Raw genomic sequence first — 56,797 nt, 5'->3', positions numbered from 1 at the left:
GAGCACGCCGCACGGGCCCATGCTGCCCATCTCGCCGGTGGCCATCGGGCCGCGGTTGCGGTACTGCCCGTCGGACAGGCGCCGCACGCGTCCGGTCACCACGCGCGGCGTGCCCTTCAGGCCGATGCCGGGCATGTCCAGCTTGCCGCCCAGCGGCAGCGTGATCGTCGCGCCGATGCCGGCGGCCATCATCTGCTGCACCGCCGCCGGGTCGTAGATCGCGAAGGCGGCCGCATCCGTGAGCCCGGCATCGAGCATCGCGCCCAGCACCGACATGGTGTCCATGGTGCCGCCGGACGCGCAGTTGTCGCTGTGATCCAGCAGGACGACCGGGCCGCTGCCGGGCGGCTTCGCGGCGGCGAGCGCCTGGGCCCGTGCCATGGACTCGGCCAGCGGCTCGATCTTGTAGACGAACTCGGCGCGCCGCTGCCACGCCAGGGTGATGAGCTCGTCGGTCCAGCGGCGCGCGAGCGCCGGGTCGTTGTCGGTGACGACGACGGCCGACAGGCCCGCATCGCGGATGTCCGCGTTGGGAAAACCGACGAAGACGCTGGCGCACAGCGCGCCCTGCGCCTCCATTTCGCGGCAGCGGGCCTGCAGCGTCCGGTTCGGTTCGTCGTCGCTGCCCTGGCGCATCACGTGCGGCAGCATGTCGGCGCGCGCCCAGGCCATGGTGGGCCGTGCGCGCCCCGCGAGCCTGGCGAGCACCGCGCGTCCCGCGCGCAGGCCGGTGCCGTGCATGTCCACGTGCGGGTAGGTCTGGTAGCCGGCGATCACCGTGCTGTTGTCGCCCATGGCGTCGTACAGGTTGGTGTGCATGTCCAGCGCGACGCCGATCGGCACCCGGGGCGCCACCGCGCGGATGCGGCGCAGCAGTTCGCCTTCGCCGTCCTCGTGCGTCTGCGTCACCATGGCGCCGTGCAGGTCCAGCAGGACCGCGTCGCACCCGGCGGCGACCGCCTCGCAGATCAGGCACGCGATGTGCTCGAAGGCCGCATCCTCGACCGGGCCGCTCGGCCAGGCAGCGCCGGCCACGGGCACCACGTACTCCGCGCCGGCGGCTTCGGCGAGCTCGATGAACGCGGCGATCGCCGAGCCGGTGCCGCGATAGGCCGCGACGGCAGCCTCGCCGCGCGGCGGCGCATCGCCCGCGACCGCGAAGCGCTTCAGCGGCGTGGGCACCGGCGAGAAGGTGTTGGTCTCGTGCTTCATCTGGGCGATGACCAGCTTCATGGCGCAGCTCCTTTCGGCGAGATGAGGTTTTTCCGGCTCAGTCGATCTTGATTCCGGCTGCCTTCACCACCGGGCCGTAGCGCGCCAGGTCGCGCGCCATCTCGTCGCGGAACTGCGCGGCGCTGCCCGGCGTGGCTTCGATGCCCAGCACGCGCAGCTTCGCGCGCCTCGGCGTCGTTCAGCACCGCGTTGAGTTCGGTGTTCAGGCGCGCGGCAATCGCCGCCGGCAGTCCCGCGGGCGCGAGCAGCCCGACCCATGAATCGACCACGAAGTCCGGCACGCCCGCTTCGGCGAAGGTGGGGACGTCGGGCAGCGACGAGGAGCGCCGGGCGCTGGAAACGGCCAGCGCGTTGAGCTTGCCGTTCTTGACGAAGCCGTGCGCGCCCGCCACCGCGGTGTAGACCAGCGGGATGCTGCCGCCGACGACGTCGGTCAATGCCTGGCCACCGCCCTTGTAGGGCACGTGCGTCAGGTTGGCGCCGGTGCGCATCTTCAGCAGCTCGCCGGCGATGTGCGGCGTGCCGCCGGTGCCGGAGGTGCCGAAGGACAGGCCGCCCGGCGTGGTCTTCGACGCGGCGATGAGTTCGGCCAGGCTCTTCACCGGCGCGTTCGGGTTCGCCACCAGGATCAGCGTGGCGTTGCCGATCTTGCCGATGGAGGTGAAGTCCTTGAGCGTGTCGAAGGGCAGCTTGGCGAACACGTGCGGGTTGATCACCATGGTCCCGTCGAAGGCCAGCGCCAGCGTGTAGCCGTCGGCGGGCGCCTCCTTCACCAGGGCCATGCCGATGTTGCCGGAGGCGCCCGGCTTGTTGTCCACCACGACGTTCTGCCCGAGCCGGCGGCCCAGGAACTCGGCGACCACGCGCGCGCTGGTGTCGGTCACGCCGCCGGGGGTGAAGGGCACGACCAGGCGGATCGGGCGCGCGGGCCAGGCATCCTGCGCGGTGGCCGGCAAGGGCGCGAGGCCGAGGCAGGCCGCGGCGATCGCGCCGGCGGCGAGCCAGTGGCGGCGTTTGCTGCCGCGGGGGAAGAGGGGCTCGGGGTCATGCTTTGTCTCCTTGTCGTTGATCTGCGGCTGCCCGGGCGTGGGCCGGTCAGCCCGTTTCGGCGTGGCGGCGATCGAAGGCCCAGACTTCCTCGAATCCCATCAGGGTGGTGAGCTCGCTGAAGGGCATGAGCGGCACGGGCATGCCGGCCGAGGAGCCCTGCTGCCGGATCTGCTGGTAGGCCTCGCGCATCGCGTGGGTGGCGGCGAGCAAGGCGGTGACCGGGAAGATCGCGATGCGGTAGCCGATCGCCTCGAGATCGGCATGCGACAGCACCGGCGTGCGGCCGCCTTCGACCATGTTCGCCACCAGCGGCAGGTCCGTGCTGCGGCCGATCTTCTGCATCTCCTCGACCGACTCGGGCGACTCGACGAACAGGATGTCGGCGCCGGCTTCGGCGTAGGCCTCGGCGCGGCGCAGCGCTTCGTCCAGGCCGAGCGCGCTGCGCGCGTCGGTGCGCGCGATGATCAGGAAATCCCGGCTGGTCCTGGCTTCGCAGGCCACGCGGATCTTGCGCACCATGTCCGCCATCGGCACGACGCGGCGGCCCGGCGTGTGGCCGCACTTCTTGGGGAACTCCTGGTCTTCCAACTGGATGGCCGCCGCGCCCGCGTCTTCGTAGCCGCGCACGGTGTGGGCCACGTTCAGCAGCCCGCCGTAGCCGGTGTCGCCATCGGCAATCAGCGGCGCCCGCGCCATCGATGCCATGAGGCGCACGCGCTGGACCATGTCGGTGTAGGTGGCGATGCCCGCGTCGGGCAGGCCCAGGTGGCTGGCGACGGTGCCGAAGCCCGTCATGTAGAGCGCGTCGAAGCCGAAGGTGTCGGCCAGGCGCAGCGACACCATGTCGTACACGCCGGGCGCGACCACGAGGCCGGGCTGGCGCAGGCGCTGGGCGAGGGAAGGTCGGGAATGGGAGGCAGCGGACATGCGGCATTCTGCAGTGGCCCGTGACCCGGGGGCAACGGAGCATTCCCGCGGCCGCGGAGCTGCCGCCCGATCACCCCGGCCGCAACTCCGGCAGGCGATGCAGCCCGTTCATGCTCGACGCCAGGATGATCCCGGCCTGCAGCACGAAGCCGGCCAGCGCCAGCCACAGGCAGGCCGGCTCGCCCCACAGCCCGCCGACGACGGCGCCGAGGGCGGCGCCCACCGGCCGGGCGCCGGCATTCACGGTGAGGAACACCGAGCCCACGCGTCCCAGCATCGCGCCCGGCGTGATCGCCTGGCGCAGTGTCGTCGTCGTGATGGTCCAGACGATGGGTCCGGCCCCGAACAGGAAGAAGGACAGGCCGGCGAGGATGCCGCTCGGCACGGCCAGCGTCGCCACCATCGCCACGATGGCCAGGACCGACACGGCCGGCCCCAGCTGGATCGCGCGCCCGAAAGGCAGGGCCGCCGTCACGCGCGGCGCGAACAGGGCGCCCACCACCATGCCGGCGCCATAGCAGCCCAGCGTGGCGCCCACGGCCTGCGCCGACAACCCGAGCATGCGCACCGCATACGGCACGTACGCTGCCTGCAGCACGAACCACGCGATGTTCCAGGCGATGCCGGTCAGCAGGATGGGCCGCAGCAAGGCATCGTGCCAGGCGAAGCGCGCGCCCTCGCGGATCTCGACCAGCGCGTGGCGGGCCGGCGCGGGCGCGCGCGCCGGCTCCGAGAGGCGCCAGAGGAGGGCCACCGCCGCGACCGAAAGCACAGTGGCCAGCACGAACGCGGACGCCGCACCGGTCCACGCGACCAGGGCACCGGCGAGCGCGGGGCCGCCCGCGTAGGCCGCGCTGCGCGCGCGCGAGCTCCAGCCGGCCGTTCGCGCGGGCGTGCAGTTCGCGCGGTACCAGCGCGGGCACGAGGGCAGGGGCCGCCACCGTGAAGCCGACCGTCCCCAGCGCGCCGATGAAACCCAGCACGGCCAGTCCGGCCAGGCTGGTGCTGCCGGACGCCACCATCAGCAGCAGCAGGAGCAGGGAGAGCGCGCGCACTGCCTCGGACGCCAGCATCACCTGCCGGCGCGGCATCCGGTCGGCGAGCAGGCCCATCGGGATGGACAGCAGCAGGAAGGGCAGGGTCTGCATGGCCCCGAGCAGCCCGATGTCGCCCGCCCCCGAGCCGAGCACGAGCACGGCCACCAGCGGCACGGCCGCCAGGCTCAGTTGCTCCGCGGATTGCGCGCCCAGGTTGGCGCCCGCGAGCAGCCGGAAAGCGTGGGGAGCCTGTTCGCCATGCCCGGCATCATGCCGGTTCGCAGGAACGGCGCGCGCCGCTTCCGGACATCCGTTTCGCCCTTGCTACGAGTGCTGCAAGTCGTCGGTGAAGACCTGCTCCGCCACGTTGTCCACCAGCACCGGGCTGTCGAAGTAGGTGACGATGGGATCGGTGCGGTACTTGCCCCGCACGAAGGCGCGCCACGCTTCCGTGTACAGCGCCTGCGCGTCCGCCTTCGAGTTCCAGAGGTACACGCCGCCCGCGGTCGTGCCGTCCTCGGAAAGCAGGTAGTGCTTCTTCAACAGGCCCGGTACGCCGCGGTAGGTCGGCGCGGTGCTCAGGAAGATGCTGCGGGCCTGCTCGCGCGTGATCGGCTCCGGCAACCTGAAGGAAGTGATGGCGATGATCATGGGGACCTCCGGCTGGCCGCATTGTCGGCCGCACCGAAAACCCCTCCCATGACATTGGTGGGGGCGACTGATGCGCAGGCTTCATCAATCCCGCGGCGTCTCCCCCGATCCCAGGTCCCAGTACAGGCCCGTCATCACCTCCAGCCCTTCCCGCAGCAGCTCCGGCGGCAGGTGCTCGTTGGGCGCGTGCTGCGAGCAGCCGGCGTACGAATGCGGCACCCAGATCGTGCGCAGGCCCAGCACGTCGGTGAAGATGTCGTTGGGCAGCGAGCCGCCCAGGTTGGGCAGCACCGCGGGCTTCTTGCCGGTGGTGCGGGCCAGCGAGGCCACGGCCCATTGCACCCAGGCGTCGTCGGGGTCGATGCGGGTGGCGCTGAAGAAGGTTTCGCGCGTGGTCTCCAGCTTCACCATGCCGAAGCCGTGGCGATCGAGGTGGCGGCGCAGCGCCGGCAGGATGTGCTCGGGATCCACGCCGACCACGAAGCGCAGCTGGCAGCGCGCCCAGGCCCGCGGCGGGATGGCGTTGACCGGCGTGTCGGGATTGCCCGTCTTGTAGGCCAGCACTTCGAAGCTGCTCCAGCCGAACACGCGCTCGGCGGGCGTGAGGCCCGGTTCGCCCCACCAGGGCTCGACCTGCGGGCCGTCCGATCCGCCGTCGACTTCGCAGTCGGCCAGCACGCGCCGCACCGACGCGGGCAGTTCCTTCGGCACCCACTCGGGGATGCGGATCTGGCCGGTGGGCGAGGTGATGCTGGCGATCGCGTGCGCGAGCTGGATGCCGGGGTTGGAGATCAGGCCGCCCCAGTTGCCCGAGTGGTGGCCGCCGGCGCGCGCCTCGATGCTCAGGTCGAAGTTCATGCTGCCGCGCGAGCCGAGGAACACGGTGGGCCGCTCGGCGCGCAGCCGCGGTCCGTCGGAGGCGATCAGCAGGTCGGCCTTCAGCGCGCCGCGCTGCTCGGTGCACAGCTCGCGCAGGCCCGGCGAGCCGGTCTCCTCGCCCATCTCGACGAGGAACTTCGCGTTGAAGCCGAGCTTGCCGCGCGTGGCGATCACGTGCCGCATCGCTTCCATGTTGATGCTGTGCTGCCCCTTGTTGTCGGCGATGCCGCGGCCGTACCAGCGGCCCTCGCGCTCGGTCAGCTTCCAGGGCGACAGGCCTTCGTGCCATTCGCGGTCCAGGCCGCGGATCACGTCGCCATGGCCGTAACCGAGCACGGTGGGCGCGCCCGGAGACTCGATCCGCTCGGCGAGCAGGAAGGGCGCCTTCGCCTTCGCATGTTCGAGCACGCGGCAGGTGAATCCCATGGCCTCGAACGCAGGCCCGATCTCTCCGTCCAGGTACTGGCGCAGCGCCGCGCCGCGTTCCGGGTTCTGGCTTTCGGTGGGCACCGCGACGCGGCGCGCGAGCATGGCGCGGAACTCGCCCTGGTCGAAGCTGCTGCGGGCGCGGGCAATGGCGGCGTCGCGGGATGTCATGGGGTGGTTTCCGGTTGGGAGTACAGGTGGCAGGCGACCTGCGTGCCGCCGCTGGCGAGCAGCCGGGGCAGGGTGTGGTCGCAGCCTTCGAAGCGGCGCGGGCAGCGCGGATGGAAAGTACAGCCCGCAGGCGGATTCAGCGGATCGGGGAAGGCGAGGCCCAGGCCGGTGTCCGGAATGCCCAGCGAGGTGTCGGGCGTGAGCACCGAGGCCAGCAGGGCCTGCGTGTACGGATGCTGCGGCCGCGCGAACAGCGTGCGCGTGTCGGCGAACTCCACCACGCGCCCGAGGTACATCACGGCCAGTTTGGTCGCGATGTGCTCCACCACCGCCAGGTTGTGGCTGATGAACACGTAGGTGAGCTTGAACTCCTGCCGCAGGTCCAGCAGCAGGTTGAGGATTTGCGCCTGCACCGACACGTCGAGCGCCGACGTCGGCTCGTCGCAGACGACGATCTCCGGCTTCATCACCAGCGCGCGCGCGATCGCCACGCGCTGCCGCTGCCCGCCGGACAGCTGCCCCGGCGTCAGGTCGGCGTAGCGCGCCGGCAGGCCGACGCGTTCCAGCATGTCGATGGCCTGGGCGCGCCGCTGCGCCCGGGTGCCGATGGCGTGCACCTCCAGCGGGAAGGCGACGATGGACGCCACGGTGCGCCGCGGGTTGAGCGAGGAATACGGATCCTGGAACACGGGCTGGATGCGCCGCGCCACGGCCTTGCGGTCCAGCGCCGCGATGTCCTGCCCTTCGAGGAAGATGTGGCCGGCCGTCGGCGGCGTCAGCCCGAGCAGCATGCGCGCCAGCGTGGACTTGCCGCAGCCGGATTCGCCGACGATGCCGAGCACGTCGCCGCGCTCGACGCTGATGTCCACACCGTTGACGGCGTGCAGCAGCCGGCGCGCGCGGAACATGCCGGCGTTGACGCTGAAGGAGCGCTGCAGCGCCTCGACGCGCAGGAGGGCACTCATGCCGGCACCGCCTCGAGGTCGATCACGCAGCGCCAGCGGCGGCCGGCGCCGCCGTCGCGCAGTTCGATGGCCTGCGTGCAGGCCGCCTGTGCGTGCGGGCAGCGCTCGCGGAAGCTGCAGCCGCGCAACTCGCCGGCCAGCGGGGGCACCACGCCGGGGATGCTGCCGAGCCGGCTGCCCGGCATGGTCCGGCCGGGCACCGGGATGCATTCCAGCAGGCCGCGCGTGTAGGGATGGCGCGGGCGCTCGAAGATCTCCTGCGCGCTGCCTTCCTCCACGACCTGGCCCGCATACATCACGGCCACGCGGTCGGCGATGCGGGCCACCACGCCGAGGTCGTGCGTGATCAGCACCATCGCGATCCCCAGCTCCTTTTGCAGGTCGGCCAGCAGGCGCAGGATCTGCGCCTGGATGGTGACGTCGAGCGCAGTGCTCGGCTCGTCGGCGATCAGCAGCTCGGGCCCGCACATCAGCGCCATCGCGATCATCACGCGCTGGCGCAGCCCGCCGGACAGCTGGTGCGGGTACTGCCGCAGCCGCTCGCCGGCCGAGGCGATGCCCACCTTCTGCAGCAGCTCGATGGCGCGCTCGCGCGCCTGCGCCGCACTGGCGCCGCGGTGGTGGCGGTAGTGCTCCATCAGTTGCTCGCCGATCGTGTACGCGGGGTTGAGCGCCGTCATCGGCTCCTGGAACACCATGGCCATGCGGTCGCCGCGCAGCACGTTGATGCGTTTCGGGTCGGCGCGCGTGAGGTCCTCGCCGAGGAAGTTCATCGCGCGTGCCTTGCGCACGGCGGCCCGCGGCAGCAGGCCCATGAGCGCCAGCGAGGTCATGGACTTGCCGCAGCCGGACTCGCCGACGATGCACAGGGTCTCGCCGCGGCGCACCTGGAAGGACACGTCGCGCACGGGATGCACCACGCCCGAACCCGTGGGGATGTCCACGTGCAGGCCCTGCACGTCGAGGACGACGCTGGCGTCAGCTGCGCTCATGGGGCATGAACACCTGGTGCAGGCCGTCGCCGGCCAGGTTGATCGCGAAGATCAGCAGCGCCAGCGCGCTGCCCGGGATGGCGATCAGCCAGAAGGAGAAGAACATGTAGGCCTTGGCTTCGGAGATCATCAGGCCCCAGGACGGCAGCGGCGGCTGCACGCCCAGGCCCAGGAAGGACAGCGAGGCTTCCAGCAGGATCGCGCTGGCGGCTTCCAGCGAGGCCACCACGATCAGGTGCGGCAACACGTTGGGCAGCACTTCGCTGCGGATGATGCGCGCCGTCGATGCGCCGGCGGCCTGCGCCGCGGCGACGTATTCCAGCGAACGCACCTGCTGCGTCGCGCTGCGCATGACCACGGCGAAGCGGTCCCACTTGAGCAGCCCCAGCACCAGGATCACGACCCACAGCGAGCCGCCGACCAGCGCCACGGTGGCCAGCGCCACCAGGATCACCGGCATGGACAGGCGCGTGGTCACGATGAAGGACACCAGCATGTCGGTCCGGCCGCCGAAGTAGCCGGCCAGCAGGCCCATGGTGGTGCCGATCACGCCGGAGATCAGCGCCACGCTCACGCCGATCAGCAGCGAGATGCGGGCGCCGTGGATCAGGCGCGAGAGGTAGTCGCGCCCTAGCGCGTCGGTTCCCAGCGGATGGGCCCAGCTGCCTTGCGCGGCCCAGGCCGGCGGAACCGTGCGGTTCGCGAGGTCCTGCACGTAGGGGTCGTGGGGGCTGAACAGCGGCGCGAAGATCGCCAGCAGCACGATCGCCAGCAGGATGCCGCCGCCGACCACCAGCGCCTTGTTGCGGAAGAAGCGCCGCAGCGCCGACGGCGGCACGGGCGCCGCCTGCAGTTCCGGCAGCGCGTCGACGGCGATGGGGAGTTGCGCCGACATCAGGCCACCCGGATGCGCGGGTCGAGCCACGCGTTCGCGACATCGGCCGCCAGCGTGAGCACGACGTAGATCACCGACAGCAGCAGCACGATCACCTGCATCACCGGGAAGTCCTTGTTGCTGATGCTCTGGTAGGCGAGGTAGCCCAGGCCGTCGAGCGCGAAGATGGTCTCGATCACCACCGAGCCCCCGAGCAGGAAGCCCAGCTGCACGGCCGCCAGGGCCACCACCGGCACGATCGCGTTGCGCAGCGCGTGCTTGAAGACCACGGTGGCCGGCGGCAGGCCCTGGCGCGCGCCGTGCGGATGTAGTCGGCATCCAGCACCTCGATCATGCCGGCGCGGATCAGCCGCATGAACGCGGGCGCCGCGTAGTAGCCCAGGGCCAGCGCCGGCATCACGAAGTGCTGCCAGGTGCCGCTGCCCGACACCGGCAGCACGCGCCAGGTGATGGAGAACAGCATGATCAGCAGCAGCGCGAAGAAGAAGTTGGGCAGGGCCTGGCCGAGCACCGCGACGGCGAGGCACAGCCGGTCGATCCAGCTCTGGCGGTAGATCGCGGCCAGCACGCCCAGCGGCACCGAGATCGCCAGCGCCACGGCGATCGCGGCGGCGCCCAGGATCAGGGTCGTGCCCAGCTTCTGCGCCACCAGCGGCGCCACCTCGGTCTTGAAGTACACCGAGGTCCCGAGGTCGCCGCGCAGCAGCTTGCCCAGCCACTCCGCGTACTGCACGGCGATCGGGCGGTCGAAGCCGTAGGTCTTGCGCACCATCTCGATATCCGCCGCGCGCGCGCCCTCGCCGGCCAGCGCCACGGCGGGATCGCCCGAGACGAAGACCAGCAGGTAGGCGATGAACGAGACGGTGAGCGCCACGAGCACGGCCAGCCCGAGGCGCTTGAGGATGTAGAACAGCATCGGCCGCTTTCGCGGTTTACTTCCAGCTCATCTCCCAGAGACGCGGCAGCTCGTCGGCGTAGGGGCGGAAGTTCAATTCCCTGGTCGCCACGTAATACACCGGCAGCGACCACAGCGGCACCGAATACGCGTTCTCGGCGATCAGGTTGAGCGCCTTCTTGTAGTACTCGTTGCGCGCCTTGGGTTCCACCGTGTGGTCGCCCTTGTCCAGCAGGTCCTTGATCTGCGGGTTGCGCGCGATGTCGTCCGCGCCGCCGCCGTAGTACACGGGCGTGGACGCCGAGGTGTCGTTCACCAGGTTGGAGCCCCAGGTCTGGTGCACCAGCGCCGCCTTGTTGGCGCGCACCTGGTCGCGCATGGCGGCGTACTGCATGAAGTTCAGCTTGGCCTTGATGCCCACCGCTTGCAGGTAGTTGATGATGGCCTCGGTCTGGTTGCGCTCGCGGTAGGCGTGGATGTCCACCTCGAAGCCGTTCGGGTAGCCCGCTTCGGCCAGCAGCTTCTTCGCCAGCGCCGGGTCGTACTTGTAGACCGGCGCGCCCTCGTGCGTGCAGCCCACCTGCGACGGCGTGCAGATGGTGTGCAGCATCTCGGCGCCGCCGCCCACGATGTTCTTGATGATCGCCTCGCGGTCGATCGCGTGCGCGATCGCCTTGCGCACGCGCAGGTCCTTCAGCTGCGGGGCGGGCGCGCCGTCCAGCGTGTTCATCTGCAGGAACACGATGCGCATGGTGTTGCCGCTGAGCACCTGCAGGTGCGGCACGGCCTGCAGCTTTTCCGCCTGGTCCTTGGGCACGTGCATGATGAATTCCTCGCCGCCGGCCAGCACTTCGGCCATCTGCGTCTGGCGGTCGGGGATGAAGCGGATGCGCACCTTGCCGATCTTCGGCTGCGTGCGCGGCGACTCGCGGAAGTAGCCGTCGAACTTCTCCAGCGTGATCGACTTGCCCGGGACGTGCTCCACCACCTTGTAGGGGCCCGATCCGATCGGCTTGGCGTTCATGCCCTTGGGGCCCACTTCCTTGTAGTACCTGGCGGGCAGGATCGCCAGCGTGGTGGCCAGGTAGTCCTTGGCCGCCGGGAAGGGCTCCTTGCTGACCACGCGCACCTTGTAGCGGTCGATCTTGTCCACGCGCTGGATCCACTGCACGTTCTGCTGCGTCACGGCCTTGTTCGCCGGGTCGGCGACGAAGGTGAGGGTGTGCACCACCGAGTCGGCGTCGAAGTCCTCGCCGTTGTGGAACTTGATGCCCTGGCGCAGCTCGAATTCGAGCGTCTTGTCGTCCACCTGCCGCCAGCTCTTCGCCAGTTGCCCCTTGTATTCGTGCGTCACCGGGTCACGGTAGAGCAAGGTGTCCCAGACGTTGGCGGTGAGGATCACCCCGATGCGCACGTTGTTGAAGTAGGGGTCCACGCTCTCCGGCGCCTGGTCGTACGCCATGTTCAGCGTGTCGTTCTTCTTGCCGGCCCAGGCGGGCGCGGCAACGACGAGGGCCGCTGCGAGCGCACCCGCGGCGAGTTTCTGGATGGGGGTCATGGACTGCTCCTGCTTGCTTCGCTGGGAAAGCAAGGAAGATACCGACCCCGGTGCCCCATTCGGGTGCAGGCTAACCCTTAGACCCCGCCCATTCCGCCGTGGGCGCCCGCGGCACGCCATAAAAGGCCCGCCGAAGCGGGCCTCCTGCAGGCGCAAGGCCGGGTCAGTCACGCGCGTAGATGTCCACGTCCTTGGTCTCGCGGATGAACAGCATGCCGATGATGAAGGTGCCCGCGGCCACGATCACCGGGTACCACAGGCCGTAGAAGATGTCGCCGGTGGCGGCCACCATGGCGAAGGCGGTGGTGGGCAGCAGGCCGCCGAACCAGCCGTTGCCGATGTGGTACGGCAGGCTCATGGAGGTGTAGCGGATGCGGGTGGGGAACAGCTCCACCAGCATGGCCGCGATCGGGCCGTACACCATGGTCACCAGGATCACCAGGTACACCAGGATGGCCAGCACCATGCCCTTGTTCATCTTCGCCGTGTCCGCGGCCTGCGTCAGGCCCGCGGCCTTGGCGGTGTCGCCCAGGCCCTTGCGGAAGTCGGCGATGGCCTTGGTGCTCTCCGCGGAGAAGCCGTTGCGCGCCTCGTTCAGCGTGCCCGTCGGCGCGGTCAGCACCTTGTCGCCCAGCGTGATCGTCGCGACGGAACCGGCGGCGCCCGCCTTGTTCTCGTACGGCACGTAGGACTGGGTCAGCGCCCGCTTGGCGATGTCGCACGAGGACGTGAAGTCGATGTCGCGCGCGATCGGGCTGCCCTGGAACGAGCACTGCGCGGGATCGGCCGTGACCGTCACCTTGGTCGCCTGCTGCGCGGCCACGATGCCGGGATTGGCGGCCTTCAGCAGCATCGGGAACACCATGAAGTAGGTGAGCGCGGCCAGCAGGCAGCCCGCCATGATGATCGGCTTGCGCCCGATCCGGTCGGACAGCGAACCGAACAGGATGAAGAAGGGCGTGCCGATCAGCAGCGAGGCGGCGATCAGCAGGTTGGCCGTGGTGATGTCGACCTTCGCGATGGTCGTGAGGAAGAACAGGGCGTAGAACTGGCCCGTGTACCACACGACCGCCTGGCCGGCGGTGAGGCCCAGCAGCGCCAGGATCACGATCTTCAGGTTCTTCCACTGGCCGAAGGACTCGGCCAGCGGCGCCTTGGAAGTCTTGCCTTCGGCCTTCATCTTCTGGAAGGCAGGCGATTCGTTCAGGCTCAGGCGGATCCACACCGAGATGCCGAGCAACACGATGGACAGCAGGAAGGGAATGCGCCAGCCCCAGTCACCGAACTCCTTCTCGCCCAGGAAGTTGCGCACGCCCAGGATCACCAGCAGCGACAGGAACAAGCCCAGCGTCGCGGTGGTCTGGATCCACGAGGTGTAGGCGCCGCGCTTGCCGTGCGGTGCGTGCTCGGCGACGTAGGTCGCGGCACCGCCGTACTCGCCGCCGAGGGCCAGGCCCTGCAGCATGCGCAGCGCGATCAGGATCACCGGGGCGGCAATGCCGATCGCCGCGTAGCTGGGAAGCAGGCCGACGATGAAGGTCGACGCGCCCATGATCAGGATCGTCACCAGGAAGGTGTACTTGCGGCCGATCATGTCGCCCAGGCGGCCGAACACGATGGCGCCGAAGGGACGCACCAGGAAGCCGGCGGCGAACGCCAGCAGCGCGAAGATGTAGGCCGAGGTCGGATCGAGGCCCGAGAAGAACTGCTTGGCGATGATCGCGGCGAGCGATCCGTACAGGTAGAAGTCGTACCACTCGAACACGGTGCCGAGCGAGGAGGCGAAGATCACCTTCTTTTCCTCGCGCGTCATCGCACCGCTGGTTGCCACCGGCGTCGCGCCGGCGCTGGATGCCACAGCCATGATGTCTCCTGTTTGTTGGAGAGTTCAGCTTCGGCAGCCTGGCTGACGCGCATCTGACGCGCGGGCACTCGACGCGTCGGGACTATCCCTGAGAGCCGCCGCGCGATGTAAGGAAGTCGTCAGCTGAGGGGAGACGCGGCATCGTCGCTTTCGTCCCGGCTGCAGAGCCTGTGGAGGCCGATGACGGGTGCGCTCAGGCCAGCAGGTCGTAGAGCGTCCGGGCGATCACCTTGGTCGCGCGGCGCAGGTCTTCCAGTTCCAGGCGTTCGTCGGCGCGCTTGGCGTGGGATTCCAGCACGGTGCGTGGCCCGGCGCCGTAGATGACGCCCGGGATTCCGGCGGCCGCATAGAGGCGCACGTCGGTGTACAGCGGCGTGCCCATCGCGGGGATGTCCTGCCCGAACAGCGCCTTCCCGTGCTTCTGGATCGCCTGCACCAGGGCCTCGCCGCCCGGCAGCGGCCGAAGCGAGTTGGCCAGCAGCAGGCGGCGGATCTCCACCGTGCCCGCGAAGCCGGCGGCTGCGTCGGCGATCACCTGCCGCACCTTCGCCTCCACTTCCTGCGGGTTCTCCTCCGGGATCATGCGGCGATCGAGCTTGAACACCACCTTGCCGGGGACCACGTTGGTATTGGTGCCGCCTTCGATCCGTCCCACGTTCAGATAGGGGTGCTTGATGCCGGTGACCTTGGACGTGACCTGCTTGTACAGCGCGTTCTGCGCATACAGGGCATTGAGGATCTTCACCGCGCCCTGCAGCGCATCGATGCCGCTGTCCGGGATCGCCGCGTGCGCCATCTTGCCGTGCACGGTGACTTCCAGCTGCAGGCAGCCGTTGTGCGCGGTCACCACCTCGTAGCTGAAGCCGGCGGCGATCAGCAGGTCCGGCTTGGTCAGCTTGTTCTTCAGCAGCCACTCGGGACCGAGCTCGCCGCCCACTTCCTCGTCGTAGGTGAAGTGCAGTTCGACGCCGCCTTTCAGCTTCGCCTGCAGCGACTCCAGCGCGCGCACCGCGAAGGTGAAGCTGGCGAAGTCGCCCTTGCTCACGGCGGTGGCGCGGCCGTAGATCCTGCCGTCGGCGATCTCGCCGCCATAGGGATCGCGGGTCCAGCCCTCGCCGGGGGCCACCACGTCGCCGTGCGCGTTCAGAGCGATGGTGCGGCCTTCGCCGTAGCGCCGCCGCACGATCACATTGGTGATGGACTGCAGTCCGTGCGCCTTGACTTCCGCGTCCGGCACCGGATGCTTCTCGGCCTCGAATCCGAAGCCCTTCAGCAGTTCGGCGGTGCGCTCCGCATGCGGCGCGTTGTTGCCCGGGGGCGTGTCGGTGGGCACGCGCACCAGCTCCTGCAGGAAGCGCACTTCCTCGTCGAAGTGGGCGTCGATCCAGGCATCGAGTTTCTCGTGGGGGCTCATCGGATTTCCTTCGCCAGCTGCTCCAGCAGGTGCTGGAAGGCCAGCACGGCCAGCTGGATGTCGTCGCTGGTGGTGGATTCCAGCGGGTTGTGGCTGATGCCGGAGTTCTGCCCGCGCACGAACAGCATGGCCTGCGGCATCACTTCGTGCAGCTTCATCGCGTCGTGCCCGGCGCCGCTGGGCATGCGGTACAGCGGCACGCCCAGCGATTCCACGGCCTGCTCCCAGCGTTGCTGCCAGGGCGGGGCGCTCGGCGCGGCGGCGGCGCGCATGGTCTCTTCCACGCCGTGGCGCAGGCCGCGCCGCTCGCAGATCTCCGCGAGCTTCGCCAGCACGTCGGCCACCAGCGCATCGCGCTGCGGATCGCGTGGCGCGCGCAGGTCCAGCGAGAACAGGCAGCGGCCCGGCACCACGTTGATCGAGCCGCCGGGCACCTGCAGCATGCCGATGGTGCCGACCGAGTCGCCGTCGCGCGCGGCACGCTGTTCCACGTACAGCGCGAGTTCGGCGACGGCCACCGCGGCGTCGCGCCGGCGGTCCATCGGGGTCGTGCCGGCGTGGCTGGCCATGCCGTTCACCTCGCACTGGTAGCGCACGCCGCCGTTGATGGAGGTGACGATGCCCAGCGGGATGTCGAGTTCGTTGAGCACCGGACCCTGCTCGATGTGGACCTCGACGAAGCCGAGGTAGCGCGCCGGGTCGCGCTTGAGCGCGGAGATCGCCTCGATGGTGGCGGGCAGGCCGGCGTTGCGCATGGCTTCGCGCATGGTGACGCCCTCGGCGTCCTTCTGGTCCAGCCAGGCCGGGTTGAAATGGCCGATCAGCGCGCCCGAGCCCAGGAAGGTGGCCTTGTAGCGCTGGCCTTCTTCCTCCGAGAAGGCGACCACCTCGATGCCGAAGGGCAGGCGCCGGCCGGAGCGCGCGAGCTCACGCACGCAGGCCATGGGCGTGAAGATGCCCAGGCGGCCGTCGTACTTGCCGCCGTTGCGGACGGTGTCGTAGTGGGAGCCGGTCAGCAGGTAGCGCCCCCACCCCAGCCCTCCCCCGGAGGGGGGAGGAGCAGGATCAAGCCGCCCAACGACGTTCCCCACGGCGTCGATCTCCACGCTGTCGAAACCGCACTCGCGCATGTCCGCGGCGATCTGCTTCGCCGCCGCCCGGTGCGCTTCGGTCAGGTAGGTGACGGTCAGCTGCCCCTTCTCGGCAAAGCCCGGGTCGCTGTGCTGCGCCAGCGTCTCCTGCCAGTCCCACACCAGGTTGCCCAGCGTCGGCTCCACGCCGAACTTGTCGTTCAGGCGCAGCTCCACGATGCGGTGGATGTTGCGCAGCGCTTCGGCGCGCTCGAAATCGGGGGTTGTCCAGCCGCCGCGCGAAGGTGGCGATGATCTCGCCGCGCGTGAGGCCGGTGCCGCGCGGCCCGCGCACCGCCAGGATGAAGGGAAAGCCGAACTTCGCGTTGTAGTCGGCGTTGAGCTGCTGGATGCGCGCGAACTCTTCGGGCGTGCAGTCGGTCAGTCCGGCCTTGCCCTGCTCGTTGGTGGATTCGGCCGTCAGCGTCCTGGAGACCATCGCCTTGCCGGCGAGCTCGGGGTGGGCGCGGATCAGCGCGAGCTGTTTTTCCGCAGGTGCCTGGCGCACGATGTCCGCCATCGCCTGCTTCAGGTGGCTCAGGGACCGGAACGGCCGGGCGGCCAGCGCCTGCTGCGCGATCCAGGGCGAGTGCTCGTAGAGGCCGTCCAGCAGGCGGGCGGCTTCGGCAGTGTCGGAGGCGTTGACTTGTTCGATGGTGAGGGGCATGTCAGCCCTCCTGGTAAGGGTGGACCTGCTTCCAGTGGCGCGCGATGTCGATGCGCCTGCAGACCCAGACGCGATCGTGCTTGGCGACGTGGTCCAGGAAGCGCTGCAGCGCGGTGATGCGGCCCGGCCGCCCGAGCAGGCGGCAGTGCATGCCGACGCTCATCATCTTCGGCGCCTCGTCGCCTTCGGCATAGAGCGCGTCGAAGCTGTCGCGCATGTACTGGAAGAAGGGATCGGCGTGCGAGTAGCCCTGGGGCAGCGCGAAGCGCATGTCGTTGCAGTCCAGCGTGTAGGGCACCACCAGGTGCGGCACGGTGTTGCCGTCGGTCCTGCGCACCTTCATCCAGAAGGGCAGGTCGTCGCCGTAGTAGTCGCTGTCGTAGTCGAAGCCGCCGTAGTCCGCCACCAGACGGCGCGTGTTCGGGCTGTCGCGTCCCGTGTACCAGCCCAGCGGCCGCTCGCCCGTGAGCCTCGCGATGCCCTCCATCGCCAGCCGCATGTGCTCGCGCTCCACCGCTTCCGGCGTGCCCTGGTAGTGGATCCACTTCCAGCCATGGCAGGCGATCTCGTGTCCCAGTTCCGCGAAGGCCTGCGTGACGTCCGGGCAGCGCTCCAGCGCGGTGCTGACGCCGAACACGGTGAGCGGCAGCCCGCGCCGCTCGAACTCGCGCAGGATGCGCCACACGCCGGCGCGCGAGCCGTATTCGTAGATGCCTTCCATGCTCAGGTGCCGCTCGGGATAGGCCGCGGGGTTGAACATCTCCGACAGGAACTGCTCGGAGCCGGCGTCACCGTGCAACACGGAGTTCTCGCCGCCCTCCTCGAAGTTCAGCACGAACTGCACGGCGATGCGTGCCTGGCCGGGCCACTGCGCGTGCGGCGGGTTGCGGCCGTAGCCGGCGAGGTCGCGCGGGTAGGGCGCGGTGGAGTCGTAGACGTGGGTCATGGCGGGTGGCTCAGGCGAGGGCGACGGCGATGTCGTGGGTGGGGACGGGGCGGTCGAAGGCGAGGCTTTCCTCCACGTGCAGCAGGTGTTCTTCCATCAGCCTGACGGCGCGCTTCTCGTCCTTCGCGGCGAGCGCCTTCACCAGCTCAACGTGCTCCTCCTGCGAATGCGCGGCGAAGCTGTCCCGCTGGTACATCAGCGTGATCAGCGAGCTGCGCGACACCAGGTCACGCAGGATCTGCGCCAGCACCGTGTTGTCGGCCAGCTCCGCGATGCGCACGTGGAAGTCGCCCAGCAGCTGCTGGCGCTCGCTCGCGTCCTCGCGGCCCATGGCGGCCTTCTCCTGCGCGATGTGCTCGCGCAGCGCCTTCAGCCTGGCCGGCGTCACCTTGCGGATGAACTCGCGCACCACCTCGGCTTCCAGCAGGCGCCGCACCTGGAACACCTGGCGCGCCTCCTCCACCGTGGGCGCGGCGACGAAAGCGCCACGCGCCGGCTCCATGCGCACCAGGTGCTTCTGCACCAGCTGGAACAGGGCCTGCCGCACCAGCGTGCGCGACACGCCGAAGTGGTCGGCCAGCTTCTGCTCGGCGAGCTTGGTGCCTGGCTGCAGCCGGTGCTCGACGATGGCGCGCGTGAGCGTCTCGACGATGGTGCGGGTCGGGGAGGACTGCATGCGGCCATGATAGCCGGGGCGGAGAAACGTGTATACACTCCGGTGGACAATCCCGGAGATCGCCATGGGCCTCAGCACGCACGTCCTCGACACCATGCACGGCACGCCGGCGCCCGGCATGGCGGTGGAGCTCTATGCCACGGGCCAGGGCGAGCCCGCGCTGGTCAAGCGCTTCGTGCTGAACGCGGACGGCCGCAACCCGGAAGGGCCGCTGTTCGACGACGCGAACCTGAAGAAGGGAACCTACCGGCTGGTGTTCGAGGTGGCGGCGTACTTCCGCTCGCGCGGCATCGCGCTGCCGGACCCGCCCTTCCTGGACCGCGTGACGCTGGATTTCGGCATCGCCCACGCCGACCAGCACTACCACGTGCCGCTGCTGGTGAGCCCGTGGAGCTATTCCACCTACCGCGGCTCCTGAACAATGAAAAAGGCCGGCGTCAGCCGGCCTTTTCGAAGTGCCGCGGTGGACTCAGTCCTGGCCTTCCGTCAGCGTGTCCAGCTGGAAGCGGCCGCTCTTGTGCCACAGCCAGGTGTCGGTGTAGACCACCTTGCCCATGCGGGCCGGTGCCGGGTAGGGGGCGGCGGCCTTCACGGTCTTCTCGATCTCGGCGATCACTTCCGGCGCGTGCTTGGGGGCGCGCATCCAGCTCAGGTTGCGTACCTGGCCCTGGCCGTCCACTTCCACCTGCAGCACGCCCACGGCGTACAGCAGCGGGGGCATGCGGCCCTTCCAGATGCGTTCGCTGTTCTTGGCGTAGATATGCTGCGCCGCATCCTTGCGGTAGGCGCGCGGATCCTGCGCATTGGACGACTTGATCACCATCTGCGGGGAGGAGGCGACTTGCGGCGGCGCGACCCTGGCGGCCGGTGCGGCCGGAGCGGGGGCGGGAGCGGCGGCGCGCGGGGGCTCCGGCGGCGGCGACGAGCAGGAAGCGAGCAGGGCGGCGACGCCAAGCAGCGCGGGAGTGGCAAGACGCAGTGTCGGGTGATACTTCATGGGTTGTCCTCGCGGTGTGCTTTGCTTACTGGGGCGAAGCGCCAGCGGAATCTACAACGCGGTTCCGCGGCGCCATGATGACCTTCGTTACCAATCGCATCGTGTACTTGCCTTTCGCTACGTCCTAATAAATGCTGCCCATCAAAGAAGTCACGGAACGGCTGGGGGTGGAGGATGCTGTGTTGGTGTCCGTCCACGAGACCGCCGGCTCGGTGCCGCGCGACGCAGGCGCCTGGATGGCTGTCTTTGCCCGGACCGTGACCGGCACGATCGGTGGCGGCCACCTCGAACTGCAAGCCATCGAGGAGGCGCGCCGCCGGCTCGCGGGCGGCACCGGTGCGGACGTCCTGCGTTATCCGCTCGGGCCCACTTTGGGCCAGTGCTGCGGGGGTGGTGCACCTGCGGTACGAGCGGCTCGCGGCGTCCGACGCGCGGTCCGTGGAGCAGCGCCTGCACAACGAAGCGGCGCCCCTGGCGCTGTTCGGCGGCGGCCATGTCGGCAAGGCGCTGGTCACCTTGCTCGGCACCCTGCCGTTCGACGTGACCTGGATCGACAGCCGCGACGAGATCTTCCCGGACCGGGTGCCGGACAACGTCACCTGCGAGCACTCGGACCCGGTGCACGCCGCCGTGGCGGACCTGGCGCCGCACTCGCGCGTGCTGGTCATGAGCTTCAGCCACGCGGAGGACCTGGACATCGTCGCCGCCTGCCTCAAGCGCCTGCGCGAACGCGGCGACCTGCGCTACGTGGGACTGATCGGCAGCAAGACCAAGTGGGCGACCTTCCGCCACCGGCTGGAGGAACGGGGCTTCCGCAAGCAGGAACTGGCGCAGGTCACCTGCCCGATCGGCATTCCCGGCATCGCGGGCAAGCAGCCGGAGGTGATCGCCGTCGCCGTGGCGGCACAGCTGCTGCAGGCTCCCTTCCCTGAGCCCCGCAGGCTGTATACACTTTCGTCCACAAGTCGCAGCGGCGCGGAACAGGCGCGACTTTCCTCTGCTCAGAGCGCCCGCGGTGGTGAGCAGGTCCTCCGGGGTCATGAGACATGGAAAGCTACCTCCTCGACTGGGCCAACCTGCTGCTGCGCTGGCTGCACGTGATCACGGCAATCGCCTGGGTCGGTTCCTCCTTCTACTTCGTCTTCCTGGACAGCAGCCTCACGCCGCCGCGTGACGACAGGCTGCGCGCGCAGGGCGCGACGGGCGAGCTGTGGGCCGTGCACGGCGGCGGCTTCTACCACCCGGTGAAGTACGCCGTGGCGCCGCCGCAGCTGCCGCCGCACCTGCACTGGTTCTTCTGGGAAAGCTATTCCACCTGGCTCTCGGGCTTCGCGCTGTTCACGGTTTCCTACCTGTGGAATGCGGGCGCCTACCTGGTCGACAAGTCGCTGATGGACTGGTCGCCGGCCGCGGCCGTTGCGGTTCGCTGCTGTCCTTCATGGTCGTGTTCTGGCTGCTCTACGACGCGATCTGCCGCGTCTTCGGCCAGCGCGAGAAGGGCGATGCGATCGTGGGCGCCCTGGTGCTGGTGCTGGTGTGCGTCGCCTCCTGGCTGGCCTGCCACTGGTTCGCGGGGCGCGCGGCCTTCCTGCTGGTGGGCGCGATGCTGGCCACGGCCATGAGCGCGAACGTGTTCTTCTGGATCATCCCCGGCCAGAAGAAGGTGGTGAAGTCCATCGCGGCGGGCGAGCCGGTGGAGCCGATCCACGGCGCGCGCGGCAAGCAGCGCAGCGTGCACAACACCTACTTCACGCTGCCCGTGCTGTTCGCGATGCTGTCCAACCACTACAGCTTCCTGTACACGCACAAGCTGAACTGGCTGGTGCTGATCCTGATGATGTTCGCCGGCGCCGCGATCCGCCAGTTCTTCGTGATGCGCCATGGCTGGAAGCTGGGCCGCAACCGGCATCCGCTGGGCTACGCGCTGGTCGGCGTGGTGGTGATCGCCGCGGTGGTGGCCTGGCTCACGCCGCAGCCCAGCGAGGCGGCCAAGGCGCCGGTGGGCAGCGCCGACTACGCGGCGCTGAAGAAGGTGCTGGAGCAGCGCTGCTACCAGTGCCACGGCGCGCAATTGCAGATGAAGAACGTGCGGCTGGACACGCCGCAGGCCGTGAAGCAGCACGCGCAGGCCGTGTACCAGCAGTCGGTGGTGGCCAGGACCATGCCGCTGAACAACGCGACGCAGATGACGGATGCGGAGCGGGTGCTGGTGGGGCGCTGGTTCGAGGGCGGGGCGAAGACCGAGTGAGCCCCGGCGGGCCGGGCGCGTCACAATCGGGCGCTGGAGACCCCCGATGACCGCGCCCGACCCCCGCACGCAACCCCGCGCCTTCCTGGAACACCTGTACCGCGCCGCGGTGCACCGTGCCCTGCCGCTGCACAACACCGCCCCCTTCCTGCCGCGGCCGCCCAGGGGCCGCACGCTGGTGCTCGGCGCCGGCAAGGCCGGCGGCGCGATGGCGCAGGCGGTCGAGGCCCTCTGGCCGCAGGACGCCCCGCTGTCGGGCCTGGTGGTCACGCGCTACCACCACACGCCGCCGCGCCCCGCGGGCGTGCGCGAGCGCATCGAGGTGGTCGAGGCGTCGCACCCGGTACCGGACGCGGCCGGCCTGCAGGCCGCCGAACGCATCCTGGCGCTCACGCGCGGCCTCACGAGCGACGACCTGGTGCTGTGCCTGATTTCCGGCGGCGGCTCGGCGCTGCTGACGCTGCCGGCCGAGGGCCTGACGCTGGAGGACAAGCAGCGCATCAACCGCCAGCTGCTGGACTCCGGCGCCAACATCACCGAGATGAACTGCGTGCGCAAGCACCTCTCGCGCATCAAGGGCGGCCGGCTCGCGGCCGCCTGCGCGCCCGCGCGCGTGGTCACGCTGACGATCAGCGACGTGCCGGGCGACGACCCTTCCGTCATCGCCAGCGGGCCGACGGTGCCCGACGCGACCAGCTGCGCCGACGCGGTGGCGATCCTGCAGCGCTACGCGATCGAGGTGCCCGGCGCCATCATGAGCCTGCTGGAGCAGGGCGCGCTGGAAACGCCCAAGCCCGCCGACGCGGTGTTCCAGGGCCAGGAAGTGCACATGATCGCCACGCCGCAGCAGTCGCTGGAAGCCGCGGCCGCCGCCGCGCGCGCTGCGGGACTGGAGGCCCACATCCTCAGCGACGAGATGGAAGGCGAATCGCGCGAGGTCGGCAAGGTGCACGCGGCGCTCGCGCGCGCCGTGGCGCTGCGCGGCCAGCCCTTCGGCCGCCCTTGCGTGATCCTCTCGGGCGGCGAGACCACCGTCACGGTGCGCAAGCAGCCCGAAGGCACGGCACGCGGCCGCGGTGGCCGGGCCGGCGAGTTCTGCCTGGGCCTCGCGCAGGCGCTGCAGGGACAGGCCGGCGTCTGGGCCCTGGCGGCGGACACCGACGGCATCGACGGCATGGAGGACAACGCCGGTGCCTTCATAGGGCCGGACACGCTGCAGCGGGCGCTGGCGCAGGGCATGAAGATCGATGGCTACCTGTCACGCAACGACGCGTACGGCTATTTCCATGCGCTCGGCGACCTCGTGGTGACCGGGCCGACGCATACCAACGTGAACGACTTCCGGGCGATGCTGGTGCTGTGAGCTAGAGCGCCAGCTTCGCGAAATGCTCCGCCAGGTGATCCACGAACGCGCGCACGCGCGCCGTCCCCTGGTGCCGCACCGGGTACACCGCATGGATGTCCGCCGGCGGTGTCTGCCAGTTCTCCAGCACCTGGCGCAGCCGGCCGCTGCGCAGGTAGCGCGCCACGTCCCACTCGGCGCGCAGCACGATGCCGTGGCCGGCCAGCGCCCAGTTCACGGCGATCTCGCCGTCGTTGGTGCTCAGGCTGCCGCGCACCCGCACCGTTTCCACCCGCTTGCCGGAGCGCAGGCGCCAGGAGCCGTAGGCCTCTTCGCCCTGGCGGATCGCGATGATGCTGTGCGCCGCCAGCTCGTGCGGCGTGCGCGGCGTCCCCTGCCTTTGCAGGTAGGCCGGTGAGGCGCACAGCAGCCGCCGGTTGGGCGCCAGCAGGCGGGCGACCACGCGCGCTTCCGGTGGTTCGCCGAAGCGCACGCACACGTCGAAGGCGTCGTCGCTGAGCGGAGGCGGGTTGACCGACAGCTGCAGCTGCATCTCCACCTTCGGGTGCGTGCGCGCGAAGGTGGCGATGGCGGGGGCGACATGCGTGCGGCCGAAGCCGAGCGTGGCGTTCACGCGCAGCAGGCCGGTCGGCTCGGAGCGGGCCCCTTGCAGTTCGCGCTCCAGCGTCTCGATCTCGCCGAGGATGCGCCGGGCGTTGCCCAGGTAGGTCTCGCCCTCGTGGGTGAGGGCCAGGCGCCGCGTCGTGCGATTGAGCAGCGTCACGCCCAGCCGGGCCTCCAGCGCCGCCAGCCGCTTGCTGATGGCCGGCGGGCTCACCTGCAGCTCGCGCGCGGCGGCGGACAGGCTGCCGCATCGCATCAGCACGCTGAAGAACTGCATTTCCTGCGAGGCACCCGGGTGAGGCATTGGTGAGACACGGGTTAACAATCCCACGCATTCTGCCCGGCCCCCGCTCGCGTTCCTCCGGCACCCGCTGGTAAAGTGACCGGACACTGAGGAGCGGGGCATGTCGAACGGGAAGCCTGGGGGAGCCCAGAGCCGCGTGGAGATCGAGGCGGTGCAGGATCGCATCGCCAGGCGCATCAAGGAGCTGCGCAACTTCGACGTGTCCGGCATCTCGGACCGCTGGGACGGGCGGCTCGAAGGCGTGCAGAAGAACGTCAACAAGCTGGTGGGCGAAGCCCTCGGCCTGGCTTCGCCGCTGTACAAGCAGCACGCGATCGGCCCGCTCGACGAGGCGCTCGACGCGACCTTCGGGGACCGCTACACCCAGGACGAATTCCACGCCGAGGTGAAGAAGGCGCTGGCGGCGGCGATGAACCGCCTGGGCGCGGTCAACGACCTGCTCGAGGAAAGGCTGGAGCAGCTGGTGTCCGGGCCGGCGACGATGGTGGAGGAGTTCAAGCCGGAAGCGACCCCCGCGCCGACGCCGGCACCCACGCCCGAACCGACTGCGGCTCCGACGCCAGCGCCGACTCCTGCGCCGACTCCTGCACCGACTCCCGCACCGACGCCGGCACCGACTCCCGCACCGACGCCCGCACCGACGCCCGCACCCACCCCGGCGCCGACGCCTGCGCCGACCCCGGCGCCGACGCCTGCGCCGACCCCGGCGCCGACACCTCCACCCACTCCGACGCCCGCCCCCGCCAAGGCCACCGCCCCTGCCGCACGCAGCCCGGCCACCAACGGCTTCGCGCCGGCGGCGCAAGGCACCGGCCGCGTGGCCGTGGTGTGCCGCGCGGGCGATGAATCGGCCAAGGCGCTCAGCGCCTTCCTCAAGCAGATGGGCCTGGAGCCCGTGCCCGGGTCCGGCGCCACGCCCTCCGCCGAAGCGCTGGAGAAGCTTGCGCCACGTCGAGTTCGCGATCCTGATGCGCGCCGACCGCCCGATGGAGACCGGCTTCCTGCTGGGCGTGCTCGGGGCCGCCCGCGTCTGCCTGCTGTTCGCGCCGCAGGGCTCCGCGCCCGGCCTCGACGCGATCACCCGCGTGCCGCTGGATCCGGGCGGCGTCTGGCGCCTGCTGCTGGCCCGCGAGCTCAAGCAGGCCGGCCTGGACATCGACCTGAACAAGGCGCTCTGAGCGCGGCCGACATTGTTGCCGGCCAGGTTAACAATGGGATGAAGGCGGCGGCGTTCTTTCCGGCGCCACCGGTCTAGAGTGCGCGCTGAAAGGAACTCCCATGAAGACCTACAGGATCGCCTGCATCCCCGGCGACGGCATCGGCAAGGAAGTCATCCCCGCGGGGCAGGAAGTGCTGCAGGCGCTGGCCGGCAGCGGCGCCGACTTCACGTTCTCCTTCGCACACTTCGGCTGGGGCGGCGACTGGTACCGGGCGCACGGCAAGATGATGCCGGACGACGGCCTGGAGGCGCTGCGCGACATGGACGCCATCCTGTTCGGCTCCGCCGGCGACCCGCACATCCCGGACCACATCACGCTGTGGGGCCTGCGGCTGAAGATCTGCCAGGGCTTCGACCAGTACGCCAACGTGCGGCCCACGCGCATCCTGCCCGGCATCGACGCGCCGCTGAAGCGCTGCGCGCCCAGGGACCTGGACTGGGTGATCGTGCGCGAGAACTCCGAGGGCGAGTACGCCGGCGTCGGCGGCCGCGCCCACCAGGGCCACCCGATCGAGGTCGCCACCGACGTGAGCATGATGACCCGCGCCGGCGTCGAGCGCATCATGCGATTCGCCTTCAAGCTGGCGCAGTCGCGCCCGCGCAAGCAGCTCACCGTGGTCACCAAGTCGAACGCGCAGCGCCATGCGATGGTGATGTGGGACGAGATCGCGCTGTCGGTCAGCAAGGAGTTCCCGGACGTCAAGTGGGACAAGGAACTGGTGGACGCCTGCACGGCGCGCATGGTGAACCGCCCCGCCTCGCTCGACACGCTGGTCGCCACCAACCTGCACGCGGACATCCTGAGCGACCTGGCCGCCGCCCTGGCCGGCAGCCTGGGCATCGCGCCCACCGGCAACATCGATCCCGAGCGCCGCTACCCCAGCATGTTCGAGCCGATCCACGGTTCGGCCTTCGACATCATGGGCAAGGGCCTCGCCAACCCGGTGGGCACCTTCTGAGCTGCGTGATGCTGCTCGAGCACCTCGGCGAGAAGGAAGCGGCCGCGCGCCTGATGAAGGCCATCGAGGAAATCACCGCCGACAAGAACCTGCATACCGGCGACCTCGGCGGCAAGGCGAAGACGGTTGACGTGACGGCGGCGGTAGTTTCCCGGTTGAAGAACCGCTGACCCGCGGGCCCAATGTCGAACAAGGAGACCAACCGATGATCCGCATCCTTTCCACCCTCGTGCTCGCGCTGCTGGCCCCCGTGGCCATGGCGCAATCCGCGCCCTGTCCCGAGAAGAACGTCATGTACTGGCAGGCCTTCCCGCCGGGCGGCGAGTCCGACCTGTCGGCGCGCCACCAGCAGGTCGTGCTGAAGAAGCGCTGCCCCAACATCGAGACCATCATCCAGTACAAGGCCGGTGCCGGCGGCGCGCTGATGTGGACGCAGATGAACCAGCTGCCGGGCGACGGCATGAACGTGGTCGGCGTGAACCTGCCGCACATCGTGTTCCAGCCGATCGAAGGCCAGGTGCAGTACAAGACGCAGGACGTCACCCCGGTGTTCTGGTTCCACTACACGCCCGACATCCTGGTGGTGCCGGAGCAGAGCCCGATCCGCAACTTCGACGACTTCCTCAAGGCGGCCAAGGCCAACCCCGGCAAGCTGAGCCTCGGCGGCTCGGGGCAGAACTCCGCCAACCACGCCGCGCACGAGCGCATGAACAAGGCCTTCGGCGTGAAGACCATCTACGTGCCGTTCAAGGGCACGGGCGACATGGCCACCTCGGTGATGGGCGCGCAGGTGGACGGCGCGATGACGTACACCGCCTTCGCCATCAACAACAAGGGCCGCATCCGCCCGCTGGCCGTGGCGATGGACCGCCGGCATCCGCTGATGCCCGACGTGCCGACCTTCAAGGAACTGGGCGTGGACTGGGTCGACGGCGCCTACCGCGGCATCGGCGTGCCCAAGTCCACCCCGGCGGCCGAACGCAAGCGCCTGTCGGACCTGTGGCGCGCCATGAACAACGACGCCGAGATGAAGGAGCTGGCGGCCAAGAGCGGCTTCGAGCTGGTGAACGTCGGCGTCGAGGAAATGGACGGCTTCATGGCCGGCAAGGTGAAGCTGTACACCGAGGGCGCCGCGCTCCTGGGCCTCGGCAAGAAGTAAAGCCCGGTTCCTACAGGACCGGCCGCGACGGCGCCCTACCATGGGCGCCGTTTGCATTCCTGCCCATGAAACCTGCCAAGGTGCCGCGCAGCCGGCGCGTGCTGATCCTCGTCGACTTCATCAACCCGCTGAACTTCCCCGGCGCGGACAAGCTCGCCAAGCCGGCGCTGGTCGCGGCCCGCGCCACCGTGGCGGCTGCGCGAGCAGCTCGAGGGCCAGAAGGTGGCGGTGGTCTACGCCAACGACAACTACGGCTCCTGGCAGTCGGACTTCCACGGCCTGGTGACGCAGTGCTGCGAGCGCGACGACATCAGCGGCGAGATCGCGCGCATGCTCGCCCCCGGCCGCACGACATCACGCTGCTCAAGCCGCGCCACTCCGCCTTCTACTGCACCGCCCTGGAGCTGCTGCTCAAGGACATGGGCGCGCGCGAACTGATCGTGGCCGGCCTGTCCGCCGACATGTGCGTGCAGATGACCGCGGCGGACGCCTTCCTGCGCGGCTTCGAGGGCGTGTGGGTGCCGGCGGACTGCACCGCCGCCGAGACGCCGCAGGCCAAGGCCGCGGCGGTGAAGTACATGCGCGACATCCTCAAGTGCGACGTGCGCCCGGCACGCGCGCGGCGCTGAAGCTCAGGCCACGGTCGCCTGCACCCGCTCGATCAGGGACTGCAGTTCCGGCAGGCCGTAGGGCTTGGGCAGGTTCCAGGTGTCGGCGTCGGTATCGGCCTTGCCGTAGCCGGAGGACACGACCACCTGCATCTCGGGGTTCAGCGCGCGGGCTTCGCGCGCCAGCTCCAGCCCGCTGCGACCGGGCAGGCTGATGTCGGTGAGCAGCAGGTGGAAGCTGCCCGCGCGCAGCGCGGCGTCCGCCGCTTCGGCGCTGGCGACGGCCTGCACGCGGCACCCGAGCAGCTCCAGCATCTGCTGCGTCACTTCCCGCAGTTCGGCCTCGTCCTCCACCAGCAGCACGCGCAGGGCGCCCGCCGGCGACGAGGGTTCGTCGGCCTGCTCCGCGGGCTCTGCCGGCTTCGGCGTGCGCGCCTGCTGCCGGTGCAGCAGCAGCAGGTGGCGCACCTTGCGCGCCAGGTCCTCCTGCCGGTAGGGCTTGCTCAGCAGCTCGACGCCCGGGTCCAGGCGGCCGCCGTGCACGATGGCGTTCTGAGTGTAGCCGCTCGTGAACAGCACCGCGATCCCGGGCACCAGCTGGCGCGCGCGCTGCGCCAGCTCGGGGCTGCGCAGCGGCCCGGGCATCACGACGTCGGTGAACAGCAGGTCCACGTGCACGCCGCTTTGCAGGATGCTCAGGGCGGCCTGGGCATCGCTGGCGCGCAGCACGCGGTAGCCCAGGCTCTGCAGCGTGGCGACCACGACGGCCTGCACCGCGAGGTCGTCCTCCACCACCAGGATGGTTTCGCTGCCGCCCTGCACCGGGCCCGTGGGATGCCGCGGCGGGATGACTTCCTTCTCGAAGGAGCGGGGCAGGTACAGCTTCACCGTCGTTCCCTGGCCCGGTTCGCTGTAGATGCGGATGTGGCCGCCGCTCTGCTTGGCGAAACCGTAGGCCATGCTCAGGCCCAGGCCCGTGCCCTTGCCCTCGGGCTTGGTGGTGAAGAAGGGTTCGAAGGCCTGCGCCGCCACCTCGGGCGGCATGCCCTGGCCGGTGTCGGACACCGCCAGCATCACGTACTGGCCCGGGGTCAGGTCGGGGACGGTCCGCGTGTACTCCTCGTCGAGGACCACGTTGGCGGCTTCCAGCGTCAGCCGGCCGCCTTCGGGCATGGCGTCGCGGGCGTTGATCGCGAGGTTGAGGATCACGTTTTCCAGCTGGCCGCCGTCGGCGAGCGTGGTCCACAGGCCGGCGGCCAGCGAGCTCTCCACCTCGATGTGCTCGCCCAGCGATCGCCGCAGCAGGTCGTCCATCTCGTGCAGCTTGCGCCCGACGTTGAGCGGCACGGGATCCAGCGGCTGCCGGCGCGCGAACGCGAGCAGCTGCGAAGACAGGCGCGCACCGCGATCCACTGCCGCCAGCGCGGCGCGCAGCAGGCGCTCCGACTCGCCGGCGTCCTGCACCAGCGGCTGCAGCAGCTGCAGGTTGCTGCCGATCACCTGCAGCACGTTGTTGAAGTCGTGCGCGACGCCGCCGGTGAGCTTGCCGATGGCCTCGAGCTTCTGCACCTGCAGCAGCGCGAGCTGGCTCTTCTCCAGCGCCTCGGTGCGTTCGGAGACCAGCCGCTGCAGCTGCAGGTTGGCTTCGCGCAGCTGGTCCTGGGCACGCCGGCGCGCCGTCACGTCGCGCAGCACGACCGAGGTGCCGCGCGCGCCGGCGGCCACCGCGGGCGTGAGCAGCAGCATCGCCTCCAGCGCGCGCTCCTGCCCGCCCAGGTGGACCATCTGTTCGACCAGCTGCCGCGGATGTTCGGGCGCGAGCGAGGTGGCGGCCTGCACGATCTCCCGCGCCCAGTCCCCGAGTTCCGCGAGCGGCCGGCCCAGCGCCCTGCGCACCGTCACGCCGAGGAGCTCGGCGGCGCCTTCGCTCCAGAACAGCACCGTGCCCGCCGCGTCGAGGCCGAGGACCGCGGCCTGGGAGTGGCGCAGGAAGTTGGAGAGGTGGTGTTCCGAAGTGACCAGCCGGTGGTATTCGCCCAGCGACACGGCGTGCGTCTCGCGCAACCTCGCATTGGCGCTGGCCAGCGTGGTGCGCAGCTGGCGGCGCTGGCGGCTGGAGGCCAGGGCCTGCCGCAGCGCGGTCGTCAGTTCCGGTTCCGCCACGGCGGCCAGGCTCCACTGGCGGCCCAGCATGGGCGCGATGCCGAGATCGCGCCGCAAGCGCGGAAGGTCGTCCTCCGCGCGCACGATCAGCAGGTAGGCCTGCGGCCAGGCGGCGTGCACCGTGCGGGCCACGGCCAGCGGGTTGGCCAGCGAGGGCAGCAGCATCACCACGCCGCCCGCCTCCGCGGGCTCGTTGACGGCCAGGCGCTGCGCCAGCGCAGCCTGCGGCACGAAGGCGCACAGCGCGCCCACGCCCTGCGCGGCCAGCCGCGCCGCATCGGCTTCGGCTGCTTCGGGGCCGCTCGCGGCGATGGCGAGGATCGCTTCCATGCGCATCGCTACAGCAGCGGCACGCCCAGCAGCGAGCGGCCCAGCCACAGCTTGAGCACCTCGGTGGTCGGGGCCATCACGTGGCTGGCGCGCGCATCGCGCAGCATCTGCGCGATGCGGCTGTTCTCGCGGTAGGCCACGCCGCCACACAGCGTCATGGCGTCGTTGGTCACCTGCACCGCGGTGTCGCCGGCATCGGCCTTGCAGGCCAGGATCCAGGGCAAGGCGTCGGCGTGGCCGGCGTCGCCGCGGGCGGCCGCCTCGCGCACGAGGCCGCGCGTGCGCTCCACCGCCATCCACATGGACGCGTAGCGGTGCTGCAGCACGTCGGCGTCCGCCAGCGCGTCGCCGCTGTGCGCGTAGCGGCGGCTGCGCAGGTGTAGCCCGGTCGCTTCCAGCGCCGACTGAGCGATGCCCAGATAGGTGCCCGCCATGGCCATCAGGAAATAGGGCGCCACCACCTCGAACACGTACCAGAGCTGGTCGCCCTGCTCGCCCAGCAGGTTGGCCGCCGGAACCCGCGCGCGCGTGAGGCGCAGGCCGCGCGAGGAGTTGCCGCGCATGCCCAGGCCGGCCCAGGGCTGCAGCCATTCGACGCCGTCGGTGCCGGCATCCAGCACGACGCAGCTGAAGTCGCCCGCCTGCGCCGACTCGCCGCCGGCCGGCGCGACCGAGAGCACGTAGGAGTCCGCGTGGCCGCCGTTGGTGGTGAACTGCTTCTCGCCGTCGATGACGAAGCCGTCCTCCATCTGGGTCAGACGCGTGCGCGGGAGGTAGAAGTGCGTGCCGGAACCGCTTTCCGACAGGGACAGCGTGGTGATGTGGCGGCCCTCGGCGATGGGGCGCAGGTAGCGTTCCTCGTGATGCGGGGACGCCTTGGCCGCGATCACGGCCGTGCCCACGCAGTGCATGCCGAAGCACAGCGCGGACGATGGGCAGGCGCGGGCGATGGTCTCGGTGATCACCGACAGCGCCACCAGGCCCTGGCCGTGGCCGCCGAGTTCCGTGGGAACCTGCAAGCCCATCAGTCCCGCTTCGGCGAAGGCCTTCATGGAGTGGGCAGGCCACAGGGCCTGCGCGTCCACTTCGCTCGCCCGGGGGCGACGTGCGCCTCCACGACCTCGCGCGCGAGGTCCTGCAGCGCGCGGATGCGCGGGGGAGGTGGTCGTCCATGGGCCGTGTGGGAAAAAACAGCCGCCAGTGTGTGGCGGCCGCATGGCAGAGCCTGTAGGACGGCGCCGAGCAAGCCGGCGGGCGCTATTCGCAGCGGCGGCGGATGTCGTCCGGGATCGGCAGGGCGCGGATGCCGGGCGTGTCGCCCTCGCGCCGGCCGGCGAAGATTCGCACTTCGTCACATTCCATGATCAGGTCCTCGCCGCGCGTGACACGGTAGCGCTGCACGAAGCTCTTGCCGCGCCATTCGGCGATGCTGGTGTGGAACTGCAGGGTGTCCCCGTAGCTCGCGGTCTTCACGAACCTCGCGTGCGTATCCACCAGCGGCGTGCCGATCACGCCCAGCGTCCGTTCGGTCTCGTGCCAGGGCGGCACGCCGCATTGCACGAAGAAATGGCGCGAGGCCGCGTCGATCCAGCGGAAGAAGTTGGGGAACCAGACGATGCGGGCGGGGTCGCAGTCGCCGAACTCCACGTGCACGGTGTAGACGACTTCCCGCATCAGTCTCCCTTGATGTTGCGCGCGCGGATCAGGGCGCCGAAGCGGATGCTGTCGATCTGGCCGCGGGCCGCGAAGTCCTGCGGGCTCATCGGCGCCGGGATCGCGCCGATCGCGTTCATGCGCTCGATGAAGCCGGCGCTGCGCAGCACCTTGTTGATCTCGGTGTTCAGGCGCGCGACCACCGGCTGCGGCGTGCCGCCCGGGGCGTAGAAGCCGAACCAGGTGTCGGCGTCGAAGCCCTTCATGCCCATCTCGTCGAGCGTCGGCACGTCGGGGAACTGCGGCGAGCGCTTGGGGCTGCCCACGGCCAGCAGCTTGAGCTTGCCGGCCTTCACGTGCTGCAGGCCGATGCCCGGGTCGAACATGAAGTCGATCTGGCCGCCCAGCAGGTCCTGCATCGCGGGCGCGGCGCCGCGGTAGGGGATGTGCGTGGCGAACACGTTGGCCTGCGCCTTCATCATCTCCGCTGCCAGGTGGGGCGAGCTGCCGTTGCCGGGCGAGCCGAAGGTCAGCTTGCCGGGGTTCTTGCGCAGGTGGTCGACGAACTCCTTGGCGGTGTTGACCGGCACCTTCGCCGGGTTCACCTCGAGGAACACCAGCACGCGCGCGGCGGCCGCCACCGGAACCAGGTCCTTCGTGGGGTCGAAGGCCATCTTCTGGTACAGGTGCGGGTTGATCGACACCGTGCCGCCGGAACTCATGAGGAGCGTGTGGCCGTCGGCCGGCTGCTTGGAGACGAACTCGCCGGCGATGTTGCCGTTGGCGCCGGCGCGGTTCTCCACCACCACCGGCTGGCCCAGGGCCTGCGACAGCGGCTCGGACACGGCACGCGCGATCTGGTCGGCGGCACCCCCGGGCGGGAAGCTCACCACCACGCGGATCGGCTTGCTGGGGAAGCTGCCCTGCGCGAAGGCGACTCCGGGGAGGGCGAGCGCCGCGACGGCGGCGGCCAGCAGCGTGCGGCGGGCGCGCTGCAGCATGCGGTGGTTCTTCATGTCTGTCTCCTTCTGCTTCTGATCGTATGCGAGCTCAATGCGCCTTCAGTTCGGTGCTTTCCTCAGTCAGGCCGCGCGGCTTGCGCACCCAGCGGATCGGCACGGCCTTGACCGGGCGCGGCGGCGCGCCGTGCTGCACGAGGGCGGCATCGAGCGCCTTGCCGGCGTCGTCGGCCAATGCGGCTTCGCGTGCGGTGCGAACCGCCGCGGCCGCTTCGGCCGCGATGCTGCCGCGCGCCAGGTGTTCCAGCACGTGCAGCAGGTTCTCCTTGCCGCGCTCGTTGGTGGAGCCGTAGCCCTTGATCAGCCGCCCGCACAGCGCGATCTCGTGACCGAGCTGCCAGTCGCGCCGCGTGCCTTCCAGCACGCCTTGCAGCCACTGCGCGATCATGCGCTGCTCCAGCACGAAGCGGCTGCCGCGCGGGCGCAGCCACTTCAGGGACGCCAGGCCGCGCAGGGCGAGCATCCCGAACACGCTGTGGGTACCGATCTTCAGCGGCATCGCCCAGGGCTGCCGGCCCCTCGCGCTGCGCCTGCGGTCCCAGGCGAGCAGGCGTCGCGCGAGCGCTGCCGGCAGCAGCGCGGCGAATTCGGGGATGCCGGGCTTGAAGTGGTCCCAGACCTTCAGCAGGTCGTCATCGCCAGCCTTCACTTCGCCTTGCACGCGGGTCCAGCGCGAGGCGCGGCTCTTCAGGTCGGCCACGCGCACGATGTCGTCGAAGGCCATCCACAGGGCCAGCCAGCGCGCCATCTCGGCGGTGGTGGCGAAGTTGTTCGCTCCCTGCGGATCGGCTTCGCGTTCGGCGGCGAGCACCGATTGCAGGCGCTCGACGTAGAGGTCGGCGTAGGCCTGGCCCTGGTATTCGAGCAGGCGGGCGTGGCCGAGGGAGAACATCTGCCGCACCGGCTGCGGAAAGGCGGTGGCGACGGGCACCTGCGGTGCAGGTGTGGGCGCCAGGATCAGCGCCACGAAGTCGGCCTGCACCTTCCCCTGCGCCACGATGTCGAAGGCTTTCGCGAATCCGCGCAGGCTCGCCTCGGCGCCCTTGCCGCCGGCCTTCACCACCGCCTCGTAATCCTCGCGCGGGAACGGGAACAGCCCGCTGCCGGCGATCGCACCCAGCATCACGGCGCTGACCACCGTCCCCGCTTCCTTCGCGATCGCGGCCATGTCGAACACCTGGTGCGCCCGGCTGAACTGGCGCACGAGCTTGAGCAGGTCGGCGGCATCGGTGCGGCCGTCGCCCAGCTGCATGCGCTCCTGCGTGGTCAGCGTTCGCGCCGACGATGTGATCACCAGCGTGCGCTCCGGCGAGCTCATGCCGTTGCCGACCTGGCGCGCCGTCTCCAGCAGCTCCGAGGAGACCATCGCGTCGAGCGCGCCCGGCACCGGGTTGAGGCTGAACACCGGGCGCTTGCCGCCCAGGTCCTTGATCGCGACCGGGAACACCTCGATGTAGTAGGTGGTGGCGCCGGTGCGCTGCGCGACGCCGGGGATGGACGTGGCCTGCGCGGGATAGCCGGCGTGGCGCGCGGTCTCGACCAGCCATTCGGTCAGCACGCCGCCGCCTTCGCCGCCCAGGGCGCAGATCAACAGGGAAATCGGGGCTTGCTTCATGCGGGTTGCAGCGCACGCACGATGGCGCTGCGGAAGGAGTGGAGCAGCCGTTCGTGCCACTTGGGGTTCTGCACGACTTCGGCGCGGTAGAAACTGGGGCACAGCGTGGCCGCGTGCGCGTTGGCGCCGCACAGGCCGCAGCCCACGCAGCCCTCGATCACGGTGGCCACCGGGTCCACCTTGAGCGGATCGGGGTTGTCCTTGAGCGTCAGCGTGGGGCAGCCCGAGAGGCGGATGCAGGCGTGGTCGCCGTTGCACACGTCCTCGTCCACGCCGTACTTCACGCGCACCACGCGCTCGCCCTTCTTCAGCAGGTTCGCGATCCAGGGCTTGATGCGGCGCTGGCGCTCCAGCTGGCATTCTCCTTCCGCGATGATCACCTTCAGGCCATTGAAGTCGCTGGTGAAGGCCTCGGTCAGCGTGGAGCGCATCTGCTCCACCTCGTAGGTGTGCACCGTCTTCATCCATTGCACGCCCAGGCCCTTGAGGGCCGACTCGATGGTCTGGTTGGTGTGGACGATGCTGCGCGCCTTGTCGGCCTGCGCGAACTTGGCGTCCTCGCTCGGCGTGGACAGGATCTCCTGGGTGCCGGTGGCCGAGGTGTAGCCGTTCTTGAAGATCAGCAGCACGGCGTCGTCGCCGTTGAACAGGGCGCTCTGCACGCCGGTGAGCAGGCCGTTGTGCCAGAAGCCGCCGTCGCCCATGATGGCCAGGGTGCGGGGCTGCATCATTGGCGAGACGCCCGCGCGCGAGGCGAGCGACATGCCGTAGCCCAGGATCGAGTGGCCCATGGAAAAGGGCTCGAAGGTGCCGAAGGCATGGCAGCCGATGTCGGCGGCGATGTGCACGTTGCCGATGTCCTGCTGCGCGAGCTTGAGCGCGGAGAACACCGGCCGCTCCGGGCAGCCGATGCAGAAGCCGGGCGGGCGCGCCGGCAGCGGCTGGTCCAGCGCGGCCGCGGCGGCCTGGCGGCGGTCGGTGTTGGCGGCCAGCCAGCGCCGCGCGTCTTCCGTGGCGGCGCCCTGGAGGTAGCTGGTGGCGAAATACACCAGGCCGTTGGACACCACTTCCACGCTGTACTCGCCACCGGAAGGCAGCAGGTCCTTGCCGTGCAGCCTGGTCTGGATGTCGCGGCGGCGCAGCAGGGTGGCGATCTCCTGCTCGATGTATTCGGGCTGGCCTTCTCCACCACCAGCACGGCGCGCTTGCCGATGCAGAAGTCGGCGACCTGCTCTGGCACCAGCGGGTAGGTCACGTTCAGGCAGAGGATCGGGATGTCGGTCTCGCCGAAGGCGTCGGCCAGCCCCAGCTGCTGCAGGCTGCGGATCAGGGCGTTGTAGATGCCGCCTTGCACGATGATGCCCAGGTCGGCGTGCCGGCCCGGGAACAGTTCGTTGAGCTTCTGTTCGGCGATGTACTTGCGGGCGGCGGGGATGCGCTGTTCGCCCTTGAGCTTCTCCTGGCGGAAGGTCACCGGCGGGTGCGCGAGCTTCATGTAGTCGAACTTCGCCGGGTCCGCCATCAGCGCGCGCGTGGACACCAGCGGCTTGACGTTGTCCTTGGCGGCGAAGCTGCCGCGCACGTGGCAGGCGCGGATGCGCAGCTCAGGATCGCCGGCATGCTGGAGGTTTCGGACAGGCGGAAGCCTTCTTCCACCATGCGCGTCATCACCCCGAGGGTCGGGCCGCGGGTCCAGCAGGCACATGCCGGACTTCAGCGCGAAGGCGTGCGTGCGCTCCTGGATGACGGAGGCGCCCTCGCCGTAGTCCTCGCCCACCACGATCAGCGCGCCACCGGTGACGCCCGGCGAGCTGAGGTTGGACAGCGCGTCGGCCGCCACGTTGGTGCCGACGATGGACTTCCAGGTGACCGCACCGCGCAGCGGGTAGTGGATGGACGCGCCCAGCATCGCCGCTGCCGATGCCTCGTTGGAACAGGCCTCGACGTGCACGCCGAGCTCGTCCATGTAGCCCTTGGCCTGGACCATCACGTCCAGCAGGTGCGACACGGGCGCGCCCTGGTAGCCGCCGACGTAGGCCACGCCGGACTGCAGCAGCGCCTTGGTGATGGCGATGATGCCTTCGCCGTGGAAGGTGTCGCCCGCCCCCAGGCGCAGCGACTCGATTTCCTTGCTGAATGAAACTTCCAAGGGATGCTCTCCGGGAACGCGCCAGTGTGGGCCCGGAACCGCCATCCATCAATACAATGAGGCGACTATGCGGTATTAGCACAATGCATATCAGGGACCTGGACCTCAACCTGCTGCGGCTGTTCGACGCGGTCTACCGCACCGGCAACGTCAGCCGGGCGGCGGAGCTGCTCGACCTGACGCAACCGGCCGCCAGCCAGGGACTGAGCCGGCTGCGCACGCTGATCGGCGACCCGCTGTTCATGCGAACGGCGCGCGGCATGCAGCCCACGCCCAAGGCGCAGCGCCTGGCCGTGCCGGTGCGGCATGCGCTGGTGACGCTCGAGGAGGCGCTCGGCGAGACCGCGGGCTTCGAGCCGGCGCAGTCGGGGCGCACCTTCCACATCCACATGAGCGACATCGGCGAGAGCCGCTTCCTGCCCGAGCTGATGATGGCCTTGCGCGCGCACGCTCCCGAAGTGCGGGTGGAAACGCGGCCGGTGCCGCGCGAGCAGATCACCGAGGCGCTGGACTCCGGCCGGATCGACTTCGCCTTCGGCTTCCTGCCGATGGTCAAGGAGACGCAGCGCCTGAAGCTGCTGGAGGACCGCTACGTGGTGCTGCTGCGCGAGGGCCACCCCTTCACGCGGCGGCGGCGCACCGGGGCGGCACTGCTGGAGGGCCTGCGCGAGCTGGAGTTCGTCGCCGTGCGTTCGCACGTGGACACGCTGCGCATCGTGCAGCAGATGCGGCTGGACGACCGGCTGCGGCTGGTGACCGAGCACTTCCTGGTGCTGCCGGCGATCGTGAAGGACACCGACCTGGCGGCGATCATGCCGCGCAACATCGCGCGCGGCTTCGGCGACGGCTATGCGATCGTGGAGCCGGCCTTCCCGAATCGCGACTTCGTGGTGTCGCTGCACTGGAGCCGGCGCTTCGAGGCCGACCCCGGCAACCGCTGGCTGCGCGGGGTGATCGGGGAGCTGTTCAGGGCGTGAGGCTGGCCGCGCTCTTGCGCCGCTCGTTGCGCCACTGGCGGTAGGCGCACATGGCGTCCAGCCCCAGTTTCATCTGCACCGCGGCGCCCAGCCCGACCTGCGCGTCCAGCTCGGGCGGCGTGGTGCCGTCCCATTGCAGCATGGCCAGCGCCAGCTCGAGCGCGGCAACCTTCTCCGCGTCCTCGGCTGCGTCCAGCCGGCGCTGCACGTCGAGCAGGAGGCGCTGCAGGAAATCGAGCTCGGTGCGAGCGAGCTCCAGCTTGGGGGTATCCATCTGCGCAGGGTGGCGCAGCGGGAGGGCGGAGTTTGTCAGTGGCCGGCGCCGGTTCGCTTAGGACGAGCGCGGCCTTCTTGTAGGCTGGGGTGACGAAGGAACCCCAGCGGTGTGCACAGCGCCGGGGTTCGGCTGCGCCTCACCGCCAGCCTACTTCTCCTGCATCTTCTCCAGCCGCGCCGCCGCTTCCCGCTTGCCGATGCCCCGCAGCGCGGCAATCGCCTCCAGCTGCCGCGCGCGCGGCCGCGCTTCGCCATGCTCCCACTTGTAGACCGACTGCCCCGAAACGCCGAGCAGGGTCGCGAAGTCGGCGGCGGACAGCCCGAGCTTGCGCCGCTGCGACGCCAGCCGTGCCGGGCTGAAGCGGCGCGGCTTGCCCGAGTCGTCCTGGTCTTCCGGGGAGTTGGCGCTGGCGCGGGCCGAACCCTTGCCCACGCGCTTGAGCTGGCGCTCCAGTTCGTCCACCCGGCGCCGCAGCGCCGCGATGGTGGTCCGGTACTGGGCGGAGGCCTTCTTGAAATCCCCGGTCTGGGCGCGGACTTCCTTGCGCGCGATCCGGGCGATCTCGTCCTTGAGGACGGCGGCGATGTTCGGCATTGTTCTTTCGTCGAGCCCGGCGCGACCGTGTACCGCTTTGCGGCCGCGCCGGTGAATGACTCCCTTTGGCGCCATCATAGACGCGCATGAGCGGGCTGCCCATGGTGGCTGCGACACAATGCTGCGCATGCAACACCCCGAACTCGCCGTCATCGACGTCAAGCCGGGCGCCGCGATGGAGAGCCAGTCCGGGCTGCAGCTGCTGCGGCCGCGCATTTATGGTGCATGGATCCGGCCGGCGGGGCCGAAGAAGGCGGCGGCGATCGTCATGCATCCGGCCAGCAACTTCATGGGCCATTACCTGGTCGCGCCGTTGGCGGCCCGCGGGGTGGCTTGCATGGGATTGAACTCGCGCTATGCCGGCAACGACACCCTGCTGCTGATGGAACGGGTACTCCAGGACCTGGGCGCCGGCGTGCAGTTCCTGCGCGCGCAGGGCTACGACAAGGTGGTGCTGGTCGGCAATTCCGGCGGCGCCGCGCTGGCGGCGTTCTACCAGGCGCAGGCGGAGCAGCTCTCCATCACCCACATGCCCGATGGCGACCCCGCCGGCCTGACGCCGCAGGACCTGCCGCCGGTGCAGGGACTCGCCCTGTGCGCGGCGCACGAGGGGCGCTCGACGCTCATGCGCCAGTGGATCGACCCCTCGCTCACCGACGAACACGACGGCCTGTCGGTGGATCCGTGGCTGGACATGTACGACGCGCGCAACGGTCCGCCCTACGGTCATGCCTTCCTCGAGCGCTTCCGCAACGCGCAGCAGCAGCGCTACGAACGCATCGACCGGTGGGTGGCACAGCGGCTGCAGCACCTGCGCGCGCAGGCCGCCCCGGGCAGTCCGCGCGACGAGGTGTTCGTGGTGCACCGCACCCACGCGGACCCGCGCTTCCTGGACCTCTCGCTGGATGCGAACGACCGCGCCATCGGCAGCGTCTGGGGCGCCGGCGCGACCGGGGCGCGGGCGGTGAACTACGCGGCCAGCCAGATGGGGCGGGTCACTTCTCTGACGGCCTGGCTGTCGCAGTGGTCGCCGCGCAGCCGCGCCGAGGGACCGGCCAACCTGGCGCGCACGACGGTGCCCACGCTGCTTTGCACCTATACCGCCGACCAGTCGACCTTTCCCAGCACGCGGGCTGCCTGGCTGGCCGCCGGCGGCGAGCGCATCCGCAACGTCGACATCGCGGGCGGCAACCATTACCTGGCAGGCCAGCCGGAACGCGTGGAAGAGGTCAGCGAAGTGATCGCTGACTGGATCCTGCGGCTGTGATTTCCCACATGGGGCGGGTGGAAGGGCTCCGATTCGCCGACAAGCCTGTCGGGTATGTCCTACATCGCACGGACGGAGTGGCTCCTAGGATTCGCGCCTGTGCCGGAGTTTGTCCATGGAAACCAAGGTCCCCACCCATGCCCCCGACAGGCCGGGGAAGACTTCCGTGTGGACCACGCAGCGCAGCGCCGGCAAGTACGACGTCGCCGAACCTGGTCCCGACAGCACGCAGCCGCCCTCGCTGAGCGTCGGTTCGCTGGACAACGTGCGCTCGGCGTTCTGGCAGACGTACCGGCATCTGTTCCCGCCGCATTCGCTGGCCGCGCAGACCCCCAGCGGCAGCGTCGTCATCTCCTGGTCGATCATGGACGACCCGCACGCGAAGTACCCGTACGCCGCGCCCGTCCTGCTGCGTTTCGATGAGGCCGTGGTGGATGCGATGTGGCGCGCCGAGCCGCGGCAGCGCCTGCGCATCGCGCAGCACCACGAAGCGACCTTGCGCGAAGGCCTGCGCGGCTACGACCCGTTCGCGCAGTTCCCCAACGCGCGCGTCATCACCATCGGCTGAAGCCGCAGCTGCGTGAAGCCGAGGTGGTGCATCACCTCGCGCAGGATCAGCAACCCCGCGATCACGCCTGGCTGCGCCAGCGCCGGGTCGTTGCTGGCCGGACGCCCCAGCACGATCGCCGCCGAGCGGTTGAACAGTTCTTCCAGCTGGTCGCGCGTGAAGGACTGGCCCAGTGCGGCAATGCCTTGCAGCGCGGCATCGTCGGCCCTCACCTGCAAGGTGTCCGTCGCGGCCCAGCGTCCGTGCAGCGGCATCACCAGGTCTTCCACCGCCTCGATCGCGGCCTCCAGTTCCTGCGGCTGCGGCGGATCGTGGCGCAGCCAGCGTGCCCGCAGCAGGGTGGGTCCCAGGGGCAGGGGTGCAGCGACCGGCCGGCCGTCGTCGCGGAACAGCGCGGAGCGTTCGCCGAGTTCGAGCGTGATCACGGCGCGCGCAGCCTTTGCAGCAGCAGGTCCGTGGCCGTGGGGTTGATGCCGTGGCCGAGCCGGGGCACGACGTCGAGGGTGACCCTCGCGCGCAGGGCGTCGAGCGCGCGCGCCGCGTTGTGCGCGTGCGCCACCGGGATCACCGGGTCGGCGTCGCCGTGGATGAAGTGCACGATCACGCCGGTGGGCGCCTGTTGCGGCAGCTCGGATAGCGGCCGGACAGGGACACGACGCGCGCGGCCGGCGGCTGGCTCGCATGGGCCGCGGACAGCGACAGGATCGCGCCTTGCGAGAAGCCGACCAGCGTGGTCGCGCTCGCGGCGACGCCGGTGCGCTGCTGCCAATGCTGCACGGTGGCGAGGAAGCGGGGCAGGGTGGCGGCCACGCGCTGCGGACGGTTCTCCTCGGTCACGCCGAGGACGGAGAACCATTGCAGGCCCGCGCCGAGGTCGGAGCGATCGGGCGCCGCGATGCTGGCGACCGCCGCGTCCGGGAACTCCAGCGCGAGCCGCGCGCCCAGCGGCGCCAGGTCCTGCGGCGTGGAGCCCACGCCGTGGAACAGGAGGAACAGGCTGGCGGCCGCCGGCGGCGACTGCAGCACGATGGCTTCGCTCATCGTGCCTCCGCGCCGGCGGTGCGCGTGCCGAACAGGTAGGAGTCCATGGACAGCACGCCGTAGGTGATGCCGCCTTCCAGCGTCTCCACGGGTTCGTCGGCGGACGCCGCACCGGCGGCGACCAGCAGCGGCAGGAAGTGTTCGGCCGTGGGGTGCGCGCGCTGCGCGTGCGGCGCGATGCGCAGCGTGTCCACCAGGCGCGCGTCGTCGCGCGCTTCCACCGCCTGCCGCACCCACGCGGCGAACTCGCGTGCGTACTCCGCCTCCTCGCCGGCGCCCGCCATGCGGAACTCGTAGAGGTTGTGCGTGAGCGATCCGGAGCCGACGATCAGCACGCCCTCGTCACGCAGGGGCTGCACCGCCTGCCCCAGCGCGTAGGCCTGCTGCGCCGTCAGCGTGGACGGCAGCGAGACCTGGAACACGGGCACGTCGGCATCGGGATAGAGGAAGCGGATCGGCACCCACGCGCCGTGGTCGAGGCCCTGCGAGGCATCGGCTTCGGCGGGCCAGCCGGCCGCGCGCAGCACTTCGACCGTGCGTGCCGCCAGCTCGGGGTGGCCGGGAGCGGGGTACCGGATGCGGTACAGCGCGCGGTCGAAGCCGCCGAAGTCGTGCACCGTCTCGGGCGCGCCCGTGGTTGCCACGCGCACGCCGCGCGTCATCCAGTGCGGCGACACCACGAGCACCGCCCGCGGCTTCGCGACGTGTGCGCCCACGGCCGTCAGGCGCGGGCCGAGCCGGCCCGGCTCGAGGGCGAAAGTGGGGGCGCCGTGGGAGACGAAGAGGACAGGAGTGCGGTTCATGCACTGACTGTAGGTGTTGCGCCGCCCGGGATAAAGCCGTCGCGCGGCGACATACTGTTCCAGTCCCCGAGACAATCCCCCAGCCAGGCTCAGCCTTGCGCTTCCTTCGCATTCAGCTGGCGCAACAGCGCCCAGGCCACACCGCCCAGCAGCAGCACGCCGGCGCCCAGCACCAGCCACAGCGCCGCCGTCTTGCCGTCGACGCCGCGGGGCAGCCAGGCGTCCCAGGCCGCGCCTGCGGGATCGCGCGGCGCCTGCACCGCGCCGACCTTCACCAGCGGGAGGGCGTCCACCCGGGTCGTCGTCGTCGCGGCCAGCATGCCCAGCGGCAGCGCCGCGGACGGCGTGGCGCTGCGGCCGGCCGCCAGCTGGTAGGGCGTGGCGCTGCCGGCGGGGAACACCACCTCCACCGGCTCGAACAGCACGCGGGCAGTGAGCGGGAGGCCCTCCAGCCGCGCGCCGTGGCTGGCTTCGACGCGCAGCCAGCGCACCGAGGGCCGCGCCAGCACCGCCGGCATGTTGGTGCTCTCCTGGCCGGCGGCGCCGAGGCGATAGACCAGCGTGCTCCCCAGCCAGCGCCAGGGCTCCGAGGGCTGGTTGCGACCGAGCACGCGCACCGGGACGATGGTGTTCTCGCGCGCCGTGCCCAGGTCGAGCCGCGCGATCGGCGTGGCGAAACCGAGTTGCCACTCCAGCGCGGAAGGCCCGTCGGCCACCGGCGCGGGCAGGGCCAGCGCGGGGTATGCGGCTTCCGGCTGTGCGGCCTTGAGCAGGCCGACGACGGCATCGACGGCGACCCCTTCGTGGCCGCTCCAGTCGATGCGCAGGTAGCGGTCTTCCAGCCGCAGCGGCGCCTGCAATTCCAGGCGGTCGTTGGCAGGCGCGCCATCGCCTTCGAAGCGGAAGATGCGTCCCTGCACCGGCACGGCCGTCCAGCTCGCGAGGTCCGCGCTGGTGGACAGAGTGAAGCGCACCGGCACGTTGGCGGGGATGCGCGCGCGCACGAGGAAGCCGCTGACCGGATCCTTCTGCTGGCGCGTGTCGAACAGCGCGGCCGGCAGCCTTTGCGAGCCCGGCGCGGCGCCCTGCGGTCCGTCCTGTCCCATCTGCACCCAGAGCGAGCGGCGCTCGCCGCTCTCGGCTATGCGCAGTTGCGTCACGCCCCTGGGCAGTTTCGCGCCGGCCTGCGCGGCATGCAGCGGCAGCGCGCGGAAGGCCGCGGTCTCCTGGCGCTGCTGCTCCGCCGGCCTGGGCGGCTGGGACAGCGCGAACGCGACCGGGCGGCCCTGCCCGTCGAACACGCGCAGGTCGGCGGCATCGCGCGACTGCAACCGGGCCAGCGCATCGGCCGGCACCGTCGCGCGCACCAGGCCGCTCTGGCCGGCGGTGTCCAGCGTGCCGCGCCAGGCGAAGGTCGCCGGCTCGACGTCCGCGGCCTGCGCATGGGGAGCCACGAGCAGGACTGCCGCGGCCACGAATCGAACGATGACCATCATGCGGCCCCCTGCGTTCGCTGTCCGGCGCCACCTCGCGCCCGCGCTGCGCCGGCGGCAGCGGCGCGAACCAGCCCACCACCAGCATCAGCAGGCCCACCGCGATGAACACCACGATGCGTTCCGAGCCGCCGCGGTTGGACAGGTCGATCACGAACAGCTTGAGCACCGTGAGCGCCAGCAGTCCCGCACCCAGCATCCAGGGCGCGCGCCGCGCGCGGCGGTGCGCCGCGACCATCAGCACCAGCGCGATCAGCGTCCACAGGATCGAGTAGCCGGCCTGCACCACGAAGGACGCGAACAGGCTGTGCGCGTCCCAGGCGACGCCGGCGTAGTGGTGTGCCACGCGCAGCCACACCGTGTTGATCGCCACGAAGGCGATGCCGGCCAGCACCGCGAGCGGCACCGGGCCGCGCACGTCGCGCGGCAGTTCCAGCGCGCTCGCGCGCAGCCGTTGCAGCCACAGCGCGCAGACCGACAGCGCCAGCGCGACGGCCAGGTCGGTCGGGTTCAGCAGCGGCACGTAGGGCAGGGGACGTGCCTCGCCGCTGGAATACACGCCCACCAGCAGCGCGCCCGCCGCCAGCGCGATCGCCAGCGGCGTTGCCGCGCGCCAGGCATAGGCGCGCACGAAGCGGTCCAGCGGCCAGCGCGTGCCGCGACCCTGCTGCAGGGCCCGTTCGCACGCCAGCACCAGCGCCAGCAGCACGAGGCTGCCCGCCGCCAGCAGGATCACCGTGGCCCAGGCCGTGCGCCACAGCTGCGCCTTGCCGATCGCGAACACCAGCAGGTTGCCGGCCAGCAGCACCAGCAGCCACACGCCACCCGCGTGCACCCAGGGCCACCAGCGCTGCGGCGCGCCCGCATCGAGCCGGCGCAGCATGATGAGGTGCAGCGCGATCGCCAGCGGCCACACCAGCCAGCCGAAGCCCTGGAACACGTGGTTCTCGCTGGCCATGCCCCACAGCGCGATGTACAGCATCACCGGCATCGCCAGCCAGGCCGGCGAGCCCGCCACCGTCCACGGCGGGTTGCGCTGCGGCAGCGCCAGGCGATGCAGCGCGAAGGCGCTCAGCACCCAGGCGGCCATGTGCAGCATCTGCTGCTGCGCGCGGCTGAACACCGCCATGTAGCTGCCCTGCGGATCGACCGTGTAGCGGCCGATCTCGTGGCCCAGCGCGGCCATCCACCACAGGAAGCCGATCCAGAACAGCACGGGCGAGAGCGCGTCCTCGATCCGCGCGAAGGCACGCGCCGGCGCGCTGGGCAGGTCCTCGGCCAGCGGGTCGCGCGACCACCAGGCGATGGCCAGCGCCGCCCCGGCCAGCATCGCGGCACCGAGGAAGGTGGGATTGGCGAAGGGCCAGCCCGCGGTGGCGGCGCCGACCGAGCGATCGAGGAACAGCAGCGCGGCGAAGCCCTGCAGCGCGAGGCCGAAGGCCCGCGCCAGCCAGCGGCCCTGGCGCCGTCCCATCCAGTACACGCCCGCACCTTCGACCGCCCAGACCGCGGAGGTCCAGCGGCCGTCCAGCGCCAGCGGCACGGCCAGCGTGAGGAAGCCGAATGCCAGCGCGGCGAAGCACTCCGACAGCCAGCGATTGACCTGCGCGTCGCCGCGGCTGCGGCGCAGCGTCCACCACCCCAGCGCGACGTACACGCCGCCCAGTGCCAGCGAAGAGAAGGCGGCGGCGTAGGGAATGTCGCGCACCAGCGCCGCCTGCAGGCCGAAGGCCACGATCGGCGTGCCGAAGACCAGCGTGGCATCGACTGCCTTGCGCGCGCCGTGGCCGTGCCGCAGTGCGTAGAACAGGCTGGCCAGCAGGTAGATCGCAAAGAAGGCGACCAGGAAGGGCTCGGTGCTCTCGAACTGTTCCGGCCGGTACTTCAGCACGCCCCAGAGCGTCGCCACGCCGAAGGTGGAGAAGAAGCCGAGCAGGTTCAGCGGGCGCCAGGCCTTGCGCCACGCGATCAGGGCGATCGCCACGCCCAGCAGCACGTAATAGCTGAAGAGCGCGACGTGGTTGCCCTGGCCGGTGGACACCAGCACCGGCGCCGCGAAGCCGCCGGCAAAGCCGATGAAGGCCAGCACCTGCGCGTTCAGCGCCAGCGCGATGACGGTGGAGAACAGGCAGACCAGCCCGAGCGCGGCGAAGGCGGCGCCCGCCGGCAGGAACTGGTACAGGCGGAAGGCGGCGAACACGGTGAGGTACAGCACCGCGATGCCCGCGCCCTGCAGCGTGAGCGAATAGCCCTGCCGGCCCTCGCGGCTGCGCATGCGGAAGCCGAAGACGAACAGCGCGATGCCGGCGGCGCCGATGGCGGCCAGGCGCAGCTCGGGCGGCACCAGCGCGTTCTCCACCGCGTACTTGGCGAGGAAGGCCAGGCCGATGAAGAGCAGCACGACGCCGATGCGCACGACGGTGTTGCCACCCAGCAGCCAGTCGCGCGCGGAGCGCACGGCGCTGGTGACGAAGTCGGGCCTCTGCGGAGCAGCCGGCCGGGGTGCCGGCGCGGGCGCAGGGGAAGGCCCGGCGCAGTGTCCTCGAAGGCCGGCGGCGCCGCCTGCGAGGCGGCCACCGCGACCGGTCCCGGTTCCACGGGCCGCGGGGGTTCCGGCGGAATCGCCACGGGAGCGGCCGCCCGCGGCACGGGTGGGGCGGAAGCTGGCGCCGTCGCAGGCGCTGCTGCCCGCTGCCGCGCGATCTCCGCGCGCAAGGCGCTGCGCAAGGTCCAGCCGGCGATGGCGCCCAGCACCGCCCCCAGCAGCACCTGGCCGTCGTTGCCCAGGAAACGAGCCGGCCACAGGTAGCCGAGCACGGCGCCCCAGGCGATTCCCCAGAAGATCATGGCGATTCCCCCGTCGTGTGAAGGCCTTGCGGCTGCGCCGTGGCCATGCCCTTTCCTCGCGGGCTTTTTGGCGCAGTATAGGAAATCGCTGCCGGCGGTCGCCCGCCCTTGACACGGCACAGCCCCTCTTCTAGATTGAACAGATGGATAAATCACCTGTTCAAGGTCGGCCAACCGCCCGGCGCGGCCCGCATGCGCCCGGGAAGGCGCCGCGCGCCGACGGGGCCAGCACCCGTGCGCTGATCCTGGAAGCGGCCCGGCGGCGCCTGGTCGAAGGCGGCTACGCGAACCTGAACGTGCGCGAGATCGCGGCCGACGCGGGGGTCAACCACGCCCTGATCGGCTACCACTTCCACGGCAAGCAGCAGCTGGTGCTGGCCGTGCTGGACGAGGCGAACAACCGGCTGCTGGAGCGGCAGGGCCGCATGTACGACGCGTCGGCCACTGCATCGGACAAGTGGCGGCAGGCCTGCGACTTCTACGATGACGACCTGCGCTCCGGCTTCGTCAAGCTGCTGATGGAGCTGATGGGCGCGAGCTTCCACGACCCCGAGTTGCGCCGCGAGTTCACGCCGCGCATGCTGGCGTGGCATCGGCTGATCGAGGAAGAGGTTGCGGAATTCATCCGCGCGTCCGGGCTGAAGCTGCCGGTGTCGGCGCGCGCGATCTCGGCGTGGATCGGCTGGTTCTGGATGGGGATGGAGGCCAGCATGGCGCTGGACATCCCGGAGGAAGAGGGCCACCAGCGCGAGGCGCTGCAGGCCGTCGCGACCCTGCTGCGCCACGTGGAGCGCGGCACCGCCGCACGCAGGGAATCCAGTCGCAGGAGGAAGTGATGGACGCACACCGACCCATCCCGCCCAGGCTGCTGCGCACCGTCGGCGCGCTGCCCGAGCCGGGCACGCTGCCCGAGCCCTATCCCTACGAAACGGTCACGCCGCGCCGCGAGGGCTTCGTCGAACGCGGTGGCGTGCAGTCCTGGTACGCGCAACACGGCGACGAAGGCCCCTGGCTGGCTTTCGCGCCGATCTTCCAGATCGCGAACTCGCACATGCTGCGGGGCGTGCTGCCCTGGCTCTCGCAGCACTACCGCGTGGTGGTGATGGACCTGCGCGGCAACGGGCGTTCGGACCGGCCCGACACGCAGGACCAGTATTCCTTCGACCATTACTACGCCGATTTCGTGGCGGTGCTGGATCGCCTGGAAGTCGATCGCGCGGCCGTGGTCGGCATCTCCGCCACGGCCATGACCGCGATCCGGCTGGCGCACGAACAGCCGCAGCGCGTGTCGCACCTGATGCTGGTGGGCGGCTGGATCGAAAGGCGCATGGACCATCCGAAGATGGTCGAGGCGGTGCAGCAGAACCTGGCGCGCATGCGGGCGGACTGGCCGGCCTACCTCGACGAGTTCTTCACCGTCTGCTTCAGCGAGCCGCACTCCACCAAGCCCTACGAGGACGCGGTGCGCGATGGCTGGGCGGCCCAGGGTGCGCACGTGGCGATGGGTCTGGCCGGTTGGCTGGGGAACGACATGCGGCCGCAGGCGCAGGCGCTGCGCGTGCCGACGCTCGTGATCCACGGCGACAAGGACGGCCGCGTTCCCTACAGCCAGGGCGAGACGGCGGCGAAGCTGATCACCGGCGCGCGGCTCGTCACGGTGGGCGAGGGCGGGCACCTGCTGCCCGCGCGCGATCCGGTCGCCTTCTGCCGCATGGTGCGCGAGTTCACCGGCCTGCAGCCGCCGCGGTCCACCTGGGTGCGCGCGATGGCGCGCAAGCGCAAGGCGCTGTTCGTCTCCAGCGCGATCGGCCTCGGGCACGTGCAGCGCGACCTCGCCATCGCGCGCGCGATGCGGGCGCAGCAGCCGGACCTGGAGGTGGACTGGTTCACGGTGCCGCCGGCATCGGCCTACCTGGAGCGCGAGGGCGAGCGCGTGCACCCGATCACCGCGCGCCTGGCCAACGAGAGCCGGCACTTCGAGCGCATGGCGGGCGAGCACGACCTGCAGGCCTTCTTCGCGCTGCGCACGATGGACGAGGTGATGGCGCGCAACTTCATGGTGTTCGCCGAGCTGCTGCAGCAGGAGCACTACGACATCGTGATCGGCGACGAGGCCTGGGAGGTGGACTACCACTACCACGAGAACCCGGAGCTCAAGCGCCAGCCCTTCGTGTTCCTCACCGACTTCGTCGGCTGCCTGCCGATGGAGGAGGGCAACGAGCGCGAGGCCTTCCTGTGCGCCGACCGCAATGCCGACGACATCGAGCACGTGGCGCGCTATCCCTGGATCCGCGACCGCGCGATCTTCGTGGGCAACGTGGAGGACACGCCGGAAGTGCCTTTCGGCCCGGGCCTGCCCGTCATCCGGGAATGGACGCGGCGCAACTACGCCTTCACCGGCTATGCGCTGCCCTTCGACCCGAAGTCACTGGCCGACACCGATGCGCTGCGCGCGCGCCACGGCTACCGCCGCGACGAGAAGCTGGTGATCGCGGCCGTCGGCGGCACCGCGGTGGGCGCGCCGCTGCTGCATCGCATTGCCGAGACCTTCCCGCTGATGAAGCGCGCCGAGCCTTCGCTGCGCATGGTGCTGGTGGCCGGGCCGCGCCTGCCGCGCGAGGCCTTCCCGCAGCACGAGGGGCTGGACGTGCTGCCCTACGTGCACAACCTGTTCGAGCACCTGGCGTGTTCCGACCTCGCGCTGGTGCAAGGCGGGCTGAGCACCTGCATGGAACTGGTGGCCACGCGCCGCCCCTTCCTCAGCTTCCCGCTGGAACGGCACTTCGAGCAGTGCATCCACGTGCGCAAGCGCCTGCACAACTACTGCGCGGACTGCGCCGTGAAGTTCCGCGAGCTGTCGGTGCGGGAGCTGGCGGACAAGGCACTGGAGACGATGGCTGCGCCGGTGCGCTACAAGCCGGTGGAGACCGATGGGGCGGAGCGCGCGGCGAAGGAGATCCTGGCGGTGATGGAGAACCGGCACTGGGCGGCGGGCTGACGGAATTCGCCCCTCCCCCCTTTGGGGCGAGGCTGGGAGGGGCGCCCCCACCCCAACCCTCCCCCGGAGGGGGAGGGAGCAAGTCACTTCAGCGCGCGCAGCACATTCTCCGCCGTCGCCGGCGCATCCATCCGCACCTTCCCGTCCGCGCGCGCGGACGCCGCCGCGTCGCGCAGCGCCTCCCACACGCTGATCGCCAGCATGAAGGGAGGCTCGCCGACGGCCTTGCTGCCGCCGACGTTGTCCTCGCGGTTCGGCTCGGGCCAGAGCTCGATCCGGAAATGCTCCGGCACGTCGCCGGTCGCCGGGATCTTGTACGTGCTCGGCGCGTGCGTGGCGAGGTAGCCCTTGTCGTTCCACACCAGCTGTTCGGTGGTGAGCCAGCCCATGCCCTGGATGAAGCCGCCCTCGATCTGGCCGAGGTCGATCGCCGGGTTGATCGAGGTGCCGACGTCATGGAGGATGTCCACTTTCAGCACCCGGTTCTCGCCGGTGAGCGTGTCGATCGCCACCTCGGTGCAGGCCGCGCCGTAGGAGAAGTAGTAGAAGGGCCGGCCGGTCAGCGTCTTCTTGTCGTAGTGGATCTTGGGCGTCTTGTAGAAGCCGTCGCTCCACAGCTGCACGCGCGAGTGGTAGGCGTCGTCGACCAGCTGCTCCCAGGTCATCACGGCGTCGGGACCGCTCACCTGACCGTGCGCGAAGATCACCTGCTCCGGCTTGCAGTGCTGCTTCTCGGCGACGTATTCGGCCAGGCGCTGGCGCACCTGGCGCGCGGCGAACTGGGCGGCACGGCCGTTGAGGTCGGTGCCGCTCGATGCGGCGGTCGCGCTGGCGTTGGGCACCTTGCTGGTGTCGGTGGCGCTGACGCGCACCTTCTCGCAGGGCACGCCCAGTTCGTCGGCCACCAGCTGCAGCACCTTGGTGTGCAGGCCCTGGCCCATCTCGGTGCCGCCGTGGTTCACCTGCACGCTGCCGTCGCCGTAAACGTGGACCAGCGCGCCGGCCTGGTTGAAGAAGGTGGCGGTGAAGGAGATGCCGAACTTCACCGGCGTGAGCGCCAGGCCGCGCTTGATCACCGGGCTCTGTGCATTCCAGCGCGCGATCTCCTCGCGGCGTGCGCGGTAGCGCGCGTTCTGCTCCAGCCGCGCGATCAGCGGCTCGAGGATGTTGTCCTCCACCGTCATCTGGTAGTGCGTGACGTTGCGTTCCGTCACGCCGTACAGGTTGGCCTTGCGCACGTCCAGCGCGTCCTTGCCCAACGCACGGCCGATGTCGCCGAGGATCGCCTCCATGACGATCATGCCCTGCGGGCCGCCGAAGCCGCGGAAGGCGGTGTGGCTCTGCACGTTGGTCCTGCAGCGGTAGGAGACGATCTCCACGTCGGACAGGAAGTAGGCGTTGTCGACGTGGAAGACGGCGCGGTCCGCGACCGGGCCGCTCAGGTCGGCGCTGAAGCCGCAGTTGGCGGCCAGCATCAGCTTCAGTCCCAGGACGCGCCCGTCGTCGTCGAAGCCAACCTCGTAGTCGTAGGCGAAGGGATGGCGCTTGCCGGTGACCATGAAGTCGTCGTCACGGTCCAGGCGCAGCTTCACCGGCCGCTTGAACTTGTGCGCAGCCAGCGCCGCCCAGACCGCGATGTGGCCGGCCTGCGTTTCCTTGCCGCCGAAGCCGCCGCCCATGCGCCGGCATTCGACGTTGACCGCGTGGTTCTCCAGGCCCAGCGCATGCGCGACCCAGTGCTGCACCTCGCCGGGGTGCTGCGTGCTGGAGTAGATCCACCAGTTGTCCTGCTCCAGCGGCAGCGCGTAGCCGACCTGGCCTTCCAGGTAGAAGTGCTCCTGGCCGCCGATGTCCAGCGAGCCCGCCAGTCGGTGCGGCGCCTGCGCGATGCCCTGTTCCGGGTCGCCGCGGCGCACCGTCACCGGCGGCAGCACGAAGCTCTGCGCCTGCACGGCTTCGCGCACGTCGACGATCGCGGGCAGCGCCTCGATGCGCAGCTGCACCTTGCGGGCTGCGCGGCGGGCCTGCATCACGGTCTCCGCCACCACCACGCCGACCACCTGGCCGAGGTATTCCACGGTGTCGCGCGCGAAGATGGGCTCGTCGTGCACGAAGGTGGCCAGGATGGGATCGCCCGGGATGTCCTGCGCGAGCACCACGCCCTTGACGCCTTCCATCTGCAGCGCCGCACGCGGGTCCACGCCCAGCAGCTTGCCGCGCGCGACGTTCGACAGGATGGGCGCCGCGTGCAGCGTGCCCTTCACCTCGGGGATGTCGTCGATGTAGACCGCACTGCCGGCCACGTGGGCGCGCGCGCTGTCGTGGATGCGCGGGCTGCCGACGGCGGGCTGCGCCTTGCTGCCCGCGAGGAACTTCTCGGGCGCGTTCATGGCGTCGCGGCTTCCACCAGCCGGAAGCTCTCCAGGTTGATCTGTTCGTGCCCCTGGCTTTCCAGCCAGAAGCGCTGCATCAGGTTGCCCAGCACCTCGGAGCGGTAGGACGAGGAGGCGCGCATGTCGCTGATCGGCTGGAACTCCGAACGCAAGGCAGCCGTCGCCTTCTGCGCCGTCTCCAGCGTCCAGGGCTGTCCGCGCAGCACGGCCTCGGTTTGCAGCGCGCGCGCCGGCGTGGCGGCCACGCCGCCGGCGCCTATGCCCACCTGCGCGACCACGCCGTCGCGCAGGTGCATGGCGACCACCAGGCACACCGCGGAGATGTCGTCGTCGTAGCGCTTGGAGATCTTGTACGCGCGCAGCAGCTCGCCCGGCTGTGGCCGCGGCACCTTGATCCACGCCACCACTTCATCCGGCGCGAGCACGTTCTTTCGGTAGCCCGTGTAGAAGGCCTCCAGCGGCAGCTCGCGGTGGCCGCGCACCGACAGCAGCACGACGTGCGCACCGAGCGCGATCAGCAGCGGCATCGAGTCGCCGATGGGCGAGCCGTTCGCCACGTTGCCGCCGAGCGTGCCGGAGTTGCGCACCGGCAGCCCGGCGAAGCGGTTGGCGAAGGTCTTGAGCTGCGGCCGCTGCGCCACCAGCGCCTCGAAGGCGTCCGTGAGGCTGGCGGCGGCGCCGATCGCGATGTGGTTGTCGTAGTGCTCGACGCGCCGCAGTTCCTCGACCCGCGTCACGTCCAGCACCTGCCGGTACTGCTGGTGCAGCTTGGTGATCCACAGGCCGACGTCGGTGCAGCCGGCGACCAGCTGCGCCCCGGGGTGCAGCGCGCGCAGCTGCAGCAGTTCGGGCAGGCTGCGCGGATCGAGGTAGGTGCCGGATGCCGGGACCTGTCCGCGCTTCGCGGCCAGCTGGTCCAGCTGCGCGAGGATCGCCGCTTCGTCCACCGCCACCCGCGGCAGCTTCGCCATCTGCGCGGCCGCGTCGAGGATGGGCCGGTAGCCCGTGCAACGGCAGAGGTTGCCCGACAGCTCTTCCTGCGCCAGTTCGCGCGTGATCGTGCCGCCCTTGCACACGTGGTTCTGGTACATGCCGAACAGGCTCATGACGAAGCCGGGCGTGCAGAAGCCGCACTGCGAGCCGTGCGCCTGCACCATCGCTTCCTGCGCGGGGTGCAGGCTGCCGTCGTCGGCGACCAGGTCTTCCACGGTCCACAGCGCCATGCCGTCGACCGAGTGGGCCAGGCGGATGCAGCTGTTGATCGCCTGGTAGCGCAGGCTGCCTTCGTGCGGCTCGGCCACCACGACCGTGCAGGCACCGCAGTCGCCTTCGCCGCAGCCTTCCTTGGTGCCGGTGGCGCCCAGGTCCTCGCGCAGGACCTCCAGCAGCGTGCGGTCGGGTGGTACATTGGCCAAGCTGACGAGTTCGCCGCGCCGGACCAGTCGGATCGTCTTCGCTTCCATGCGTTCAGTATGGGTCAATTCCGTGGCAGTGCTTTGCGAGCTTAGGGGGAACCCGGAGGCCTCGCATATGGGCGGTCTTATGGGCGAAATGCAGGCAAAGGTATGAGAGACCAGGCTCTGTTCGACAAGATAGACCTCCACCTGATCCGGGTCCTCCATACCGTGCTGACCGAACGCAGCGTCTCGCGCGCCGCCCTCAAGCTGGGCATGTACCAGCCGGCCGTCTCCGCCGCCCTGAAGCGGCTGCGGGAGCTGGCCGGGGACCCGCTCGTGGTGCGTTCGGGCGCCGGCATGGTGCCCACCGATGCCGGCCTGCGCATGATCGAGCCGAGCGCCAGCATCCTGCGCGCCGCCGAGGTGCTGTTCTCCGATGCGCGCGGCTTCGACCCGCAGACCTCCGCCACCACCTTCCGCGTGGCCGCCGCCGACTACCTGGACCCGCAGTTCCTGCCGCAGCTGGTGGCCGAGGTGAAGGCGCAGGCGCCCTCGAGCCAGATCGAGATCCATCCGCTCACCGCCGCCTCGGACTACCACGCGCAGCTGGCGCACGGCGACGTCGACGTGGTGGTGGGCAACTGGCTCCAGCCGCCCGAGGAGCTGCACCTGGGCAAGCTGTTCGCCGACGAGATCGTCTGCCTGGTGGCGCGCGACCATCCCGCCACCAAGCGTGGCTGGACGCAGGAAAGCTGGCTGGAAGCGGAACACGTGGCGCCCACGCCCACCCATCCCGGTGCCCGCGGCGTGATCGACGAGTTCCTGGAAAGCCAGGGACTTGCGCGTAACATCACGGCCCGCTGCCCCCACTTCGGCCTGCTGCCGCGCATCGTGGCCTCCAGCCTGCTCGTGCTGACCACCGGCCGCCAGTTCTGCGAACGCTACCTGGACCTGCTGCCGGTGCAGGTGCTCGAATGCCCCGTGCGCTTCCCCGAACTGGTGTACTACCAGCTGTGGCACGAGCGCACGCACCAGTCGGCCGCCGGCCGCTGGCTGCGCGAGCGGGTCAAGGGCGTGGCGGCCTCATTGAGACAAGGATGAACCAACCGTGAGCATTCCGCGACTGCAGCTCGCGCACATCACCAAGCGCTATCCATCGGTGGTGGCCAACAGCGACGTGTCGCTGGTGGTCCAGCCCGGGGAGACGCACGCGGTGCTGGGCGAGAACGGCGCCGGCAAGTCCACGCTGATGAAGATCATCTACGGCGCCGTCAAGCCGGACGAGGGCAGCGTGATGTTCAACGGCCAGCCGGTGCACATCCGCAACCCGCAGGAAGCGCGGGCGCTGGGCATCAGCATGGTGTTCCAGCACTTCAGCCTGTTCGACACGCTCACGGTGGCCGAGAACGTGTGGCTGGGCCTGGACAAGAGCCTCACGCTCAACCAGGTCACGCACAGCATCACGGCCAAGGCGCGCGAATACGGGCTCGATGTCGATCCCGCGCGGCCGGTGCACACGCTGTCGGTGGGCGAGATGCAGCGGGTGGAGATCATCCGCGCGCTGCTGACGAACCCCAAGCTGCTGATCCTGGACGAGCCCACTTCGGTGCTGACGCCGCAGGCGGTGGAAAAGCTGTTCGTGGTGCTCAAGCAGCTGGCCTCCGAAGGCTGCAGCATCCTCTACATCAGCCACAAGCTGCACGAGATCCGCGAGCTGTGCACCGCCTGCACGGTGATGCGCGGCGGCAAGGTCACCGGGGTGACCGATCCGCGCCGCGAGAGCAACGCATCGCTCTCGCGCCTGATGATCGGCGCCGAGCCGCCGGAGCTGGAGCACCACGAGCGCCAGCCCGGCGAGGTGGTGCTGCGCGTGCAGGGCCTGACGCTGCCGCGCGAGGACCAGTTCGGCCACGACCTGGACGCCATCGCCTTCGACGTGCGCGCCGGCGAGGTGGTCGGCATCGCCGGCGTTTCGGGGAACGGCCAGCGCGAGCTGCTGTTCGCGCTCTCGGGCGAGGACACGCGGGCGGCGCCGGAGATGGTCCAGGTCGCCGGGCAGCCGGTGGGCCGCTTCGGACCCGCACACCGGCGCCACCTGGGGCTGCATTTCGTGCCCGAAGAGCGCCTGGGCCGCGGCGCCGTCCCCACGCTCGGCCTCGCGCAGAACCTGCTGCTCACGCGAACCGATGCCGTGGGCCGCGGCGGCTGGATCGACGTCAAGGGCCTGCGCGCCCAGGCCGCGGACATCATCCGCCGCTTCAACGTGAAGGCGGGCGGGCCGGACGCCGCGGCGAAGTCGCTCTCGGGCGGCAACCTCCAGAAGTTCATCGTCGGCCGCGAGATCGATGCCAATCCCAAGCTGCTGATCGTGTCGCAGCCGACCTGGGGCGTGGACGTGGGCGCTTCGGCGCAGATCCGCGCCGAGATCCTGGCGCTGCGCGATGCCGGCTGCGCCGTGCTGGTGCTGTCGGAGGAGCTGGAGGAGCTGTTCGAGATCAGCGACCGGCTGCACGTGATCGCGAAGGGAAGGCTGTCGCCCTCGATCGATCGGGCGCGGGCGACGGTGACATTGATCGGGGAGTGGATGAGCGGGTTGTGGGTGGTGCATCCGATTCGGGAGACCCCTGCCGGGAGCGCCCCCACCCCAGCCCTCCCCCAGAGGGGGAGGGAGCAGGGCAGGGGGAGTGAAGAATGATCAAGCTCGAAGCGAGGCCGGAGGCCTCGAAGTTCTGGAGCATCGCCTCGCCGCTGCTGGCGCTGGTGATCACCGTCATCCTGGGCACGCTGCTGTTCGTGGCGCTGGGCAAGGACCCCGTGCAGGGATTGCGCGTGTTCTTCTGGGAGCCGCTCAGCTCCGGCTACCGCATCGGCGAGCTGCTGGTGAAGGCGACGCCGCTGCTGATCATCGCGCTGGGCCTCGCGGTGTGCTTCCGCTCCAACGTGTGGAACATCGGCGCGGAAGGCCAGTTCGTGATCGGCGCACTGCTGGCGGGTGGCGTGGCGCTGCTGGCGGGCAAGGACACCAGCCGCCTGATCGTCATTCCCATCCTGCTGGCCGGCGTGCTGGGCGGCATGGCCTGGGCGGCGATCACCGGCGTGCTGCGCGACAAGTTCAATGCCAACGAGATCCTGGTCAGCCTGATGCTGGTGTACGTCGCCACGCTGGTGCTGAACTACATGGTGTTCGGCCCGTGGAAGGACCCCATGGGCTACAACTTCCCGCAGACCAAGAACTTCGAGGCGGTGACGCAGGTGCCGCGGCTGATGCAGGGCTCGCGCGTGAACGTCGGCGTGCTCATCGCGCTGGCCGGCGTGGCGGCGCTCTGGGTGTTCCTGTTCCGCACGCGGGCGGGCTTCGCGCAGCAGGTGGGCGGACT

42 protein-coding genes and 8 pseudogenes (2 of these 50 only partly in view) are annotated in these 56,797 nt (G+C 70.3%); 16 read left to right on the top strand and 34 right to left on the bottom strand.

Translation table 11 applies throughout. From position 1 onward, the window contains the following. The 16 genes and pseudogenes from HK415_RS23015 to HK415_RS22940 all read right to left on the bottom strand — a co-directional run. Positions 1-1,233, bottom strand: partial view of a M81 family metallopeptidase gene (locus tag HK415_RS23015; protein WP_171563718.1) — the 5' portion only. The gene continues 258 nt to the left of window position 1, outside the view; only the first 1,233 of its 1,491 coding nucleotides appear in the window; its start codon is at positions 1,231-1,233; the stop codon falls past the left edge of the window. Continuing rightward, entirely contained in the window at positions 1,230-2,051 is an 822-nt protein-coding gene (locus tag HK415_RS23010) for a tripartite tricarboxylate transporter substrate-binding protein (protein WP_373684674.1), read from the bottom strand. The genes HK415_RS23015 and HK415_RS23010 overlap by 4 nt, the downstream gene beginning before the upstream one ends. Before the next feature lie 277 nt (positions 2,052-2,328). Then, on the bottom strand, positions 2,329-3,210 hold the full coding sequence (locus tag HK415_RS23005) for an isocitrate lyase/PEP mutase family protein (RefSeq protein ID WP_171563717.1): 882 nt from the start codon (positions 3,208-3,210) through the stop codon (positions 2,329-2,331). Between the two features lie 70 nt (positions 3,211-3,280). Next, positions 3,281-4,478, bottom strand: a pseudogene (locus HK415_RS23000) (MFS transporter). Between the two features lie 93 nt (positions 4,479-4,571). Then, on the bottom strand, positions 4,572-4,898 hold the full coding sequence (locus HK415_RS22995; RefSeq protein WP_171563716.1) for a YdhR family protein: 327 nt from the start codon (positions 4,896-4,898) through the stop codon (positions 4,572-4,574). A gap of 84 nt (positions 4,899-4,982) precedes the next feature. Then, positions 4,983-6,374: a M20 family metallopeptidase gene (locus HK415_RS22990; RefSeq protein WP_171563715.1), complete on the bottom strand. Its 1,392-nt coding sequence runs from the start codon at positions 6,372-6,374 to the stop codon at positions 4,983-4,985. Next, a complete protein-coding gene (locus HK415_RS22985) occupies positions 6,371-7,339 on the bottom strand; it encodes an ABC transporter ATP-binding protein (protein WP_171563714.1) in 969 nt (322 codons plus the stop codon). Before HK415_RS22985 ends, HK415_RS22990 begins: the two co-directional genes overlap by 4 nt. After that, positions 7,336-8,331 (bottom strand): ABC transporter ATP-binding protein, encoded by a 996-nt coding sequence (locus tag HK415_RS22980; RefSeq protein ID WP_171563713.1) that lies wholly within the window; start codon positions 8,329-8,331, stop codon positions 7,336-7,338. Before HK415_RS22980 ends, HK415_RS22985 begins: the two co-directional genes overlap by 4 nt. Continuing rightward, complete coding sequence (locus HK415_RS22975; protein WP_171563712.1) at positions 8,318-9,226, bottom strand: ABC transporter permease; 909 nt, start codon at positions 9,224-9,226, stop codon at positions 8,318-8,320. The genes HK415_RS22980 and HK415_RS22975 overlap by 14 nt, the downstream gene beginning before the upstream one ends. Continuing rightward, a pseudogene (locus tag HK415_RS22970) lies at positions 9,226-10,142 on the bottom strand (ABC transporter permease). The gene HK415_RS22975 and the pseudogene HK415_RS22970 overlap by 1 nt, the downstream one beginning before the upstream one ends. Before the next feature lie 16 nt (positions 10,143-10,158). Further along, a complete protein-coding gene (locus HK415_RS22965; RefSeq protein ID WP_171563711.1) occupies positions 10,159-11,679 on the bottom strand; it encodes an ABC transporter substrate-binding protein in 1,521 nt (506 codons plus the stop codon). A 163-nt stretch (positions 11,680-11,842) separates the two neighbouring features. Then, a complete protein-coding gene (locus tag HK415_RS22960) occupies positions 11,843-13,543 on the bottom strand; it encodes an MFS transporter (protein ID WP_253262383.1) in 1,701 nt (566 codons plus the stop codon). A 193-nt stretch (positions 13,544-13,736) separates the two neighbouring features. After that, complete coding sequence (locus HK415_RS22955; protein ID WP_171563710.1) at positions 13,737-14,957, bottom strand: M20 family metallopeptidase; 1,221 nt, start codon at positions 14,955-14,957, stop codon at positions 13,737-13,739. After that, a pseudogene (uraD, locus tag HK415_RS22950) lies at positions 14,954-16,754 on the bottom strand (2-oxo-4-hydroxy-4-carboxy-5-ureidoimidazoline decarboxylase). The gene HK415_RS22955 and the pseudogene uraD overlap by 4 nt, the downstream one beginning before the upstream one ends. Before the next feature lies 1 nt (position 16,755). Further along, positions 16,756-17,700 carry an allantoinase PuuE gene (gene puuE / locus HK415_RS22945; RefSeq protein WP_171563709.1) on the bottom strand — a complete coding sequence of 315 codons (945 nt, stop codon included), beginning with the start codon at positions 17,698-17,700 and terminating at the stop codon, positions 16,756-16,758. A 10-nt stretch (positions 17,701-17,710) separates the two neighbouring features. Beyond that, positions 17,711-18,376 carry a GntR family transcriptional regulator gene (locus HK415_RS22940; RefSeq protein ID WP_171563708.1) on the bottom strand — a complete coding sequence of 222 codons (666 nt, stop codon included), beginning with the start codon at positions 18,374-18,376 and terminating at the stop codon, positions 17,711-17,713. A 64-nt stretch (positions 18,377-18,440) separates the two neighbouring features. Here HK415_RS22940 and uraH point away from each other — a divergent pair, with 64 nt between their 5' ends. Beyond that, a complete protein-coding gene (uraH, locus tag HK415_RS22935) occupies positions 18,441-18,794 on the top strand; it encodes a hydroxyisourate hydrolase (protein WP_171563707.1) in 354 nt (117 codons plus the stop codon). Between the two features lie 51 nt (positions 18,795-18,845). Here the strand turns inward: uraH and HK415_RS22930 are convergent, their stop codons facing one another. Then, complete coding sequence (locus HK415_RS22930; RefSeq protein WP_171563706.1) at positions 18,846-19,373, bottom strand: hypothetical protein; 528 nt, start codon at positions 19,371-19,373, stop codon at positions 18,846-18,848. Positions 19,374-19,504: 131 nt separating this feature from the next. Between HK415_RS22930 and xdhC the strand changes: the two are divergent. From xdhC to HK415_RS22915, 3 genes and pseudogenes are all read left to right on the top strand, one after another. Further along, a pseudogene (gene xdhC, locus HK415_RS22925) lies at positions 19,505-20,291 on the top strand (xanthine dehydrogenase accessory protein XdhC); the annotation flags it as partial. 128 nt (positions 20,292-20,419) lie between these two features. Further along, a pseudogene (locus tag HK415_RS22920) lies at positions 20,420-21,621 on the top strand (urate hydroxylase PuuD). 46 nt (positions 21,622-21,667) lie between these two features. Continuing rightward, on the top strand, positions 21,668-22,984 hold the full coding sequence (locus tag HK415_RS22915) for a glycerate kinase type-2 family protein (protein WP_171563705.1): 1,317 nt from the start codon (positions 21,668-21,670) through the stop codon (positions 22,982-22,984). 1 nt (position 22,985) lies between these two features. Here HK415_RS22915 and HK415_RS22910 read toward each other — a convergent pair whose 3' ends face one another. Beyond that, positions 22,986-23,891 carry a LysR family transcriptional regulator gene (locus HK415_RS22910; protein ID WP_171563704.1) on the bottom strand — a complete coding sequence of 302 codons (906 nt, stop codon included), beginning with the start codon at positions 23,889-23,891 and terminating at the stop codon, positions 22,986-22,988. 100 nt (positions 23,892-23,991) lie between these two features. Between HK415_RS22910 and HK415_RS22905 the strand changes: the two genes are divergently transcribed. The 4 genes and pseudogenes from HK415_RS22905 to HK415_RS22890 all read left to right on the top strand — a co-directional run bounded on the left by HK415_RS22905 (position 23,992) and on the right by HK415_RS22890 (position 27,857). After that, positions 23,992-25,146: a hypothetical protein gene (locus HK415_RS22905; protein WP_171563603.1), complete on the top strand. Its 1,155-nt coding sequence runs from the start codon at positions 23,992-23,994 to the stop codon at positions 25,144-25,146. 23 nt (positions 25,147-25,169) lie between these two features. Further along, positions 25,170-26,239, top strand: a pseudogene (locus HK415_RS22900) (tartrate dehydrogenase). 35 nt (positions 26,240-26,274) lie between these two features. After that, complete coding sequence (locus HK415_RS22895; protein WP_171563703.1) at positions 26,275-27,228, top strand: tripartite tricarboxylate transporter substrate binding protein; 954 nt, start codon at positions 26,275-26,277, stop codon at positions 27,226-27,228. A 65-nt stretch (positions 27,229-27,293) separates the two neighbouring features. Continuing rightward, complete coding sequence (locus HK415_RS22890) at positions 27,294-27,857, top strand: cysteine hydrolase family protein (protein WP_256373129.1); 564 nt, start codon at positions 27,294-27,296, stop codon at positions 27,855-27,857. A gap of 3 nt (positions 27,858-27,860) precedes the next feature. On the opposite strand, the gene HK415_RS22885 is transcribed toward HK415_RS22890, so the two are convergent. The 6 genes and pseudogenes from HK415_RS22885 to HK415_RS22860 all read right to left on the bottom strand — a co-directional run bounded on the left by HK415_RS22885 (position 27,861) and on the right by HK415_RS22860 (position 36,765). After that, the gene (locus tag HK415_RS22885) at positions 27,861-30,329 is read right to left on the bottom strand and encodes a response regulator (protein ID WP_216370083.1); all 2,469 of its coding nucleotides are present in this window, start codon (positions 30,327-30,329) and stop codon (positions 27,861-27,863) included. 8 nt (positions 30,330-30,337) lie between these two features. Beyond that, entirely contained in the window at positions 30,338-31,546 is a 1,209-nt protein-coding gene (locus tag HK415_RS22880; protein WP_171563701.1) for an acyl-CoA dehydrogenase family protein, read from the bottom strand. A gap of 40 nt (positions 31,547-31,586) precedes the next feature. Then, the gene (locus tag HK415_RS22875) at positions 31,587-32,003 is read right to left on the bottom strand and encodes an acyl-CoA thioesterase (RefSeq protein WP_171563700.1); all 417 of its coding nucleotides are present in this window, start codon (positions 32,001-32,003) and stop codon (positions 31,587-31,589) included. Continuing rightward, positions 32,003-32,998, bottom strand: a complete 996-nt coding sequence (locus HK415_RS22870) for a Bug family tripartite tricarboxylate transporter substrate binding protein (RefSeq protein WP_253262380.1) — start codon at positions 32,996-32,998, stop codon at positions 32,003-32,005. Before HK415_RS22870 ends, HK415_RS22875 begins: the two co-directional genes overlap by 1 nt. 34 nt (positions 32,999-33,032) lie before the next feature. Further along, positions 33,033-34,616: an indolepyruvate oxidoreductase subunit beta family protein gene (locus HK415_RS22865; protein ID WP_171563699.1), complete on the bottom strand. Its 1,584-nt coding sequence runs from the start codon at positions 34,614-34,616 to the stop codon at positions 33,033-33,035. Next, positions 34,613-36,765: pseudogene (locus tag HK415_RS22860) on the bottom strand (thiamine pyrophosphate-dependent enzyme). Before HK415_RS22860 ends, HK415_RS22865 begins: the two are co-directional and overlap by 4 nt. Before the next feature lie 83 nt (positions 36,766-36,848). Here HK415_RS22860 and HK415_RS22855 point away from each other — a divergent pair. Continuing rightward, positions 36,849-37,742, top strand: a complete 894-nt coding sequence (locus tag HK415_RS22855; protein ID WP_171563698.1) for a LysR family transcriptional regulator — start codon at positions 36,849-36,851, stop codon at positions 37,740-37,742. Here the strand turns inward: HK415_RS22855 and HK415_RS22850 are convergent. Both HK415_RS22850 and HK415_RS22845 read right to left on the bottom strand, forming a co-directional pair. Continuing rightward, positions 37,732-38,016 carry a hypothetical protein gene (locus tag HK415_RS22850; protein ID WP_171563697.1) on the bottom strand — a complete coding sequence of 95 codons (285 nt, stop codon included), beginning with the start codon at positions 38,014-38,016 and terminating at the stop codon, positions 37,732-37,734. The genes HK415_RS22855 and HK415_RS22850 overlap by 11 nt on opposite strands. A 150-nt stretch (positions 38,017-38,166) precedes the next feature. After that, positions 38,167-38,613: a helix-turn-helix domain-containing protein gene (locus HK415_RS22845; protein WP_171563696.1), complete on the bottom strand. Its 447-nt coding sequence runs from the start codon at positions 38,611-38,613 to the stop codon at positions 38,167-38,169. 127 nt (positions 38,614-38,740) lie between these two features. Here HK415_RS22845 and HK415_RS22840 point away from each other — a divergent pair, with 127 nt between their 5' ends. After that, complete coding sequence (locus tag HK415_RS22840) at positions 38,741-39,880, top strand: alpha/beta hydrolase family protein (RefSeq protein ID WP_171563695.1); 1,140 nt, start codon at positions 38,741-38,743, stop codon at positions 39,878-39,880. Positions 39,881-39,995: 115 nt separating this feature from the next. Continuing rightward, a complete protein-coding gene (locus tag HK415_RS22835; protein ID WP_171563694.1) occupies positions 39,996-40,448 on the top strand; it encodes a hypothetical protein in 453 nt (150 codons plus the stop codon). Here the strand turns inward: HK415_RS22835 and HK415_RS22830 are convergent. From HK415_RS22830 to HK415_RS27370, 6 genes and pseudogenes are all read right to left on the bottom strand, one after another. Continuing rightward, on the bottom strand, positions 40,397-40,873 hold the full coding sequence (locus HK415_RS22830) for an acetate and sugar kinases/Hsc70/actin family protein (protein ID WP_171563693.1): 477 nt from the start codon (positions 40,871-40,873) through the stop codon (positions 40,397-40,399). The two genes, HK415_RS22835 and HK415_RS22830, sit on opposite strands and share 52 nt — an antisense overlap. Next, positions 40,870-41,052 carry an alpha/beta hydrolase family protein gene (locus HK415_RS24140; RefSeq protein WP_216370081.1) on the bottom strand — a complete coding sequence of 61 codons (183 nt, stop codon included), beginning with the start codon at positions 41,050-41,052 and terminating at the stop codon, positions 40,870-40,872. The genes HK415_RS22830 and HK415_RS24140 overlap by 4 nt, the downstream gene beginning before the upstream one ends. Beyond that, a complete protein-coding gene (locus HK415_RS22825; protein ID WP_216370080.1) occupies positions 41,049-41,489 on the bottom strand; it encodes an alpha/beta hydrolase family protein in 441 nt (146 codons plus the stop codon). The genes HK415_RS24140 and HK415_RS22825 overlap by 4 nt, the downstream gene beginning before the upstream one ends. Then, positions 41,486-42,292: a dioxygenase family protein gene (locus HK415_RS27380; RefSeq protein WP_253262399.1), complete on the bottom strand. Its 807-nt coding sequence runs from the start codon at positions 42,290-42,292 to the stop codon at positions 41,486-41,488. Before HK415_RS27380 ends, HK415_RS22825 begins: the two co-directional genes overlap by 4 nt. An 89-nt stretch (positions 42,293-42,381) precedes the next feature. Beyond that, positions 42,382-43,785 carry a DUF3999 family protein gene (locus HK415_RS27375; RefSeq protein ID WP_373684673.1) on the bottom strand — a complete coding sequence of 468 codons (1,404 nt, stop codon included), beginning with the start codon at positions 43,783-43,785 and terminating at the stop codon, positions 42,382-42,384. A 115-nt stretch (positions 43,786-43,900) separates the two neighbouring features. Continuing rightward, a pseudogene (locus HK415_RS27370) lies at positions 43,901-46,186 on the bottom strand (DUF2339 domain-containing protein); the annotation flags it as partial. 589 nt (positions 46,187-46,775) lie between these two features. On the opposite strand from HK415_RS27370, the gene HK415_RS22815 reads away from it, so the two are divergent. Beyond that, positions 46,776-47,468 carry a TetR/AcrR family transcriptional regulator gene (locus tag HK415_RS22815; protein ID WP_171563691.1) on the top strand — a complete coding sequence of 231 codons (693 nt, stop codon included), beginning with the start codon at positions 46,776-46,778 and terminating at the stop codon, positions 47,466-47,468. After that, positions 47,468-49,630, top strand: coding sequence for an alpha/beta hydrolase (locus HK415_RS22810; protein WP_171563690.1), 2,163 nt, complete (start codon positions 47,468-47,470; stop codon positions 49,628-49,630). The genes HK415_RS22815 and HK415_RS22810 overlap by 1 nt, the downstream gene beginning before the upstream one ends. A gap of 83 nt (positions 49,631-49,713) precedes the next feature. On the opposite strand, the gene xdhB is transcribed toward HK415_RS22810, so the two are convergent. Next, positions 49,714-52,020: a xanthine dehydrogenase molybdopterin binding subunit gene (gene xdhB, locus HK415_RS22805; protein ID WP_171563689.1), complete on the bottom strand. Its 2,307-nt coding sequence runs from the start codon at positions 52,018-52,020 to the stop codon at positions 49,714-49,716. After that, entirely contained in the window at positions 52,017-53,486 is a 1,470-nt protein-coding gene (xdhA, locus tag HK415_RS22800; RefSeq protein WP_171563824.1) for a xanthine dehydrogenase small subunit, read from the bottom strand. The genes xdhB and xdhA overlap by 4 nt, the downstream gene beginning before the upstream one ends. A 102-nt stretch (positions 53,487-53,588) precedes the next feature. Here xdhA and HK415_RS22795 point away from each other — a divergent pair, with 102 nt between their 5' ends. The 3 genes in view from HK415_RS22795 to HK415_RS22785 are tightly spaced (at most 7 nt apart) and all read left to right on the top strand, a layout consistent with a single transcriptional unit that may run on beyond the window. Next, positions 53,589-54,521 (top strand): LysR family transcriptional regulator, encoded by a 933-nt coding sequence (locus HK415_RS22795; RefSeq protein ID WP_171563688.1) that lies wholly within the window; start codon positions 53,589-53,591, stop codon positions 54,519-54,521. Positions 54,522-54,528: 7 nt separating this feature from the next. Next, complete coding sequence (locus HK415_RS22790; RefSeq protein ID WP_171563687.1) at positions 54,529-56,115, top strand: ABC transporter ATP-binding protein; 1,587 nt, start codon at positions 54,529-54,531, stop codon at positions 56,113-56,115. Next, positions 56,112-56,797, top strand: partial view of an ABC transporter permease gene (locus HK415_RS22785; protein WP_171563686.1) — the 5' portion only. It continues 394 nt past the right edge of the window; 686 of the gene's 1,080 nt are visible here — the first part of the coding sequence; it begins with the start codon at positions 56,112-56,114; its stop codon lies off the right edge, out of view. The genes HK415_RS22790 and HK415_RS22785 overlap by 4 nt, the downstream gene beginning before the upstream one ends.

It is taken from the genome of Ramlibacter montanisoli (genome assembly GCF_013087525.1).
Taxonomy (GTDB): Bacteria; Pseudomonadota; Gammaproteobacteria; order Burkholderiales; family Burkholderiaceae_C; genus Ramlibacter; species Ramlibacter montanisoli.
The sequence above is the reverse complement of the archived record's forward strand: the minus strand, read 5'-3'. Positions and strand labels throughout refer to the sequence as shown.

What these genes read in the sequence shown, in the direction of transcription:
- HK415_RS23005 (WP_171563717.1), bottom strand. Translation starts at nt 3,210, where the DNA reads ATGTCCGCTGCCTCCCATTCCCGACCTTCCCTCGCCCAGCGCCTGCGC.
- HK415_RS22995 (WP_171563716.1), bottom strand. Translation starts at nt 4,898, where the DNA reads ATGATCATCGCCATCACTTCCTTCAGGTTGCCGGAGCCGATCACGCGC.
- HK415_RS22990 (WP_171563715.1), bottom strand. Translation starts at nt 6,374, where the DNA reads ATGACATCCCGCGACGCCGCCATTGCCCGCGCCCGCAGCAGCTTCGAC.
- HK415_RS22985 (WP_171563714.1), bottom strand. Translation starts at nt 7,339, where the DNA reads ATGAGTGCCCTCCTGCGCGTCGAGGCGCTGCAGCGCTCCTTCAGCGTC.
- HK415_RS22980 (WP_171563713.1), bottom strand. Translation starts at nt 8,331, where the DNA reads ATGAGCGCAGCTGACGCCAGCGTCGTCCTCGACGTGCAGGGCCTGCAC.
- HK415_RS22975 (WP_171563712.1), bottom strand. Translation starts at nt 9,226, where the DNA reads ATGTCGGCGCAACTCCCCATCGCCGTCGACGCGCTGCCGGAACTGCAG.
- HK415_RS22965 (WP_171563711.1), bottom strand. Translation starts at nt 11,679, where the DNA reads ATGACCCCCATCCAGAAACTCGCCGCGGGTGCGCTCGCAGCGGCCCTC.
- HK415_RS22960 (WP_253262383.1), bottom strand. Translation starts at nt 13,543, where the DNA reads ATGGCTGTGGCATCCAGCGCCGGCGCGACGCCGGTGGCAACCAGCGGT.
- HK415_RS22955 (WP_171563710.1), bottom strand. Translation starts at nt 14,957, where the DNA reads ATGAGCCCCCACGAGAAACTCGATGCCTGGATCGACGCCCACTTCGAC.
- puuE (WP_171563709.1), bottom strand. Translation starts at nt 17,700, where the DNA reads ATGACCCACGTCTACGACTCCACCGCGCCCTACCCGCGCGACCTCGCC.
- HK415_RS22940 (WP_171563708.1), bottom strand. Translation starts at nt 18,376, where the DNA reads ATGCAGTCCTCCCCGACCCGCACCATCGTCGAGACGCTCACGCGCGCC.
- uraH (WP_171563707.1), top strand. Translation starts at nt 18,441, where the DNA reads ATGGGCCTCAGCACGCACGTCCTCGACACCATGCACGGCACGCCGGCG.
- HK415_RS22930 (WP_171563706.1), bottom strand. Translation starts at nt 19,373, where the DNA reads ATGAAGTATCACCCGACACTGCGTCTTGCCACTCCCGCGCTGCTTGGC.
- HK415_RS22915 (WP_171563705.1), top strand. Translation starts at nt 21,668, where the DNA reads ATGACCGCGCCCGACCCCCGCACGCAACCCCGCGCCTTCCTGGAACAC.
- HK415_RS22910 (WP_171563704.1), bottom strand. Translation starts at nt 23,891, where the DNA reads ATGCCTCACCCGGGTGCCTCGCAGGAAATGCAGTTCTTCAGCGTGCTG.
- HK415_RS22905 (WP_171563603.1), top strand. Translation starts at nt 23,992, where the DNA reads ATGTCGAACGGGAAGCCTGGGGGAGCCCAGAGCCGCGTGGAGATCGAG.
- HK415_RS22895 (WP_171563703.1), top strand. Translation starts at nt 26,275, where the DNA reads ATGATCCGCATCCTTTCCACCCTCGTGCTCGCGCTGCTGGCCCCCGTG.
- HK415_RS22890 (WP_256373129.1), top strand. Translation starts at nt 27,294, where the DNA reads ATGAAACCTGCCAAGGTGCCGCGCAGCCGGCGCGTGCTGATCCTCGTC.
- HK415_RS22885 (WP_216370083.1), bottom strand. Translation starts at nt 30,329, where the DNA reads ATGGAAGCGATCCTCGCCATCGCCGCGAGCGGCCCCGAAGCAGCCGAA.
- HK415_RS22880 (WP_171563701.1), bottom strand. Translation starts at nt 31,546, where the DNA reads ATGCGGCCGCCACACACTGGCGGCTGTTTTTTCCCACACGGCCCATGG.
- HK415_RS22875 (WP_171563700.1), bottom strand. Translation starts at nt 32,003, where the DNA reads ATGCGGGAAGTCGTCTACACCGTGCACGTGGAGTTCGGCGACTGCGAC.
- HK415_RS22870 (WP_253262380.1), bottom strand. Translation starts at nt 32,998, where the DNA reads ATGAAGAACCACCGCATGCTGCAGCGCGCCCGCCGCACGCTGCTGGCC.
- HK415_RS22865 (WP_171563699.1), bottom strand. Translation starts at nt 34,616, where the DNA reads ATGAAGCAAGCCCCGATTTCCCTGTTGATCTGCGCCCTGGGCGGCGAA.
- HK415_RS22855 (WP_171563698.1), top strand. Translation starts at nt 36,849, where the DNA reads ATGCATATCAGGGACCTGGACCTCAACCTGCTGCGGCTGTTCGACGCG.
- HK415_RS22850 (WP_171563697.1), bottom strand. Translation starts at nt 38,016, where the DNA reads ATGGATACCCCCAAGCTGGAGCTCGCTCGCACCGAGCTCGATTTCCTG.
- HK415_RS22845 (WP_171563696.1), bottom strand. Translation starts at nt 38,613, where the DNA reads ATGCCGAACATCGCCGCCGTCCTCAAGGACGAGATCGCCCGGATCGCG.
- HK415_RS22840 (WP_171563695.1), top strand. Translation starts at nt 38,741, where the DNA reads ATGCAACACCCCGAACTCGCCGTCATCGACGTCAAGCCGGGCGCCGCG.
- HK415_RS22835 (WP_171563694.1), top strand. Translation starts at nt 39,996, where the DNA reads ATGGAAACCAAGGTCCCCACCCATGCCCCCGACAGGCCGGGGAAGACT.
- HK415_RS22825 (WP_216370080.1), bottom strand. Translation starts at nt 41,489, where the DNA reads ATGAGCGAAGCCATCGTGCTGCAGTCGCCGCCGGCGGCCGCCAGCCTG.
- HK415_RS27380 (WP_253262399.1), bottom strand. Translation starts at nt 42,292, where the DNA reads ATGAACCGCACTCCTGTCCTCTTCGTCTCCCACGGCGCCCCCACTTTC.
- HK415_RS27375 (WP_373684673.1), bottom strand. Translation starts at nt 43,785, where the DNA reads ATGGTCATCGTTCGATTCGTGGCCGCGGCAGTCCTGCTCGTGGCTCCC.
- HK415_RS22815 (WP_171563691.1), top strand. Translation starts at nt 46,776, where the DNA reads ATGGATAAATCACCTGTTCAAGGTCGGCCAACCGCCCGGCGCGGCCCG.
- HK415_RS22810 (WP_171563690.1), top strand. Translation starts at nt 47,468, where the DNA reads ATGGACGCACACCGACCCATCCCGCCCAGGCTGCTGCGCACCGTCGGC.
- xdhB (WP_171563689.1), bottom strand. Translation starts at nt 52,020, where the DNA reads ATGAACGCGCCCGAGAAGTTCCTCGCGGGCAGCAAGGCGCAGCCCGCC.
- xdhA (WP_171563824.1), bottom strand. Translation starts at nt 53,486, where the DNA reads ATGGAAGCGAAGACGATCCGACTGGTCCGGCGCGGCGAACTCGTCAGC.
- HK415_RS22795 (WP_171563688.1), top strand. Translation starts at nt 53,589, where the DNA reads ATGAGAGACCAGGCTCTGTTCGACAAGATAGACCTCCACCTGATCCGG.